At 65.6% G+C, this 48,966-nt stretch carries 40 protein-coding genes; 28 read left to right on the top strand and 12 right to left on the bottom strand.

Translation table 11 applies throughout. The features are described from left to right. The 9 genes from HG262_RS23265 to HG262_RS23225 all read left to right on the top strand — a co-directional run. A partial coding sequence (locus HG262_RS23265) for an FtsX-like permease family protein (protein WP_169273273.1) occupies positions 1 to 1,127 on the top strand: 1,127 nt, incomplete at its 5' end. After that, positions 1,127 to 1,549 carry a group II truncated hemoglobin gene (locus tag HG262_RS23260; RefSeq protein ID WP_169273272.1) on the top strand — a complete coding sequence of 141 codons (423 nt, stop codon included), beginning with the start codon at positions 1,127 to 1,129 and terminating at the stop codon, positions 1,547 to 1,549. The genes HG262_RS23265 and HG262_RS23260, both read left to right, overlap by 1 nt. Then, positions 1,539 to 2,273: a 3-deoxy-D-manno-octulosonic acid kinase gene (locus HG262_RS23255; protein ID WP_169273271.1), complete on the top strand. Its 735-nt coding sequence runs from the start codon at positions 1,539 to 1,541 to the stop codon at positions 2,271 to 2,273. The genes HG262_RS23260 and HG262_RS23255 overlap by 11 nt, the downstream gene beginning before the upstream one ends. Positions 2,274 to 2,409: 136 nt before the next feature. Beyond that, entirely contained in the window at positions 2,410 to 3,513 is a 1,104-nt protein-coding gene (locus tag HG262_RS23250) for a polyamine ABC transporter substrate-binding protein (protein ID WP_169273270.1), read from the top strand. 6 nt (positions 3,514 to 3,519) lie between these two features. After that, positions 3,520 to 4,647 carry a polyamine ABC transporter ATP-binding protein gene (gene potA / locus HG262_RS23245; protein WP_006224898.1) on the top strand — a complete coding sequence of 376 codons (1,128 nt, stop codon included), beginning with the start codon at positions 3,520 to 3,522 and terminating at the stop codon, positions 4,645 to 4,647. Further along, positions 4,644 to 5,564 (top strand): ABC transporter permease subunit, encoded by a 921-nt coding sequence (locus tag HG262_RS23240; protein WP_169273269.1) that lies wholly within the window; start codon positions 4,644 to 4,646, stop codon positions 5,562 to 5,564. Before potA ends, HG262_RS23240 begins: the two co-directional genes overlap by 4 nt. Continuing rightward, entirely contained in the window at positions 5,561 to 6,370 is an 810-nt protein-coding gene (locus tag HG262_RS23235) for an ABC transporter permease subunit (RefSeq protein ID WP_169273268.1), read from the top strand. Before HG262_RS23240 ends, HG262_RS23235 begins: the two co-directional genes overlap by 4 nt. Then, positions 6,367 to 6,726: a Spx/MgsR family RNA polymerase-binding regulatory protein gene (locus HG262_RS23230; protein WP_169273267.1), complete on the top strand. Its 360-nt coding sequence runs from the start codon at positions 6,367 to 6,369 to the stop codon at positions 6,724 to 6,726. The genes HG262_RS23235 and HG262_RS23230 overlap by 4 nt, the downstream gene beginning before the upstream one ends. 16 nt (positions 6,727 to 6,742) lie before the next feature. Next, the gene (locus HG262_RS23225; protein ID WP_169273266.1) at positions 6,743 to 7,480 is read left to right on the top strand and encodes a DNA-3-methyladenine glycosylase; all 738 of its coding nucleotides are present in this window, start codon (positions 6,743 to 6,745) and stop codon (positions 7,478 to 7,480) included. On the opposite strand, the gene HG262_RS23220 is transcribed toward HG262_RS23225, so the two are convergent. Beyond that, positions 7,477 to 8,178, bottom strand: coding sequence for a PhoP regulatory network YrbL family protein (locus tag HG262_RS23220; RefSeq protein WP_169273265.1), 702 nt, complete (start codon positions 8,176 to 8,178; stop codon positions 7,477 to 7,479). The two genes, HG262_RS23225 and HG262_RS23220, sit on opposite strands and share 4 nt — an antisense overlap. A 135-nt stretch (positions 8,179 to 8,313) precedes the next feature. Here HG262_RS23220 and rmuC point away from each other — a divergent pair, with 135 nt between their 5' ends. From rmuC to phoU, 5 genes are all read left to right on the top strand, one after another. Beyond that, entirely contained in the window at positions 8,314 to 9,723 is a 1,410-nt protein-coding gene (gene rmuC, locus HG262_RS23215) for a DNA recombination protein RmuC (protein WP_248293466.1), read from the top strand. A 127-nt stretch (positions 9,724 to 9,850) separates the two neighbouring features. Beyond that, on the top strand, positions 9,851 to 11,380 hold the full coding sequence (locus HG262_RS23210; RefSeq protein ID WP_169273263.1) for an amidase: 1,530 nt from the start codon (positions 9,851 to 9,853) through the stop codon (positions 11,378 to 11,380). Between the two features lie 21 nt (positions 11,381 to 11,401). After that, positions 11,402 to 13,063: an isovaleryl-CoA dehydrogenase gene (locus HG262_RS23205; protein WP_169273262.1), complete on the top strand. Its 1,662-nt coding sequence runs from the start codon at positions 11,402 to 11,404 to the stop codon at positions 13,061 to 13,063. A gap of 40 nt (positions 13,064 to 13,103) precedes the next feature. Then, a complete protein-coding gene (gene rpiA / locus HG262_RS23200) occupies positions 13,104 to 13,784 on the top strand; it encodes a ribose-5-phosphate isomerase RpiA (RefSeq protein WP_169273277.1) in 681 nt (226 codons plus the stop codon). A 176-nt stretch (positions 13,785 to 13,960) separates the two neighbouring features. Continuing rightward, positions 13,961 to 14,698: a phosphate signaling complex protein PhoU gene (gene phoU / locus HG262_RS23195; RefSeq protein ID WP_169273261.1), complete on the top strand. Its 738-nt coding sequence runs from the start codon at positions 13,961 to 13,963 to the stop codon at positions 14,696 to 14,698. 94 nt (positions 14,699 to 14,792) lie between these two features. On the opposite strand, the gene HG262_RS23190 is transcribed toward phoU, so the two are convergent. The 3 genes from HG262_RS23190 to argA all read right to left on the bottom strand — a co-directional run bounded on the left by HG262_RS23190 (position 14,793) and on the right by argA (position 18,640). Next, positions 14,793 to 16,745: a phospholipase C, phosphocholine-specific gene (locus tag HG262_RS23190; protein ID WP_169273260.1), complete on the bottom strand. Its 1,953-nt coding sequence runs from the start codon at positions 16,743 to 16,745 to the stop codon at positions 14,793 to 14,795. 158 nt (positions 16,746 to 16,903) lie between these two features. Then, entirely contained in the window at positions 16,904 to 17,176 is a 273-nt protein-coding gene (locus HG262_RS23185; protein ID WP_006218476.1) for an oxidative damage protection protein, read from the bottom strand. A 105-nt stretch (positions 17,177 to 17,281) separates the two neighbouring features. Next, the gene (gene argA / locus HG262_RS23180) at positions 17,282 to 18,640 is read right to left on the bottom strand and encodes an amino-acid N-acetyltransferase (RefSeq protein WP_169273259.1); all 1,359 of its coding nucleotides are present in this window, start codon (positions 18,638 to 18,640) and stop codon (positions 17,282 to 17,284) included. A gap of 216 nt (positions 18,641 to 18,856) precedes the next feature. Between argA and hrpA the strand changes: the two genes are divergently transcribed. From hrpA to HG262_RS23165, 3 genes are all read left to right on the top strand, one after another. Further along, the gene (hrpA, locus tag HG262_RS23175) at positions 18,857 to 22,810 is read left to right on the top strand and encodes an ATP-dependent RNA helicase HrpA (protein WP_211187729.1); all 3,954 of its coding nucleotides are present in this window, start codon (positions 18,857 to 18,859) and stop codon (positions 22,808 to 22,810) included. A gap of 460 nt (positions 22,811 to 23,270) precedes the next feature. Then, the gene (locus HG262_RS23170; RefSeq protein WP_169273258.1) at positions 23,271 to 25,004 is read left to right on the top strand and encodes an ABC transporter permease subunit; all 1,734 of its coding nucleotides are present in this window, start codon (positions 23,271 to 23,273) and stop codon (positions 25,002 to 25,004) included. An 8-nt stretch (positions 25,005 to 25,012) separates the two neighbouring features. After that, positions 25,013 to 26,308 carry an AAA-associated domain-containing protein gene (locus HG262_RS23165; RefSeq protein ID WP_169273257.1) on the top strand — a complete coding sequence of 432 codons (1,296 nt, stop codon included), beginning with the start codon at positions 25,013 to 25,015 and terminating at the stop codon, positions 26,306 to 26,308. 53 nt (positions 26,309 to 26,361) lie between these two features. Here the strand turns inward: HG262_RS23165 and lpxO are convergent, their stop codons facing one another. After that, positions 26,362 to 27,261 carry a lipid A hydroxylase LpxO gene (gene lpxO / locus HG262_RS23160; protein WP_169273256.1) on the bottom strand — a complete coding sequence of 300 codons (900 nt, stop codon included), beginning with the start codon at positions 27,259 to 27,261 and terminating at the stop codon, positions 26,362 to 26,364. A 128-nt stretch (positions 27,262 to 27,389) separates the two neighbouring features. On the opposite strand from lpxO, the gene dnaE reads away from it, so the two are divergent. From dnaE to HG262_RS23125, 7 genes are read left to right on the top strand one after another with little or no spacing between them, the layout of a single operon-like run. Then, positions 27,390 to 30,881: a DNA polymerase III subunit alpha gene (gene dnaE, locus HG262_RS23155; protein ID WP_169273255.1), complete on the top strand. Its 3,492-nt coding sequence runs from the start codon at positions 27,390 to 27,392 to the stop codon at positions 30,879 to 30,881. After that, positions 30,881 to 31,981 carry a glycosyltransferase family 4 protein gene (locus HG262_RS23150; protein ID WP_169273254.1) on the top strand — a complete coding sequence of 367 codons (1,101 nt, stop codon included), beginning with the start codon at positions 30,881 to 30,883 and terminating at the stop codon, positions 31,979 to 31,981. Before dnaE ends, HG262_RS23150 begins: the two co-directional genes overlap by 1 nt. Continuing rightward, positions 31,978 to 32,826, top strand: a complete 849-nt coding sequence (locus tag HG262_RS23145; RefSeq protein ID WP_169273253.1) for a polysaccharide deacetylase family protein — start codon at positions 31,978 to 31,980, stop codon at positions 32,824 to 32,826. The genes HG262_RS23150 and HG262_RS23145 overlap by 4 nt, the downstream gene beginning before the upstream one ends. Further along, positions 32,823 to 33,575 (top strand): glycosyltransferase family 2 protein, encoded by a 753-nt coding sequence (locus tag HG262_RS23140; RefSeq protein ID WP_169273252.1) that lies wholly within the window; start codon positions 32,823 to 32,825, stop codon positions 33,573 to 33,575. The genes HG262_RS23145 and HG262_RS23140 overlap by 4 nt, the downstream gene beginning before the upstream one ends. Continuing rightward, on the top strand, positions 33,572 to 34,696 hold the full coding sequence (locus tag HG262_RS23135; protein ID WP_169273251.1) for a glycosyltransferase: 1,125 nt from the start codon (positions 33,572 to 33,574) through the stop codon (positions 34,694 to 34,696). The genes HG262_RS23140 and HG262_RS23135 overlap by 4 nt, the downstream gene beginning before the upstream one ends. A gap of 9 nt (positions 34,697 to 34,705) precedes the next feature. After that, on the top strand, positions 34,706 to 35,431 hold the full coding sequence (locus HG262_RS23130) for a polysaccharide deacetylase family protein (protein WP_211187711.1): 726 nt from the start codon (positions 34,706 to 34,708) through the stop codon (positions 35,429 to 35,431). Further along, the gene (locus tag HG262_RS23125; protein WP_169273250.1) at positions 35,406 to 36,551 is read left to right on the top strand and encodes a glycosyltransferase family 4 protein; all 1,146 of its coding nucleotides are present in this window, start codon (positions 35,406 to 35,408) and stop codon (positions 36,549 to 36,551) included. The genes HG262_RS23130 and HG262_RS23125 overlap by 26 nt, the downstream gene beginning before the upstream one ends. Before the next feature lie 110 nt (positions 36,552 to 36,661). Here HG262_RS23125 and HG262_RS23120 read toward each other — a convergent pair whose 3' ends face one another. From HG262_RS23120 to HG262_RS23110, 3 genes are read right to left on the bottom strand one after another with little or no spacing between them, the layout of a single operon-like run. Continuing rightward, on the bottom strand, positions 36,662 to 36,958 hold the full coding sequence (locus HG262_RS23120; RefSeq protein ID WP_169273249.1) for a YkgJ family cysteine cluster protein: 297 nt from the start codon (positions 36,956 to 36,958) through the stop codon (positions 36,662 to 36,664). Next, a complete protein-coding gene (locus HG262_RS23115; RefSeq protein WP_169273248.1) occupies positions 36,949 to 37,713 on the bottom strand; it encodes a YdcF family protein in 765 nt (254 codons plus the stop codon). The genes HG262_RS23120 and HG262_RS23115 overlap by 10 nt, the downstream gene beginning before the upstream one ends. A 16-nt stretch (positions 37,714 to 37,729) precedes the next feature. Then, positions 37,730 to 38,701 carry a glycosyltransferase family 9 protein gene (locus tag HG262_RS23110; protein ID WP_169273247.1) on the bottom strand — a complete coding sequence of 324 codons (972 nt, stop codon included), beginning with the start codon at positions 38,699 to 38,701 and terminating at the stop codon, positions 37,730 to 37,732. A 106-nt stretch (positions 38,702 to 38,807) separates the two neighbouring features. Between HG262_RS23110 and msbA the strand changes: the two genes are divergently transcribed. The 3 genes from msbA (at position 38,808) to HG262_RS23095 (ending at position 42,976) form a co-directional block, all read left to right on the top strand. Beyond that, complete coding sequence (msbA, locus tag HG262_RS23105; protein WP_169273246.1) at positions 38,808 to 40,583, top strand: lipid A export permease/ATP-binding protein MsbA; 1,776 nt, start codon at positions 38,808 to 38,810, stop codon at positions 40,581 to 40,583. A 220-nt stretch (positions 40,584 to 40,803) separates the two neighbouring features. After that, on the top strand, positions 40,804 to 42,609 hold the full coding sequence (locus tag HG262_RS23100; RefSeq protein ID WP_169273245.1) for a monovalent cation:proton antiporter-2 (CPA2) family protein: 1,806 nt from the start codon (positions 40,804 to 40,806) through the stop codon (positions 42,607 to 42,609). A 136-nt stretch (positions 42,610 to 42,745) separates the two neighbouring features. Next, complete coding sequence (locus HG262_RS23095) at positions 42,746 to 42,976, top strand: hypothetical protein (RefSeq protein WP_169273244.1); 231 nt, start codon at positions 42,746 to 42,748, stop codon at positions 42,974 to 42,976. 30 nt (positions 42,977 to 43,006) lie between these two features. Here the strand turns inward: HG262_RS23095 and HG262_RS23090 are convergent, their stop codons facing one another. Then, entirely contained in the window at positions 43,007 to 44,152 is a 1,146-nt protein-coding gene (locus HG262_RS23090) for a GGDEF domain-containing protein (RefSeq protein WP_169273243.1), read from the bottom strand. A gap of 152 nt (positions 44,153 to 44,304) precedes the next feature. Between HG262_RS23090 and HG262_RS23085 the strand changes: the two genes are divergently transcribed. Continuing rightward, on the top strand, positions 44,305 to 45,771 hold the full coding sequence (locus HG262_RS23085; RefSeq protein ID WP_169273242.1) for a GGDEF domain-containing protein: 1,467 nt from the start codon (positions 44,305 to 44,307) through the stop codon (positions 45,769 to 45,771). A gap of 25 nt (positions 45,772 to 45,796) precedes the next feature. Here the strand turns inward: HG262_RS23085 and HG262_RS23080 are convergent, their stop codons facing one another. The 3 genes from HG262_RS23080 to rng form a co-directional block, all read right to left on the bottom strand. After that, a complete protein-coding gene (locus HG262_RS23080; protein ID WP_169273241.1) occupies positions 45,797 to 46,498 on the bottom strand; it encodes a DUF3053 domain-containing protein in 702 nt (233 codons plus the stop codon). A 207-nt stretch (positions 46,499 to 46,705) separates the two neighbouring features. Then, complete coding sequence (locus HG262_RS23075; RefSeq protein WP_169273240.1) at positions 46,706 to 47,284, bottom strand: hypothetical protein; 579 nt, start codon at positions 47,282 to 47,284, stop codon at positions 46,706 to 46,708. A 35-nt stretch (positions 47,285 to 47,319) separates the two neighbouring features. Next, positions 47,320 to 48,783: a ribonuclease G gene (rng, locus tag HG262_RS23070; RefSeq protein ID WP_169273274.1), complete on the bottom strand. Its 1,464-nt coding sequence runs from the start codon at positions 48,781 to 48,783 to the stop codon at positions 47,320 to 47,322. Positions 48,784 to 48,966 lie beyond the last annotated feature (183 nt).

The following is a 48,966-nucleotide window of genomic DNA, read 5'->3' as shown; positions in this document are numbered from 1 at the left end:
CGCTGCGTTTCGCGCTGGCCGGGGTGGTGCGCCGGCGGGCCGCCACCATCACGCAGGTCTGCGCGCTGGCGGTGGGCCTGACGGCGCTGCTGTTGCTGACCATGACGCGCACCGACCTGATCGATGGCTGGCAGCGCACGATGCCGCCGGATGCGCCCAACCGTTTCCTGATCAACGTGCAGCCCGACCAGCGTCAGGCCGTCACCGATGCGCTGACCCGCGAGGGCCTGGGCCGCATCGCGCTGTCGCCGATGGTGCGCGGGCGGCTGATCGCCATCAACGGCAGGCCCGTCGGGCCGGACGACTACGAAGAACCGCGCGCCAAGCGGCTGGTGGACCGCGAGTTCAATCTGTCCTACAGCGACGAGATGCCGTCGTCCAACAAGATCGAGCAAGGCCGGTGGCTGGCACCCGGTTCGTCCGAGGTGTCGCTGGAGTCGGGGCTGGCCAAGACACTGGGCCTGAAGCTGGGCGATAAGATGACCTTCGACGTGGCCGGCCAGCAGGTCGAGGCGGCCGTGTCCAGCACCCGGCGCGTGGATTGGGATACGATGCGCGTCAATTTTTTCGCCATCCTGACCCCGGCCGCGCTTGCCGATATGCCCCAAAGCTGGATCACTTCCTTTTACCTGCCGCCTGAAAAGGCCGCGGTGCTGCCCGCGCTGGTGCGCGAGTTCCCGAACCTGACCGTGTTCGACGTGGGCGCCATCCTGCAGCAATTGCAGTCCGTGCTGAATGAAGTGGGCAAGGCGGTCCAATTGCTGTTCCTGTTCACCCTGGCGGCCGGCGTGCTGGTGCTGTCGGCGGCCCTGACGGCCACCCGCGACGAGCGCATGCGCGAAGCCGCCGTGCTGCGTGCGCTGGGCGCCACGCGCAGCCAGCTGGCGCGTTCCCAGCGCATCGAGCTCTGGGCCGTGGGCGGGCTGGCGGGCCTGCTGGCGGCCGCCGGCGCCACCGCGATCGCTTGGGTTTTATCCACCCAGGTGTTCGATTTCACCATTACCCTCAGCCTCTGGCCGTGGCTGGCCGGTATCGGCGCGGGTATGCTGGGCGCCTGGGCGGGCGGCGCCCTGGCCCTGCGCGGCGTGTTGCGCACGCCGCCGCTCGTCACCCTTAGAGAAACTTGATGACGTCCCGCGTCCAAACCATTACTGAACCCGTGGAAAACACCCGCAGCGTTTTTGACCTTCTTGGCGGCGAGCCCGGCGTGCGTGCGCTGGTCGACCGTTTTTACGACTTGATGGACATGGAGCCCGACCTGAAGGCGCTTCGCGCCGCCCACGGCCCGAGCCTGGACCAGGCGCGCGACAAGCTGTTCTGGTTCCTGTGCGGCTATTTCGGCGGCCCCGACCACTATATTGAACGCTTCGGCCACCCCCGCCTGCGCGCCCGCCATCTGCCGTTCTCGATCGGCGAAATCGAGCGCGACCAGTGGGTGACCTGCATCGGGCGCGCCATGGAAGACCAGGGCATCGCCCCGCCGCTGGTGGAGCGGCTGCTGGAGTCGTTCTACGGCGTGGCCGACTGGATGCGCAACCGTGAAGGCTGACGATTCGCGGGGCGGCGCCCAGCGCCAGGCTTGGCCGGGTCCGCTTGGCGGAGCGATGCTCAGCGACGTGTCCCGCCTGGGCGGATCGGGACCTGAAATCTTCAACCCCGCGCATTATGGCGACCGGGCGCGTCCCGTGGACGCCGGCGGCCGCCAAGCGGCGTGGTTCGTGCAGGGGCAGGGCTGGCAGGGCGTGCTGCGCCGCTACCGCCGCGGCGGCATGATCGCCCGCGTCAGCCGCGACGCCTATCTCTGGAACGGCGAAGACCGCACCCGCAGTTTCCGCGAATACCGGCTGCTGGCCGCCATGCGCGCCCAGGGACTGGCCGTGCCCGCGCCGCTGGCCGCCGCCTACTGGCGCCAGGGGCCCATCTACCGGGCGGCCATCGTGGTCGAACGGATCCCCGGCGTGCGGCCCTTGGCTCACGCACTGGCCGAGCCGCTGTGGGGCGCGGTGGCAGAGGCCATCGTCCGCATGCACCGCGCCGGGGTCTGGCACGCCGACCTGAATGCCTTCAACATCCTGATCGGGGGCGACGGCCAGGTCTGGCTGATCGATTTCGACCGGGGCACCCTGGGTGCGTTGTCGGAACGGCAGCGCCAAGGCAACCTGGACCGCCTGCGCCGGTCGCTGGTCAAGGTGGCAGGGGAAGAGGGCGACCGCTTCTGGATGAAGCTGCGCGACAGCTACTGGACGGCCTGGGGCATCGGCGTCCAACCCTGATCCGGGCGAAGGCGCCCATTTGCCGGCATCGGGCCCCGATTGCGCCCGAAGTTGGGCGGCCGACCGCCAAAAGGCTTTATGATTTCGCCTTTTGGTAGTCCTGACATACACGGCATAACGGCAAAGGGGGCTCGTAATGGAACTAAGGGCGGGAATGCGCTGGGCGCTAGGCGCGGTGTTGGTCGCGGCATCGGCATCGTCGGCGGTCGCGCAGAACAAGGTCGTCAACGTCTACAACTGGGCCGAATACACGGCCCCGGACACGATTCCGGGTTTCGAAAAGGAAACCGGCATCAAGGTCCGCTATGACGTCTACGACAGCAACGACACGCTGCAGGCCAAGCTGCTGGCCGGCAAGTCGGGTTACGACGTCGTTGTCCCGTCCACCCATTACGCCTCGCGCCAGATCGAGGCCGGCCTGTTCCAGAAACTGGACAAGTCCAAGATCCCGAACTGGAAGTACCTGGACCCGGAAGTGATGGCGCTGGTGGCCACCGTCGATCCCGGCAACGAGTACGCGATCCCCTGGGGCTACGGCACGAACGGCCTGGGTTACAACGTCACCAAGGTCAAGCAGATCATGGGCGACGGCGTCGACCTGGCCAACTGGGACATGATCTTCAAGCCCGAGAACGCCGCCAAGCTGAAAGAGTGCGGCATTTCGATGCTGGACGAGGCCGCGCAAGTGTTCCCGGCGGTGCTGAAGTACCTGGGCAAGGATCCCAACAGCACCAATCCGGACGACTACAAGGCCGCGCTGGACGTGCTGAAACAGATTCGCCCGTACATCCGCCAGTTCAGCTCGTCGGGCTATATCGACGAACTGGCCGTGGGCGACCTGTGCATGGTCTACGGTTTTTCGGGCGACGTCATGATCGCCCGCAAGCGCGCGCAGGAAGCCAAGAAGGCGTATGAAGTGAATTACTTCATCCCGAAGGGCGGCGCGCCCGCGTGGTTCGACCTGATGGTCATCCCCAAGGATGCCCCGCATCCCGAAGAGGCCCTGGCGTTCATCAATTACATCGAGACGCCCAAGGTGCATGCGGCCATCACCAACACCATGTTCTACCCCAACGCCAACAAAGAGGCGCGGCAGTACGTGGTGAAGGACGTGGCCGACAACCCCATGATCTACCCGCCGGCCGAGGTCGCGAAGACCCTGTACGTGATCAAGGCGCTGCCCTTGAACGTGCAACGCCTGCAAAACCGGATGTGGTCCGAGCTGAAGTCTGGAAGATAAGTCATCATGAGCGATAGCCGTTACTCGGCGCCGCATACGGTCGACCCGGACGAGTTCGTCCGGGTCTCCGATGTGGTCAAGATTTTTGGCGATGTGGTCGCCGTGCGTTCCGTCAACCTGTCCGTCAAGCGCAACGAGATCTTCGCGCTGCTGGGAAGTTCCGGCAGCGGCAAGTCCACCTTGCTGCGCATGCTGGCCGGCTTCGAGGAAGCGACCTCCGGGCAGATCCTGCTGGACGGCGAAGACATCACCAGCGTGCCGCCGTACCGGCGCCCCGTGAACATGATGTTCCAGTCGTATGCCCTGTTCCCGCACATGACGGTCGAAGCCAACGTGGCGTTCGGCCTGAAGCAGGAAGGCGTGGACCGCGCTGAAATCCACGACCGCGTGTTCGAAGCCCTGGACCTGGTCCAGATGGCGGGCTATTCGCGCCGCAAGCCGAACCAGTTATCGGGCGGCCAGCAGCAGCGCGTGGCCCTGGCGCGCAGCCTGGTCAAACGGCCCAAGCTGCTGTTGCTGGACGAGCCCATGTCGGCGCTGGACAAGCAGATCCGCCAAAAAACGCAGATCGAGCTCGTGAAGATCCTTGAGCAGGTTGGCGTGACCTGCATCATGGTCACCCACGACCAGGAAGAGGCCATGACCATGGCGCACCGCCTGGCCGTCATGACCGAGGGGCAGATCGTCCAGTGCGGCACGCCGCAGGACGTCTACGCGTTCCCGAATTCGCGCTTCGTGGCCAGCTTCATCGGGTCGACCAACATGTTCACCGGCACCATCGTGGTCGATGAACCCGACCACGTGGCAATCGAATGCGCTGAACTGACGCGGCCGCTGTTCGTGAACCATGGCGTCTCTGAACCGCTGGGCATGGAAGTGCACGTGTCCATCCGGCCCGAACGCCTGGTGGTGTCGCGCGAACAGCCCGAAGGTGAGTACAACTGGGCCCACGGCATGGTCAGCCACATGGCGTGGATGGGCAGCTACGCGCTCTATCAGATCCGCCTGGATTCCGGCAAGACGGTCGAGGCCAGCGTGCCCAGCCTGCTGCTGGCCCAGATGGATGCCCCAGGCATCGACGAAGAGATCTTCGTCAGCTGGGATGCCGACAGCGCGACGGTGTTGGCGTCATGATCCGCTTTTCGCCCCGCGACTGGTTGCCTTCCGGCCGGGCGCTGGCGGTGGTGCCGCCGTTTGCCTGGCTGGTGCTGTTCCTGCTGCTGCCCTTCCTGCTGGTATTGAAGATCAGCTTTGCCGAAGTGGAATTCGGCATTCCGCCGTACACCCCGCTGGCGCAATTCCAGGACGAAGCCGTGCAGTTCAGCCTGCACCTGCGCGGCTACATCCTGCTGTTCACCGACAGCCTGTATTTCAAGACCTACCTGAGCTCGGTGAAGATCGCCGGCATCACCACGCTGATCTGCGTGCTGATCGGTTACCCCATCGCGTACTACATCGCCCGGTCCTCGCCGCGCGTGCGCAACCTGTTGTTGCTGGGGGTGATCCTGCCGTTCTGGACGTCGCTGCTGCTGCGCGTGTATGCCTGGGTCGGCATCCTGCGCAACGACGGGCTGCTGAACAACCTGCTGCAAAGCCTGGGGCTGATTTCCAGTCCGCTGGAAATCTACCGCACCGACGTCGCCGTTTACATCGGCATGGTCTATGCGTACCTGCCGTTCTTCATCCTGCCGCTGTACGCGACGCTGGTGAAGATGGACCTGCGCCTGCTGGAAGCCGCCTACGACCTGGGTGCCAAGCCCTGGCAGGCGTTTTGGCAGATCACCGTGCCGCTGTCGCGCCAGGGCGTGATTGCCGGCGCCATGCTGGTGTTCATTCCGGCCGTGGGCGAATACGTGATCCCGGAGATGCTGGGGGGCGCCAACACGTTGATGATGGGCCGCGTCATGTGGAACGAATTCTTCAATAACGCCGATTGGCCCATGGCGTCGGCGGTGACCTGCGTGATGGTGCTGCTGCTGCTCGTGCCGCTGGTCTACTTCCAGTACAACCAGGTCAAGCAGCAGGAACAGGCCGGCGGAGGCCGCAAATGAAGGGGCCCAACAAGACATTGCGCGCCGTCGTGCTGGGGCTCGGGTATTTCTTCCTGTATGTGCCTATCGTCAGCCTGATGGTGTTTTCGTTCAACGAATCGCCCACCGTCACATCATGGGCGGGCTTTTCGTTCCGCTGGTATCACGCGCTGTTCAATGACGACGCGCTGCTGCGGTCGGCCTGGCTGTCGTTCCGCATCGCCGCGATGACGGCGACGGCGGCCGTCATCATCGGCACGTGGGCCGGCTACGTGCTGGGGCGCATGGGACGCTTTCGCGGATTCTCGCTGTACGTCGGCATGCTGAGCGCGCCGCTGGTCATCCCCGAAGTCGTGCTGGGCATTTCCTTGCTGTTGATGTTCGTGGAACTGCGGGGCAGCCTGGGCTGGCCTGCCGAAAATGGCGTCTTCACGATCTGGGTGGGGCACGTGACGCTGTGCATGGCGTTTGTGGCCGTCGTCATCCAGACCCGTATCCGCGACCTGGACCGGTCGCTGGAAGAGGCGGCGCTGGACCTGGGCGCGACACCCATCACCGTGTTCTTCAAGATCACGCTGCCGCTGATCGCGCCCGCGCTGGCGTCGGCCTGGCTGCTGTCGTTCACGCTGTCGCTGGATGACGTCGTTTTGGCGTCGTTCCTGTCCGGACCCAGTTCCAGCACGCTGCCCATGGAAGTGTTCTCGCGCGTGCGGCTGGGCCTGAAACCCGAGATCAACGCGCTTGCCACCCTGTTCATCCTGGCGGTGGGCACGTGTGTGATCCTGGCCAACCGCCTGCAATGGCGCAAGGAGTCCGAATCCAAATGAAGTCACCAACCACCCTGTACGGCCTGACCAAGTGCAGCACCTGCATCAAGGCGCGCGACTGGTTGTCGGAGCATGGCGTCGAGCACGCCTTTGTGGATTACCGCGATCATCCGGTGCCGGCGGCCACGCTGAAGGCATGGTCGGAAAAGGTCGGCGGCTGGGAAAAGCTCGTCAACCGCACGTCGATGACGTGGCGCAACCTGCCCGAAGACCGCAAGACGGCGCACACGGACGCCCAATGGAGCCAACTGATCGCGGAATATCCCGCATTGGTGCGCCGCCCCGTCACGGTGACAGCGGATGGCGATGTCACCGTGGGCTTTAGCGAAAAGCGCTACGGCGAACGCTTCGCCTGACATGGCGCCAGCGGCAATGGCAGCCCCCATCCAGGCATCGGGCAACGCCGGTCCGGCGTTGCCCGATGCCTTTTTCAACCGCGACGCAGCCGAACTGGCACGTGACCTGCTGGGCAAGGTCATCCGCCATCGCGTGGACGGTCTGTGGCTGTCGGTCCGCATCATCGAAACCGAAGCCTATTACCTGGAAGAAAAGGGCAGCCACGCGTCGCTGGGCTACACCCACAAGCGCCGCGCCTTGTTCATGGATGGCGGCGTCATCTATATGTATTACGCGCGGGGCGGCGATTCGCTGAACTTCAGCGCCGCGGGCCCCGGTAACGCCGTGCTGATCAAATCCGCCCATCCCTGGACGGACGCGCGGTCAGGACCTGACGCCCTGGCCCGGATGCAGCAACTGAATCCGGACGCCCAGGGCCTGCCGCGCCCGCCGTCGCGGCTGTGCGCGGGGCAGACGCTGCTGTGCCGGTCGCTGGGCTTGAAAGTGCCGGAGTGGGACGCGCGCCGCTTCGATCCGGACGCGCTCTACGTCGAGGACGTGGGGGCTTCTCCGGAAGCCCTGATCTGCACGACGCGCCTGGGCATCCCGCCCGGGCGGGACGAACATCTGCATTACCGCTTTGTGGACCCCGCCTACGCCGCGGTCTGCACGCGCAATCCGCTGCGGCGCGGCCAGCGCGCCGGGCACGACTACGTGTGGGTGGACCGGCAGGGCGTCGTCCTGCCCGAAGCTCCCCGGCCAGACGCGCGCTAGGCGCTGTCGGCGTCCTGGATGCGCTTTTCCAGGGACTCGCGCATTTCCTTGTATTTGCGCGCGATGCGCTTGCGGTTCAGCGACTTGCTCCACGCATAGAGCGGCACCAGCGGCAGCACGCCGAACCCGTCGATCAGATACAGGCCCTGCTTGCCGTCGGCGTTCCGGCCACAGGCGATATTGCTGGCCGACACGTCATGCAGGACGACGTGGGCGTCGGCCAGGTCCGCGAAGAATTCGTCCAACTGTCCGAAGAAACGGCCGTCCACCTTGCCCTGCTTGGCCAGGTCGGCCACCGTGGGCGCGATATTGCCCGCGGGGTCCGTGATTTTCTCGACCAGCAGGCCCAGTCCCAACGTCGTCTGCGCCACGCCCAGGATGCGCGCCATGGGCACTTGCCACACGCCGGAGGGGCGGGTGGTGGTGGTGACATATTCCGATATTTCGTTCAGGTAGACGCGGTAGGCGCTTTCGCGCTGGTACTGCTTGTACCAGCGCTTGAACGGCCGCGCTTCCAGGTAGATGGCGCGGGCGCGCATGTCCATCACCTTGACCAGCAGCGAAGGGACATGGGGGTGCTGGAAAATGTGGCGGTCGCCGCCTGTCGCGAGGGGGTGCTCGGCGTTCAGATCCAGCGGGCCGAAAACCGACTGGAACGACACCGAGGATCGACAGGATGGGAGATCAGCGGGATTCAAATGTGGGTCGAGCGATCAGTTCAGGGTGGAGGGAGTTTAATCCTGTTGTGCACCCGAGGCGCCCGGGGGTGGGTCAAACTAATGTCGTTTGGTTACAACGCGGCGCTGATGCGTCCTACAATTCCGGCTTTGGAGATGCCTCTTTTGAACGACATTCTGCTTTGGGTCGCCGCGGGCGGTGCGGTGTTGGCTTGCCTGATGGCCCTGCTGGCGTGGCTTCGGCCCCCCGCCAGGGACGCCCGGCTGGACGCCTTGCTGGAAGGCCTGGAACGCACCGAACGCGCGCTGCGCGCGGACATCACCGAGGGGCAGCGCGGTCTGCGCAGCGAATTCGCGGAATCCACACGTGCGCTGCGGCTGGAACTGTCGCAATCGCATGGCGACCTGCGCGCCGGGCTGTCGCGCGACGCCCAGGCTGCGCGCGCGGAATCGGCCGAGTCGCTGGCCCGCTTCGCCGCCGGTTTTGGCGAGCAATTGCAGGGGCTCATCCAGATCAACGAACGCCGCCTCATGGAAGTACGCGCCACGGTGGACCAGCGCCTGCAATCGTTGCAGACGGACAACAGTACCAAGCTGGATGAGATGCGCCGGACGGTGGATGAAAAACTCCATGCCACGCTGGAGCAGCGGCTGGGCGAATCCTTCAAGCTGGTGTCTGACCGGCTGGAGGCCGTGCATAAGGGCTTGGGCGAGATGCAGGCCCTGGCCGCGGGCGTCGGCGACCTGAAGCGGGTGCTGACCAACGTGAAGTCGCGCGGCACGTGGGGCGAAGTGCAATTGGCCCGGCTGATCGAAGACAACATGACGTCCGACCAGTACGCCAGCAATATCAAGCCGGTGCCGGGCAGCGACGCCGTCGTCGAGTTCGCCATCCGCCTGCCCGGGCGAGGCGAAGGCGGCGAGCCCGTCTGGCTGCCGATCGACGCGAAGTTCCCCAAGGAAGAATACGAACGCCTGATGGATGCCCAGGAGGCCGCGGACGCGGAAGGCGTGAAAGCGGCCGGCGCCGCGCTGGGCCGGGCGGTCGAAGTGCAGGCCAGGCTGATCGCCAGCAAGTACGTCGCGCCGCCGCACACGACCGACTTCGCCATCATGTTCCTGCCCACCGAAAGCCTGTACGCCGAGGTGTTGCGGCGCCCGGGCCTGCTGGACAAGCTGCACGACCTGCGCATCAACGTGGCGGGGCCCAGCAATCTGGCCGCCTTGCTGAACAGCCTGCAGATGGGATTCCGCACGCTGGCGATCGAACAGCGGTCATCCGAGGTCTGGCAGGTGCTGCGCGCGGTCAAGACCGAGTTCGGAAAGTTCGGTGAATCGCTGGCCAGCGTCAAGAAGACGCTGGACACCGCCAGCAACAAGATCGGTCAGACCGAAGTGCGCACCCGCGCAATGCTCAGGAATCTGAAGGGCGTCGAAGCCTTGCCCGAGGCCGAAGCCTTGAGGTTATTGGGGGCGGGTCCGGAAACCGACGGGGACGGCGATGCCGATGGCGCCGAGAACGAAGACGCGGACGGCGCGCGCACGCCCGCCAGCGGCGGGATCTGATCCGTCCGGGCGGGCAGGGCAGCCTTCGACGCGGCGCAGTCCGCCCCGGCAAGCTTGTTGCCCGCGCGGACTGTCGATATCCTGGCATGTGCGGCATGTTGCCGTCGAACCCTGGAGCATCGCAAGCATGAGCACCGCTGAACGCCATGATTCCTCTTCCCTCGACGCGACGGCGCTGGGCGCCGACATCGCCCAAGGGGTCACGACCGCGCTTGCTGCGATGCAGCAGGCGGTGGACCGGGTGGCGGCGCGCAATCCCTCGATCAACGCCGCATGCGGAATGCAGCCTGAAACCGGGCTGCGTCTGGCCCAGGCACTGGACGCCGAACTGGCCGCGCTGACGCCCGAGGAGCGCGTGGCGCAATTGCAGGACCGGCCCTTCCTGGGCGTGCCCACCTTGTTGAAGGATCTGGGCACGGCGGCGTTGGGCCTGCCCAGCGCGATGGGTTCGGTGCTGTATGGCCACGTCGACTGGAATGTCGACGCGGAAATCGTCAAACGCTACCGCCGCGCAGGGCTGATCCCGTTCGGCCGCACCACCAGCGCTGAACTGGGTCTGAGCCCCACCACCGAATCGCCAGTCTATGGCCGCCCCACGCAGAACCCCTGGAAGGTGGGACACAGCGCTGGTGGATCCAGCGGCGGCGCGGGCGCGGCGCTGGCCAGCGGCATGGTGCGGATCGCGCACGGCAGCGATGGCGGAGGCTCCATCCGCATCCCGGCTTCGTGCTGCGGCGTGCTGGGCCTGAAGCCATCACGGGGGATGATGCCGTTGGGGCCGCTCAAGGGCGAAGGCTGGGGCGGCCTGGCGACCGAACACATGATGACCCTGTCGGTGCGCGATTGCGCCGCCTCGCTGGACATCAGTGCGGGGGCCGACGTGGGGGCGCCTTATGCGGCGCCGGCGATACCGGCAGAGTCCTACCGCGCCGTGGTGGCGCGGGTGGCGGCCGATCCGCACGCCGCCCCGCGCCGCCGCATCGCATTCCTCAACACCACTTACGAAGGCGGGGCAATCCATCCCGAAGTGGCCGCCGCCGTGGACGAGGCCGCGCGGCTTTTTGCCGGGCTGGGGCACGAACTGGTGCTGGCCGCGCCGCCGGTGGGTTCCGAAGAAGTGCTGTCGCCGATGCTGCCGCTGATCGCCAGCGCCGCGGCCAACGCCATCGACAGTTTCGTGGCCGCTCGCGGCCGCCGGTTGGCCGCGGACGAATTGCAGCCCACCACCCTGGGCGCGCGCGAGTACGCCCGCGCCATCTCGGGCGCGCAGTACGTGGCTTGCGTGGACACCTGCCACGACATCACGCGCCGCATCGGACGCTTCCTGCACCGGGACGGCGCACAAGGCTACGACCTGTTCCTCAGCCCCGTCCTGGCGCAACCGCCAGCGCCTATCGGACGCTACGCCATGGACAACGCCGACTACCTGGCCTACCGTCTGGGCAAGAAGGGCGTGATCGGCTATTCGCCCTTCGCGCCCCTGGCCAACCTGACCGGCATGCCGGCGATCTCCATTCCGTTCGCGGTGTCGTCCGACGGCCTGCCGATCGGCATCCAGGTCATGGGCCCGCTGGGCAGCGAAGCCCTGCTGCTGGAGCTGGCGGCGCAGGTCGAGGCCCTGCGCCCCTGGGCGCTGGTGGCGCCCATGGCCAGATAGCGGCGTTTCCCGGGAGCAGTCATGTCATCGTTCGCGACGCATACCGTACAGAACCAGGTTCCGCCCCTGGAAGACTATTCCCTGTACGACACCGACCCCGCGTTACGCGAGGCGGTGCGGCGCGAGGGGGCTGAAAACTGGGCGGGCGACTTGTCCGCGCATGGGGCCTGGCTGGGGCGCGCGCAGACGCTGACTGCCGGTGCCGAGGCCAACCGCTGCCCGCCAAGGCTGGTCGGCTACGACCGCGGCGGCCACCGGATCGATCACGTGGAATTCCATCCCGCCTGGAACCTGCTGATGAGCGGCATCCTGGCCCGCGGCCTGCACAGCCGCGCCTGGGCCCAGCCGGTGCCCGGTGCGCAAGTGGCGCGGGCCGCCGCCTACCTGATGCAAGGGCAGGTCGAAGCCGGCACGCTGTGCCCCACCACCATGACGTTTGCCGCCGTGCCGCTGCTGCAGCGCGAACCTGCGGGCGCCATCGACTTTGCCGGGCAGTGGCTGCCCGCCCTGTATTCGCGCGAGTTCGACGCGGCCGACGCCCCCTTGTCCGCCAAGCGCAGCGCCTTGATCGGCATGGGGTTGACCGAAAAGCAGGGCGGTTCGGATTTGCGCGCGGTCAGCACGCGCGCCGTGCCCCTGGGCGCGCCGGGCCGGGGCAACGCCTACGAACTGGTGGGCCACAAATGGTTTTTCTCCGTGCCGCAGGCGGACGCGCACCTGGTGCTGGCGCAAACCGATGAAGGGCTGAGCTGCTTCTTCGTGCCGCGCTGGATTCCAGACGGCCCGCGCAACGCTATCCGCGTGCGCCGGCTGAAAGACAAGTTGGGCAACCGCAGCAACGCCAGCGGAGAAGTCGAATTCGAAGGCGCCTGGGGCGTCATGCTGGGCGAGCCCGGACGAGGCCTGGCCATGCTGCTGGAAATGGCGGCCACGACCCGGCTGGACTGCGTGCTGGGCAGCGCAGCCTTGCTCAGGCAGGCGCTGGTGCAGTCGCTGCATCACGCGCTGCATCGTCTGGCCTTTGGCAAACCGTTAATCGAACAGGCCTTGATGCGCAACGTGCTGGCCGACCTGGCGCTGGAAAGCGAGGCCGCCATGGTTCTGGCGCTGCGCCTGGCGCGGGCGGTGGACGCGCGCGCGGACGCCCAGGCGCGCGCCCTGGTGCGCGTGGGCACGCCCGCGGCCAAACTCTGGATCTGCAAGCGCGCCATCCATGCGGTGGCCGAGTGCATGGAGGTCTGGGGGGGCAATGGGTACGTGGAAGAGGGGCCGATGCCCCGGATCTACCGGGAAACCCCGGTCAATTCCATTTGGGAAGGGTCCGGCAACGTCATGGCGCTGGACGTGCTGCGTGCCTTGCAGCGCGAGCCCGAGGCCTTGCCCGCGCTTGAGCAGGAATTTGCGCCGGCGTCCGGACGGCATCGCGCGTTCGACGAGGCCGTGGCGCGCTGGCGGTCGTTGCTGGCCGACGGCGTGCAGGCGGAATTCCAGGCGCGCCGCATCGCCTGCGGGCTGGCGCGCCTGTGGCAGGCCGCCTTGCTGATCCAGCACGCGCCGGAGCCCGTCGCGCAGGCCTTCGTCGCCAGCCGCCTGCAAGCGGACGGCGGCATTTTCGGCGAATTGGCGGCCGGCGCCGACACCCGGGCGATCCTGTCGCGGGCCTGGCCTGCTGCCGCATGCTAAATTTCCCGGCTTGACCAACCTACCCGCATTCTTCACCGCCATGCTCTCGCAACAAGCACTCAAGCAACAAGCCGCCGACGCCGCCCTGGAATTCGTTGAACAGGTCGCTGGCCCGGACGCCATCATCGGCGTGGGCACCGGCTCCACGGCCGATCTGTTCATTGATGGTCTGGCGCGTTTCAAGGGTCGGATCGCCGGTACGGTGGCCAGCTCGGAACGCAGCGCGGCCCGCCTCGCCAGCCATGGCCTGAGGGTGCTGGACCTGAACGACGTGTCGAGCATGCCGATCTACGTGGACGGCGCCGATGAGATCGACGCCAATCTGCACATGATCAAAGGCGGCGGCGGCGCGCAGACGCGTGAAAAGATCGTGGCATCGGTCGCCGAGCGTTTCATCTGCATTGTCGACGAATCCAAGCTGGTGCAAACCCTGGGCAAGTTCCCGCTGCCGCTGGAAGTCATTCCGATGGCGCGCGAATCGGTCTCGCGCGCCCTGGCGGCCCTGGGCGGCCAGCCGCGCCTGCGCGAAGGTTTCGTCACGGACAACGGCAACATCATCCTGGACGTAGCGGGCCTGGCCATCACGGACGCGCCGGCATTTGAAGCACGCGTGAACAATCTGCCGGGCGTCGTCACCTGCGGCCTGTTTGCGCTGGCAGGCGCCGATGTGGCATTGTTGGCCACGCAGAACGGCATCCGCCGCCTGGACCGCGCCGCGTAGCGTCCCTGGCCCGTGCGGGGTCTGTGCACGGCTCCGTCTGCCCGCCTTGCGGGCGGCGGGGCCCCGATTCATAATCCTGTCACACTTGGGTCATAACCTTGCCGGTTGTGCAGGCCCATCTTGTAAATCTCTTATTTCGGGGCAATGCAATGAGATCAACCACGCAGGGAGCCCGGATGACGGAGCATACAAACAAGCAGTTCGACGCCGATCTGGAAAGCGTCCGTTCGCAGTTCTTGCAAATGGGCGGCTTGGTGGAAGCCATGATCCAGGAAGCGATCGACGCGCTGGCCACGGGCGACCTGTCGCTGGTGGAAAAGGTCCGTGAGCGGGAAAAGGAAGTCAACCGCCACGAAGTCGAGATCGACGAAAGCATCAGCCGCATCCTGGCCCGGCACCAGCCTACCGCCATCGATCTGCGCATGCTGATGGCCGTGTCCAAGATGCTGACCGATATGGAGCGTTCCGGAGACGAGGCCGAGAAGGTCGCCACCGTCGCCCGCCGCATCCACGAAGCTGAACTGCGCCACATCCCGGTGATCGAACTGCGCCACATGGCCGCCAATGTGCGCACCATGCTGCATCAGGCGCTGGATGCGTTCGCCCGACTTGACCCGATCCAGGCCGCTGCGGTCGTGCGCAGCGACAAGGAAGTGGACAAGGAATGGAAGGGCGCCTTGCGCCATCTGATCACCTACATGATCGAAGACCCGCGCACCATCTCGCGCGCCATCGACATGATTTTCATCGCCCGCGCGCTGGAGCGCATCGGCGACCATGCCAAGAACATGTCCGAACGCGTGATCTACATGGTCAAGGGCGCCGACGTGCGCCACACTGGCGTGAAGAACACCGAGCGCCTGGCGCGCGGCGAAGACGGCACCGGAGACGACGAGCAGCAGCCGGGCCAGTAAGCCCCAGGCCGCCATCAGCGCCCGTTAAATAAAAACCCCAGTGCAGCATGCCCTGGGGTTTTTTCTTGCCTGATCGGGCCGCTGCTTGCGCGGACTACAGCGGCAGCTCAGCGCCCTGGCACAGGCGCGGGTCCGGCACGCCGGGCTTGCCGGCGTCGACGCGGCCTGCCAGCCGACGCCCGAACGCCGGCAGCGCGGGGGCGCTGATTTCCAGGTCGTACCAGCCTTCACGGCCGGCATACTTGAGTTCCAGCGCCCCGCCTGCCTGTACGTGCGCCATGGCGCGCCAGCCGTCGCCCATGTGCGACTCCACCTTCACGGGTTGCGGCGTGTCGCTGTGATTGATCAGGCGCAGGCGCAGGCCCGAGGTCACGGGAACGAACTGCGCCTCCAGCACGCCGGCGTCCCGCCCGTCGCCGCGGAATTGACGATGAAACCCGTCCGGCCCCAGCAGCCACAGGTCATAGGCGCCATGCGCGCCCACGCGCCAGCCGTCGTCCAGCCGCGCGCCCTGGCCCACGGTGTAGCGACGGGGGGCATGCGCCAGGTCCAGGCGGTCGTACACATGCAGCACGGCGCCCGCGCTGCCGGAGTTGCGCAAGGTCAGCCGGTAGTGCTCGCCGTCGGCCGTCATGCGGCCCACGGCTTCCAGCGCATAGGGCAACGGGCAGGCATGGCGGTTGCTGTCGGGATGGAGCGGGCCCCAGTCGCCGGCGAAGTCGAACGCCGAAGTCAGGTCGCCGGCCACGGCGCGGCGCCAGGGGCTGATATTGGGTTCGGCCACGCCGAAGCGGGCCTCCAGAAAGCGGATCACCGAGGTGTGGTCGAACACCTGCGAGTTGACCCAGCCGCCGCGGCTCCAGGGCGACACCACCAGCATCGGCACGCGCGGCCCCAGGCCGAAGCCGCGGCCGTGCAGACTGGCGGGATCATCGTTGGACGCGGCGCTGGGGCCGTGGCGGGTGTCGTGGTATTCGCCGTCCAGCTCCACCGTGGACAGTCCGCCCGAGCGGCCGTCGGCATGGCGGGCGGGTGGCGCGGGCGGCGGCATGTGGTCGAAGAAGCAGTCGTTCTCGTCGTAGGTGACCAGGAACACGCAGCGGCTCCAGGTCTCGGGGTTGCGTGTCAGGATGTCCAGTACGCGCTCGGTGTACGCGCCGCCCTGGTGGGGCGACGACACCTCCGGATGTTCGGAGTCGACAGTGGGCGCGATGATCCAGGACACCTGGGGCAGCGTGCCCTCGTCCACGTCGCGGGCCAGGTCATCCAGCGTATAGGTGGACAGGCCACGGTCGCGCAAGGGGGCATCGGCCGCGCCGCTGGCGTGCTGGTGGCGGTACTGCCTGAAGCCGGCCAGCGGGTTGTCGTGGAAGTTGTCCGCCATGTCCTGGTACACGCGCCAGTCCACGCCGGCGGCTTGCAAGCGTTCGGGGTAGGTGGTCCAGGCGTAGCCTTCGTCAGGCGGGCCCAGGCGGTCGAAAGTGTTGACCAGCGCGGGGCCGCCGGCCTGGCCGAGCGGATCGTTGGTACCCGTCCACAGGAATAGCCGGTTGGGATTGGTGCCGGCGTGCACTGAGCAATGGTAGGCGTCGCACACCGTGAAGGCGTTGGCCAGCGCCGTTTGGAAGGGCACGTCGTCGCCGGTGTAGGCGCCCAGGCCCAGGCGGCTCTTGGCGGACAGCCATTGGTCCATGCGGCCGTCATTCCACGCGCGCTGCGCATCGTCCCAGGTGTGCGGCGTGATGTAGCCCACCGGCGTGCCGCTGGCGTACTCCGTTCGCAACGCGTAGGGGCGGCAGCTTGCCTCGCCGTCCGACTGCGTCAGCACGTTGCCGGCCGCCGTGGGCGCCGGATGCGGGTCCGCGAAACCGCGCACACCAGGCATGGTGCCGAAATAATGGTCGAACGACCGGTTCTCCTGCATCAGGACGACGACATGCCGCACGTCGTGAAGCGTGCCGGTCTTGCGGTCTGGGGCAATCGCCAGCGCGCGTGCGATGGACGGCGGGGGATCCGCGGGATGGGGCAAGCGCGATTCTTCTCTCATGACAGCATTAATACGGCCAACAATGTTCGAATCTTAAGCGCAGCAGGCACTGCCGTCTTGAGGATGTGCGAACGGTGCCCGAAAACGCGAAGCCCCTCGCTGGCGAGGGGCTTCGGATGGGGGCGCTGGATGCCTTCTGGCATGGTCAGCGCAGCGGATCAGGCCGAGGGCGGAACGTAGCCGTGCGCTTCCACGGTGCCGTCTTCGAACAGGAAGCGTTCCATCTGTTCTTTCAGGTACTTGCGCGCGCGGGCGTCGGCCAGGTTCAAGCGGTTTTCATTGACCAGGCGGGTCTGGATGGCCTTCCATTCTTCCCAAGCTTCCTTGGAAATGCTCTGCCAGATCTTCGTGCCGAGCTCGCCCGGGTAGGGAGGAAAGTCCAGCCCTTCGGCTTCACGCTTCAATTTCACACAGTTGACGATACGGGACATGGTTCGCTGCCGGAAAGATAGATAACGCCGTATTTTAACGGGCTTGGCGTCCGGAGGGCGCCAAGCCCCTTCGAACCCTGCGGTCAGGGCCCGACGGCCGCGCGGTTATAGCTTCTTGATGAAGACCATGCTGTTGCGCGAACGGTTGTAGTTGTTCTGCTTTTCGCGGGGCAGGTCGGCGACGCCGCCCTGCACGAATCCGCGCTTGATGAACCAGTGCGACGTCCGGGTGGTCAGCACGAACAGGCGCTTGGCGCCGGTGGCCCGCGCGCGGGACTCCATGTGGCGCAGCAGGATTTCGCCTTCGCCGGAGCCTTGCCATTCGGGGTGCACGATCAGGCAGGCCATTTCGGCCATCTGCTCGTCGGCGAACGTGTGCAGGGCGGCGCAGCCGTAGATCACGCCGTCGTGCTCCAGCACCGTGAAGTTCTCCACGTCGCGTTCGATCACGCTGCGCGGGCGCGGCACCAGGGTGCCGTCGGCCTCCAGCGGTTCGATCAGGCTCAGGATGGCGCCCACGTCGTCGATCGTGGCGGCGCGCAGGTCGTCCAGCGTGTCTTCCACCACCATGGTCCCCACGCCGTCGTGGGTGAAGATCTCCAGCAGCACGCTGCCGTCCAGCGCGAACGGCAGCAGGTGGGCGCGCGCCACGCCGCGCTTGACCGCCAGCGACGCGTATTGCAGGAAGGCGTGCGTTTCTTCGTCCAGTTCGCCGCCGGCCAGCAGCGCGTCGGCATCCACGCGGGCCAGTTCGGTGTCCAGCGTGCCATCGTCGTTCAACACGCCTTGCGAGCTGGACAGGAAGATCAGCTTTTCGGCGCGCAGCGCCACGGCGACGCTGGTGGCCAGGTCTTCCATGGCCAGGTTGAAGGCGTCGCCCGTCGGCGAGAAGCCCAGCGGCGACAGCAGCACGACCGACGAGCCTTTCTCGATGGCGAACTTCAGGGCGTCGATGTCGATCTTGCGCACTTGGCCCGTGTGCTTGTAGTCCACGCCGTCCAGCACGCCGGTGGGGCGCGCCGTCACGAAATTGCCGGAAATGACGCGGATGTGCGCGTGCGACATCGGCGTGTTGGGCAACCCCTGGCTGAACGCGGCTTCGATGTCCAGCCGGATTTCGCCGGCGGCTTCCTTGGCGCATTCCAGCGCGGCGGCGTCGGTGGGGGACAAACCGCGGTCGAACTGCTGCGTGAAACCCTTCAAGCGCAGTTGTTCATTGACCTGCGGGCGCGAACCGTGCACCAGCACCAGCCGGATGCCCAGCGACGACAGCAAGGACAAGTCCTGCACCAGCGTGTTCAGCGCGCCGGCCTGCACCAGCTCGCCACCGAACGCCACCACGAAAGTCTTGCCTCGGAACGCATGCACATAAGGGGCCACGTCTCGAAACCATCGGACGAACTGGGCGGGTGCGAATTCTGGGGCTTCGAGGGCGGAGACGGTGTCTGGTTCCAGGTCGGGCATGATGGGCGGAGGGATTCCTGAGAGTCGGTAAAAGCGCGGCGCTTTGCCGCGCCCTGGCGCCGTCCGGTGACGGCGTGGCGAAATTATATGACCCTCGGGGGCGGGCGCAGGCGGAAATCAGCGCTTATTTCATACCCGGTTTCAATGCCGCCGGACCGGCCTGCGGGCAGGAATGCCATAGAAATTTATAATGCCCGGCTAACCGGACTATCGTACATGCCTGAATCCTCCCGCCCGCGGGCGCCCAAGACGGCTTCCCCGGAGGCTCCTGCCGCCGCGGCCGGCGCCGCCCGCGTGGCCGACGCCCCCCGGGTGGCCAAAAAGACGCCGCGTCCCGAGCGTCCCATCCCTGCCGTGACCTACCCCGAAGACCTGCCCGTCAGCACGCGGCGGCAGGAGATCGCACGTGCGATCGCCGGCCACCAGGTCGTGATCGTCAGCGGGGAAACCGGCTCGGGCAAGACCACCCAACTGCCCAAGATCTGCCTGGAACTGGGCCGCGGCCGCCAGAAGATGATCGGCCATACCCAGCCGCGCCGCCTGGCGGCGACCTCGGTGGCCAAGCGCATCGCCGAAGAACTGAACACGCCAATGGGCGAAGTCGTGGGCTATCAGGTGCGGTTCAACGACCGCACCGGCCCCAACGCGTCCATCAAGTTGATGACGGACGGCATCCTGCTGGCCGAATCGCAGCGTGATCCGCTCTTGCGCCGCTACGACACCATCATCATCGACGAGGCGCACGAACGCAGCCTGAACATCGATTTCCTGCTGGGCTACCTGAAGCAGCTGCTGCCGCGGCGCCCGGACCTGAAGCTGATCATCACGTCGGCCACGATCGACGCCGAGCGCTTTGCCAAGCACTTTGCCGCGTCCGAAGACAAACCCGCGCCCGTCATCGAAGTGTCGGGCCGGCTGTACCCGGTCGAAGTCCGCTATCGGCCTGTCCGCGAGGAACTGGCCGAGGACGCCGCCACGCCGGCCGCCAAGCCGGGACGCGACCGCGAGCGCATGTCGGGCGACGAGGAGCGCGATCTGATCGACGCCATCGTGGATGCCGTGGACGAGTGCGCCCGCCACGGCCCGGGCGACGTGCTGGTGTTCCTGCCCGGCGAGCGCGAAATCCGCGAATCCGCCGAGGCCCTGCGCAAGCGCCATCCTGCCGGCACCGAGGTGCTGCCGCTGTACGCGCGCCTGTCTCAGGCCGAGCAAGAGCAGATCTTCCATCCGCGCACCAATGCGCGGCGCATCGTGCTGGCCACCAACGTGGCGGAAACCTCGCTGACCGTGCCTGGTATCCGCTTCGTGGTCGATAGCGGGCTGGCGCGCATCAAGCGCTATTCCTGGCGCAACAAGGTCGAACAGCTGCGGATCGAGCCGATCAGCCGCGCGTCGGCCAACCAGCGCGCCGGCCGTTGCGGCCGCGTGGGCCCGGGCCTGTGCATCCGCCTCTACGACGAACTGGACTTCAACAACCGCGCGGCCTTCACTGATCCCGAAGTGCTGCGTTCGTCGCTGGCGTCCGTCATCCTGCGGATGAAGTCGCTGAAGCTGGACGATATCGAGCAGTTCCCGTTCGTCGAAGCGCCGCCCGGGCGCGCCGTGGCCGACGGCTACCATCTGCTGCAGGAATTGGGCGCGATCGAACTCGCGTCCGCATCGGACGACGATGCCGAGGCCACCCGGACCGGCGCGTCGTTCGTGTTGACCGAGACGGGGCACGAACTGGCCAAGTTGCCGGTGGACCCGCGCATCGGCCGCATGATCCTGGCTGCGCGCGAACACCAGTGTCTGGCCGAAATGCTGATCATCGCGTCGGCGCTGTCGGTGCAGGATGCGCGCGACCGCCCCATGCAAGAGCGCGAGGCCGCCGAGGCGGCACACGCGAAGTTCGCCGACGACAAATCGGAATTCATTTCCTTCCTGAAACTGTGGCGCTGGTATGGCGAGCAGGTGCAGCACAAGGCCTCCCAGCGCAAGCTGGTGAACCTGCTGCGGCAGAATTTCCTGTCGCCGATCCGGCTGCGCGAATGGCACGACGTTCATACGCAGCTGGCGGCGCTGGTGGGCGAGCAGGGCTGGCGGGTCAACCAGGCGGAAGCCACGTACGAACAGCTGCATCTGGCGCTCTTGTCCGGCCTGTTGGGCAATATCGGCTTCAAGAGCGACGAGGGCGGCCACTATCAGGGCGCCCGCGAGATCCGTTTCCACATCCATCCGGGATCGCGCCTGGTGAAGAAGGCGGGGCGCTGGATCATGGCGGCCGAACTGGTCGAGACCACGCGCCTTTACGCGCGCTGCGTGGCGCGCATCGATCCGGTGTGGCTGGAAAAGGTGGGCGCCCACCTGATCCGCAAGAACTGGTCGGACCCGCGCTGGGAAAAGAAGGCTGGACAGGTCGTGGCCAACGAGCGGGCCACGCTGTACGGGCTGACCATCTACACGGGCCGCCGCATCCATTACGGCCGCGTGAACCCGACCCATGCGCGCGAATTGTTCATCCGCCAGGCGCTGGTGCCCGGTGAGATCGATACGCGGCTGCCCTTCGCGGCACACAACCGCAAGCTGATCGCCGGCATCGAAAAGCTGGAGCATCAGACGCGCCGCCCGGACATCCTGGTGGACGACGAGCTGATCTTCGCTTTCTACGAGCGCCAGTTGCCGGCCGATATCTCGCAGACGGCGTCGCTTGAAAAATGGGTGTCCGGCCTGGACAAGGCGGCGGCCGCCAAGCTGATGCTGACCCGCGACGAACTGATGCGGCACGAAGCCGCCGGCGTCACGACCGATGTCTTCCCCAAGAAGGTGGAATGGCAAGGCGTGTCCATGGCGTTGGACTACCACTTCGAACCCGGTTCGCCGCGGGACGGCGTGACGCTGTCGGTGCCGTTGTTCGCGCTGAACCAGATCGATCCCGAGCGTTGCGAATGGCTGGTGCCGGGCATGCTGAAGGAAAAGGTGCACCTGCTGTTGAAGTCGCTGCCGCAAAAGCTGCGCCGCCATTGCGTGCCGCTGCCCGACTACGCGGCGGGTTTCTACGAGCGCTGGTTCGAGCGGCAGGCCGATCCGCGGCAGGGCCTGGTGGACGCCATCATCGCCGACATGTGGGATCAGGTGCAGGTGCGCCCGGCCGTGGGTGACTTCAAGCTTGAAACCTTGCCCGCCCATCTGTTCATGAATTTCCGCGTGGTCGACGAGCACGGCCGCATGCTGGCCGCGGGACGCAATCTGGCCCAGTTGCGGGCGGAATTCGGCAAGCAGGCGCAAGCCACCTTCCAGCAGCTGGCGGCCAGTGATACGCAGGTGGCCCAGGCGCTGGCGCATGAAAACCTGACGACCTGGTCGTTCGGTCCGCTGCCGGAAATCATGGAGATCAAGCGGCGTGGCCAGTCCGTCATCGGCTATCCGGCGCTGGTGGACCGGGGGGCGCATTGCGACCTGGACGTGTTCGACGACCCCGACGAGGCGCGCAAGCACCACCGCGCGGGCTTGTTGAAACTGTTCCGGCTGGGGCTGCGCGAGCAGGTCAAGTTCCTGGAAAAGAACTTGGCCGACCTGACCAAGATCAGCATGCTGTACATGACGCTGGGCACGCAGGAAGAACTGCGCGACCAGATCATCGATTGCGCGCTGGGGCAGGCATGCCTGGCCGAGCCGTGGCCGGTGAACGAGCAGCAGTTCGATGCGCGCCGCACAGAAGGCAAGGGCCGGCTGGGCCTGCTTGCGCAGGAGGTGGCCAGGCTGGCGGGCGCGGTGCTGACGGAGTACGCGGCACTGCAGCGCAAGCTGCCGCAAGCGAAGCCGCATGCAGCCGCCTACGCCGACCTGCAGCAGCAGATTGGCGCACTGATGCCGAAGATGTTCATCCGCGACACGCCTTATTCGCAACTTTCGCACTATCCGCGATACCTGAAGGCGGCAGTGGCCCGCATCGACAAGTTGCGGGCGGACCCGGGACGTGACGCAAAGCTGGTCGCGGAAATGGCACCGCTGGTGACGCAGTATCAGCGCGCGAGGGCAGCGCTGAAGGGCGCGCCCGATCCGCGGCTGGACGAGTTCCGGTGGTTGCTTGAGGAACTGCGCGTGGCACTGTTCGCGCAGGAACTTCGGACGCCGATGCCGGTGTCGGTCAAGCGGTTGATGAAGAGTTGGGAGTCGTTGAAGCGTTGACGCTGGGAGGGCGTTTCGTGCTGCTTGTTTCGTGTATGGCGCGTCGTTCTTCGTAGGTCGCTGGTCGGCGGGTCGGCCTGACTGCGCGCGCCCACGATTGCGGTCCGGAGCCTTCGCTCCGGACTGCCCCGTCGTCATCTTCGTCCTCGCCTTCGGCGACTCCTTCAGATTCCCTCGGGCGCATCAAGGTTGCGCGCAGTCAGGCCGACCCACCGACCAACGGCCGCCGTCTCGGCTTGGCGCGCCCCTAGGTCCAGGATCCTTCACGAGTTTTACGCTGCCCGCCGATTGCGGCCGCGCGGCCGGCCGGGGGCGGGCGTCTCAAGAACCCGCCTCTCAAAGCGTAACGCCCAAAACCCCAAGCCCAAAAAATCCGGCAAAAACCCTAATTCAGACCGCCGTCATCTCGTTATGCTCCAATTCGCTGGCCTCTCCCCTTGCGCCCTGGAACATCTCCGATATGTTCGAGTTATTCAGCCCCCGGACCCGCTCGAAAACGGGCTCTCGCTCTACCCCTAACCGCTGGGACTGGGCGCTATTGCCGCTGGTGCTGGGCATCCTGGCCTTGATGGCCTACGGCGCGTCCCAGATGAACCGGCCGTTCGCGTTGGGCGAGGAACTGCCGATATCGCTGGATCCGGCATACCTGCCGTATTACCTCCTGCGCACCATCCTCCGGATGTTCACGGCGCTGGGCTTTTCCCTGCTGTTCAGCTTCGTCTTCGCCGCCATCGCCGCCAAGTACCGGACGGCCGAAAAAGCGATGATCCCGATGCTGGACATCCTGCAGTCCGTCCCGATCCTGGGCTTCCAGGCCATCGCCATCGCGCCGTTCATCGCGCTGTTTCCGGGCAACCTGCTGGGCGTCGAATGCGCGGCGATCTTCGCGATCTTCACGTCGCAGGCCTGGAACATGGCGTTCAGCCTGTATCAGTCCATGCGCACCGTCCCGGCCGAGTTGAATGAAGCCGCCCGGATCTTCCGGCTGTCGGGCTGGCAGCGGTTCTGGCGGCTGGAATTGCCCTATGCCACGCCGGGGCTGCTCTGGAACATGATGATGTCCATGTCGGGCGGCTGGTTCTTCCTGGTGGCCGCCGAAGCCATTTCGGTGGCCGGGCAAGACATCAAGCTGCCCGGCATCGGGTCTTACATCGCGGTGGCGATCCAGGCCGAGGACGGCCGCGCCATCGCCTGGGCCATCGGCGCCATGATGGCGGGCATCTTGCTCTACGACCAGCTCTTCTTCCGGCCGCTGCTGGCCTGGGCCGATAAGTTCCGGTTCGAAGAGTCGCAGGGCGATGCCGCGCAGCAGTCATGGCTGCTGGACTGGACGCGGCGCAGCCGCTGGGTGCAGGCGGTGGCGAATGCGTTCTGGGCATGCATGCGGCGTGCGCTGGGATGGTTCAGCGTGCCGTATGACGGCACCTCCATCCGGGCGCGGGTAAAGGCGCCCGACCCGCGCTGGACCCGGGTCTGGGACGCCTTGCTGGCGGCCGCGGCTCTGCTGGCCACCTACAAGCTGGTGGTATTCGTCCACCAGGACGTGGGCTGGGGCGAAGTGCTGCATGTGCTGGGCCTGGGCGGCATCACGATGGTCCGCGTCATGCTGCTGATCGCGCTGGCATCAGTCGTCTGGGTGCCGGTCGCCGTGTGGATAGGACTGCGTCCCCGGTATTCGCAGCGGGTGCAGGCGGTTGCGCAATTCCTTGCGGCGTTCCCCGTCAATCTGCTGTTTCCCGCCGTGGTCTATGTCATGGTGGCTTGGCAGTTGAACCCCAATGTCTGGCTCAGCCCGCTGATCATCTTCGGTACTCAGTGGTACATCCTTTTCAACGTCGTGGCCGGCGCGTCCACCCTTCCCAACGAATTGCGGCTGGCGGCCGACAACCTGGGGCTGAAAGGGTGGCTGCGCTGGCGCCGGGTCTATCTGCCCGCCGTCTTCCCCAGCTTCATCACCGGCGCCATCACCGCCAGCGGCGGGTCGTGGAACGCCAGCATCGTGGCCGAGTACGTGTCGTGGGGCAAGACCTCGCTGGTCGCCGACGGCCTGGGCAGCTACATCAAGCACATGACCGAGCTGGGGGATTTCCACCGCATCGCGCTCGGCATCGGCGTGATGTGCGTATTCGTGATGCTGTTGAACCGATTTTTCTGGCGCAAGCTGTATCTGCTGGCCGAAGATCGCGGCCGCTAGGAGTTGTCATGAACCCCAACGTCTTGATCGACCTGCACGACGTCGGCAAATCTTTCCGCGCGGCCGACGGCACCGCCAGGCATGTGCTGGAGCACGTGGATTTCACGCTGAAAGAAGGTGAAATCGTGGCCCTGCTGGGGAAATCCGGCTCGGGCAAATCCACCTTGCTGCGCATCATGGCCGGCCTGGTCAATGCCGACCAGGGCACGGTCACCTACCGCGGCCAGCCGGTCTACGGGCCGGCGGCGGGCATCGCGATGGTGTTCCAGTCGTTTGCCCTGTTCCCGTGGCTGACCGCCCAGCAGAATGTCGAACTGGGCCTGGAAGCCCAGGGCGTGCCGGCCGCCGAGCGCGCCAAGCGGGCCGACGCCGTGCTGGACCTGATCGGCCTGGGCAGCTTCGGCGGCGCCTTGCCGCGCGAATTGTCAGGGGGGATGCGCCAGCGGGTAGGCATTGCGCGCGCGCTGGTCATGAACCCCGACGTGCTGCTGATGGACGAGGCGTTCTCGGCGCTGGACGTCCTGACCGGCGAGACCTTGCGCGACGACATGCTGGAGCTCTGGGACGAAAGCCGCATCTCGACCAAGGGCATCCTGATCGTGTCGCACAACATCGAAGAAGCCGTGATGATGGCCGACCGCATCATCGTGTTCGATAGCGACCCTGGCCGCGTGCGCAGCCAGGTGCTGATCGGCTTGCCGCGCCCGCGTGACGCGGACTCCCCCCAAGTGCGCGCGTTGATCGACGAGGTCTACGCCTTGATGACCACGCGTCCAGCGCATGGCGTGCCCACGCCGCGTCAGCAAGGGCTGGGCTACCGGTTTCCGCAGACCGAAGTCGAACGCATGGAAGGCGTGCTGGACGTGCTGGCCGAGGCGCCGTTCAACGGCCGCGCAGACCTGCCCAAGCTGGCTGAAGAGGCCGAGATCTCCGACGACGACCTGCTGCCGGCCTGCGAAGCGCTGGGCCTGTTTGGCCTGGCCCGGCTTGACCGCGGCGACATCTTCCTGACGCCGCTGGGCCAGCGCTACGTACAGGCCGAGCAAGGGCAGAAGCAAGCCATCTTCGGACGCCAACTGCTGGCGCACGTGCCGCTGGCCGCGCACATCCGCCACAGCCTGGAGCAAGAGCCCTCGGGTGCCTTGCCCGAAAAGGACTTCCTGGATTCGCTGGAGGAATTCCTCAAGCCCGACGAGGCCGAGCGGGTGCTGAAGATCGCGGTGGAATGGGGCCGGTACGGCGAGATCTACGGCTATGACTACCACACGGGGCTGTTGACGCTGCCAGTGCGCGAAGCGGCTTGAGCCTCGGGCGGCGGGGCTCCGGGGCCCGAGCCGCCCCGGGGGCGCCCGCCGGATTACAGGGCGATAAAGCCGATGATGACCAAGGCGATCAAGGCGTACTTGGTGGCCTTGTAGGCGGTCCGGTTCCAGGTCTTGAAAGCCTTGCGCTTCTGGTCGATGACCCAGTGCGCGTGCGTCAGCTTGTTGATGGCGCCGGTCTGGTCGCCGCCGTCGTTGGGCGAGCTGGCGGCCGACATGACCACCCGGCCGAACCAGCGGTTGAACGCCTCGGCCCAGCCCCACTTCAGCGGACGCTCCACGTCGCAGAACAGGATGATCCGGTTGTGGTCGGTGTGGTTGTACGCCTCGTGCACATAGGTTTCGTCGAAGACGACGCTTTCGCCGTCGCGCCAGCTGTAGGATTCGCCGTCGACGATGATGTGGCAGCGGTCGTCGTTAGGCGTCACCAGGCCCAGGTGATAGCGCAGCGAACCGGCGAACGGGTCGCGGTGCGGATTCAATTGGCCGCCGGGAGGCAGTTCGGCGAACATCGCGGCCTTGACCTTGGGCAGGGTCTTCAGGATGGCGACGGTTTTGGGGCACAGTTCCTCAGCCGAGGGGTGGCGGGCGTCATACCACTTCAGGTAGAAGCGCTTCCAGCCGTACTTGAAGAAGGAATTGAAGCCGATGTCGTTGTGGTCGTCGGCTGCCTTGATGCGCCGCAACTCGGCCATCTGCACGGCTTCTTCGCGGATGGTCTCCCAATTATCGTCCAGCACCTTGAGTTCGGCGATTTCGCTCGTCGTCAGGTAGGGGGTGGACGGCACGCGGGACGCCAACACCATGAACGCGTTGATCGGGGCCAGGAGCACCGAGTGGTCCAACATCTGCCGGCCCAGCGGCAGTCGAACTCGGCCTCGGAAGTGCGCAAACAGGATGGCGGCCAGCCAGATCCCGGGTATTAACCATTTCATACGTAATCGTTGTCCTGCGACAGTTGGGTCATGTCTACCTGGTATTGTTACACAAGGTCCGTGGCGCCCCCTTTGCACAATCTCGGACGCATCGGCTTGGACCGGGATCACTAGGTACAATTCCCGCTATGTCCGAAGCCGTAACAACCCCGACCCCTTTTGTGCATCTTCGCGTCCACTCCGAGTTTTCGGTGGTGGATGGCATCGTGCGCATCTCCGACCTCATTAAACGCGTCGCCAAGCTGGGCCAGCCAGCCGTGGCGTTGACCGATCTGTCGAACCTTTTCGGCCTGATCAAATTCTATAAGGGCGCGCGCGGCGCGGGGGTAAAGCCCATCGCCGGCTGCGATGTCTGGCTGACCAACGACGACGAACCGGCCAAGCCGTTCCGCCTGCTGTTGCTCGTACGCAACCATCAGGGCTACCTGAACCTGTGCGAATTGCTGTCCAAGGCTTTCCTGACGAACCAGGGCAAGGGCAGGGCGGAAATCCGCCGCGAATGGCTGCAAGGCCAGCAGGGCCTGATCGCGCTATCCGGGGGACGGATGGGCGATGTGGGGCAGGCGCTGGACGCCGGCAACGCCGTGTCCGCGCTGGCGCTGGCCCGGCAATGGGCGCATTTGTTCCCCGGCAGCTATTACATCGAATTGCAGCGCGCCGGCATGGACGGCGACGAAGCCTATACGCAGGCGGCCATGCGGCTGGCGGGTGAAGCCGGCCTGCCGGTGGTGGCCACGCACCCGGTGCAGTTCCTGGACGAATACGAGTTCCAGGCCCACGAGGCCCGCGTCTGCATCGCCGAAGGCGAAATCCTGGCGAACCCGCGCCGCGTGCGCCGCTTCACCAAGGAACAGTACCTGCTCAGCTCCGAGGAAATGGCCCGGCGTTTCGCTGACGTGCCCTCGGCCCTGGCCAACACGGTCGAAATCGCCAAGCGCTGCAACCTGAGCCTGGTGCTTGGCAAGCCGCGCCTGCCTAATTTCCCGACGCCCGATGGCGTGACGCTGGACGATTACCTGGTCCAGCTGTCGGAAGAGGGCCTGGAAAAGCGCATGGCGTTCCTGTTCCCCGACGAGGCGGAACGCGAGTCCAAGCGCGAGCAATACTACGAACGCCTGCGCTGGGAATGCAAGACCATCATCCAGATGGGCTTCCCGGGCTACTTCCTGATCGTGCAGGACTTCATCAACTGGGGCAAGAACAACGGGGTGCCGGTGGGGCCGGGGCGGGGGTCGGGCGCGGGCTCGCTTGTGGCCTACGCATTGGGGATCACCGACCTGGACCCGATCCGCTATGACTTGCTGTTCGAGCGGTTCCTGAACCCCGAGCGGGTCTCCATGCCCGACTTCGATATCGACTTCTGCCAGGACAACCGCGAACGGGTCATCGACTACGTCAAGGAAAAGTACGGCCGCGCCGCCGTGAGCCAGATCGCCACCTTCGGTACGCTGGGCGCCAAGGCCGTGGTCCGCGACGCTGGCCGCGTGCTGGACATGCCCTACATGTTCTGTGACGGCCTGTCCAAGCTGATCCCGTTCAACCCGATGGATCCCTGGACGCTGGAACGCACCCTGAAGGACGAACCCGCCTTCAAGGACCGCTATGAGCAGGAAGAGGAGGTGCGCGCGCTCGTCGATCTGGCCAAGCCGCTGGAAGGCCTGACCCGGAACATCGGCATGCACGCCGGCGGTGTGCTTATCGCGCCCGGCAAGCTCACCGACTTCTGCCCGCTGTATTGCCAGCCGGGCCAGGAGAACAGCGCGGTCTCGCAGTTCGACAAGGACGACGTCGAAGCCGCCGGCCTCGTGAAGTTCGACTTCCTGGGCTTGCGCAACCTGACGATCCTGGATTGGGCCGTGCGCTACGTGCGCCAGTTCAACGAGGACAAGCGCGACTTCGACGTCATGGCGCTGGAACTCGACGATCCCGCCGCCTATAAGATCCTGTGCGACGCCAACACCACCGCCGTGTTCCAGCTGGAATCCCGCGGCATGAAGGAACTGCTGAAAAAGCTGCGGCCCAACACCTTCGAAGACATCATCGCCATGCTGGCCCTGTACCGGCCGGGGCCGCTGGAATCGGGCATGGTGGATGACTTCGTCAACCGCAAGCACGGCCGCGCCGCGGTGGACTACTTCCACAACGACCTGGAAGGCACCCTGAAGAGCACCTACGGGGTCATCGTCTACCAGGAACAGGTGATGCTGATTTCGCAGATCATCGGGGGCTACTCGTTGGGCGGCGCCGACCTGCTGCGCCGCGCCATGGGCAAGAAAAAGCCCGAGGAAATGGCCAAGCACCGGGAACTGTTCGAGCAAGGCGCCAAGGAAAAGGGCCATGACCCCGACTTGGCGGTCAAGCTGTTCGACCTGATGGAGAAGTTCGCGGGCTACGGCTTCAACAAGTCGCACTCGGCTGCCTACGCGCTGATCTCCTACCAGACCGCTTGGCTCAAGGCCTATCACCCAACGGAATTCCTGGCCGCCACCATGTCGTCCGATATGGACGACACGGACAAGGTTCAGATCTTCTGCCGCGACGCCCAGGACAACGGCGTCGAGGTATTGCCGCCCGACGTGAATTTCTCGGGCTACCGTTTCGAACCGGTCGCCGACAAGCACACCGAAAAGGGCAAGCCGCCGCGCACCATGCGCTACGGCCTGGGCGCGGTCAAGGGCACCGGCCAGGGCGCCGTCGAAGACATCCTGCGCGCGCGCAAGGAAGGCGGGCCGTTCCTGAACCTGTTCGACTTCTGCCGCCGCGTCGGCAAGCAAGCCGTCAACCGCCGCACCATCGAGGCCCTGATCAAGGCCGGCGCGTTCGACACCATCGAGCCGAACCGCGCCGCGATGCTGGCCTCCGTGCCTACGGCCATGGAAGCCGCCGAGCAGGCGGCGCGCAGCGCCAACCAGGCTTCGCTGTTCGGCGACGACAGCGGCGATGTGGTCGCGGGCGAACTGGCCAAGGTCGCACCCTGGGACCTGCACAAGAAGCTGACGGAAGAGAAATCCGCGCTGGGCTACTACTACAGTGGCCACCTGTTCGACGCCTGGCGCGACGAAGTGCGTCGCATCGTGCCGATGCAGCTGGCCCGCGTGGAGCCGCAGCGCGACCTGCAATGGATGTGCGGCGTGCTGGCCAGCGTGCGCGTCATGATGACCCGCCGTGGCAAGATGGTGTTCGCCGTGCTGGACGACGGCACCGCGCAGGTGGAGATCTCGGTGTTCAACGAACTCTACGAGAAGCACCGCAACCGCTTGCGCGAAGACCAGTTGGTCATTGTCCAGGGCAAGGTCAGCAATGACGACTACTCCGGCGGCATGCGCATCGTGGCCGACCAGTTATACGACCTGCAATTGGCCCGCGAAGCGCGCGCCAAGTCCCTGCGGGTCAAGCTCAACGGGGCGGCCGACGCGGCACGCCTGCGCCAGATGTTGAACCCGTTCCGCGCCGAGCCCGAAAACGGCATTCCCGGCGTGCCGATCGATATTGTCTACACCAAGAACAATTTCCTGTGCACGGTCCGGCTGGGCGAGGAGTGGCGGGTCCGCATGGCAGACACGCTGCTCGAAAACCTGAACGCCTGGACCAAGCCCCACGGAGTAGAGGTCACCTATTGATGCAAAAGCTGCGTATCGTGCATTCGGAAGCCGCCACCAGTTTTGGCGGCCAGGAAGGGCGGATCTTCAAGGAAATGACGGCCATGCGCGCACGCGGCCATCATGTCGAAGCCATCTGCCAGCCCAAGGCCTTGCTGGTCGATCGTTTGTCCGATGCCGGCTTCACCGTCCATAAGGTCGCGATGGACGGGGCGATGAACTACCTGAAGGGCGTGGCCGCCGTGCGCCGCATCTTGAAGGATGGGCGCTTTGACGTGCTCAACACCCACAGCCGGCGCGATACGGTCATTGCGGCGCTCAGCGCCAGATTGGCGGGCACCCCGTTGATCGTGCGGACCCGGCACCTGTCCAATAAAGTGGGATCAATGTGGTCCTACACCTGTCTGCCGCACAGGGTCACGACGGTCAGTGATCATGTGCGCAATTACCTGATCGAACGCGGCGTGCCCCCCAACAAGGTGGCCACCGTCTACTCGCCCATCGTGCTGCCGCCGCCTGTCGAACACTCGACGCTGCGCGACGAGCTCGGCCTGGCCGACGACGACATCATCGTGGGTTGCGTGGCCGTCATGCGCGCCACCAAAGGCCACAAGGACTTGATCGACGCGATCGCGCCCCTGATGGCAAGCCGGCCCAAGCTGCACCTGGTGTTCGTCGGGGGCGGTTCGCCGGTCTTTGAACAGACCCAGGACTACATCGCGCAACTCGGCCTGCAAGACCGCATCCATCTGATGGGCATGCGGCGCGACGTGCCTAACCTGCTGGCCGGGTTCGACCTGTTCGCCCTGGCCACGCAGCAGGAAGCGTCCGGCACCGTCTACGTCGAAGCCCAGGCCAGCGGCCTGCCGGTGATCGGCACCGACGTGGGCGGCGTGTCCGAGATGTTCCGCGACGGCGATACCGGCATCCTGGTGCCGCCGAAGAATCCCCAAGCGCTGGCCGACGCCTTGCAGCGCCTGATCGACGACCCGGCCCTGCGTCGGCGCATGGGCGAGGCCGGTCGCAAGATGGTCTGGGAAGAAGCGGTGTTTTCGCCCGCCCGCCTGGCCGAAACCACTGAAGCCGTCTACTTCAAATGGCTGGCGGAGCGCGCCGCATGAACGCGCCCAACGTCCCCGTGCTGATGTACCACCATGTCACCCCCGCGGGCGGCATGATCGCGGCCACGCCGGACGTGTTCGACGCTCAGATCTCGCGCCTGGCGCGGGCGGGCTACCAGTCGCTGTCCGCCAGCCAGTTCGCCGCGTATCTGGCGGGCGGCCCGGCGCCCGAACGGTCGGTGCTGATCACCTTCGACGACGGCTATCTGAACAACTGGGTGCACGCGCACCCGGTGTTGGCGCGTTACGGCATGCGCGCCGTGCTGTTCACCATTACGGGCTGGATCGGCGATGGCCCCGTGCGGCCGCATGCGGGGCAGGGTGGTCCGCTGCCGGCCACGCCCGACCACGACGCCTGCAAGCAATTGGTGGCGGCGGGCCGCGCCGACGAGGCCATGCTGCGCTGGAGCGAAATCGAAGCCATGCAGGCCGCGGGCACCTTCGAATTCCATTCCCACACGCATACGCACACCCGCTGGGACAAGGTCTGCGGCGCCGACGTGGACGCCAAGCGCGACCACATCGCACAAGAACTGCACGACTCCCGCGAGACGTTCCTGCGCCGCCTGGGAGCCGTCAGCGACCATCTCTGTTGGCCGCAAGGCTATTTCGATGCGGATTACGTGGCCGCCGCCAGGCAAGCGGGCTTCGCGCACTTGTACACTACCGACCCTTTCGGACAGAACACCCCCGGCGCCGACCCCGGACACATCTTTCGTTTCGCGGTGCGCAATCAGGGCGGAACCTGGCTGAACCGGCGCATCTGGCTGTCGCGCGACCCCTTCTGGGGGCCTCGCTACCACGCCTGGAAAGCCTGGAAAAAGCGTCTTAGGAATCGCGGATGAAGCTATCAGTCATCATCATCACCAAGAACGAAGCGGCGAACATTGCCGCCTGCCTCAAGTCCGTGGCTTTCGCCGACGAATTCATCGTGGTGGATTCGGGCAGCACCGACGGCACCGTTGAACTCGCGCAGGCGCTGGGCGCACGCGTGGAAATCACGCCCGACTGGCCCGGCTTTGGCCCCCAGAAGAACCGTGCGCTGGACCTGGCGACGGGCGACTGGGTGTTGTCCATCGACGCCGACGAGCGCGTCACGCCCGAATTGGCCCGCGAAATCCAGGAGACGCTGGCGAATCCGCGCGCCGACGCCTACGAGATCGCCCGCCTGTCGAATTTCTGCGGCAAGGACATCCGGCATAGCGGCTGGTGGCCCGATTACGTGCTGCGCCTGTTCAAGCGCGGCACGGCACGCTTCACCGACGCCGCCGTGCATGAGCGCGTCGTGCCGGCCAGCGGCCAGCCCCTGAAACTGCAGGGCTACTTCAATCATTATCCGTACGACAACCTGGACGCCCTGATCAACAAGGTCAACCGCTATTCGTCCGACGCGGCGGCGATGATGTATGGGAAGGGGCGCCGTACGTCGATTTTCGGTGCGCTGGGCCATGGCTTCTGGACCTTCGTGCGCATCTATCTGATCCGGCGCGGCTTCCTGGACGGCAAGCACGGCCTGGTGTTGGCGGTGACGGCGGCGGCGGGCAGTTTCTTCCGCTATTCCAAGCTGATGTTCCTGGCCGAGAAGCAGAAGTGAAGATCCTGTACACGAACTTCCACGCCGGCAACGGCGGGGGGCACGTCACCTACATCATCAACCTGGCGAAGGCCCTGGCGCGCGACCACGAGATTACCGTGGCGGCGCCGGCCACCAGCCGGTTGTATCGCTACGCCCGCGCCATCCCTGGCGTCACCGTGGTCGATATGCAGTACACGACGCGCCCGTCCTCCTGGTTCAAAGACCGCGCGCGACTGCGCCGCCTGATCAAGGCAGGGGGCTTTGACATCATCCACGTCAACGGCTCGGCCGACCACAAGCAGGTGATGCTGGCCACGCTGGGCATGGCCCGCCGCCCGCGTATCGTGTTCACCAAGCACAACGACCATCCGCTCTCCAGCTTTGGCCACAAGCTGCGCGTCGCCCTGGCGACCGACCACGGCATCGCCGTCAGCGACTACGTGCATGGCCTGATGCAGCGTTCGCCCTACAGCAAGCGCCCCATCACCACCATCCGGCACGGCATCGATACGAATTTCTTCGCACCGCCTCCGCCCGAAAGCCTGGACAAACTGCGCGCGCTGATCTTCGGCCCGGCGTGGGAAGGCAAGCTGCTGCTGGGCAGCGCGGGCGGTACCGACTACGACAAGGGCTGGCTGGACCTGGTGGCTGCCGTGGCGGCTTTGCCCCCGGCCGACAAGGCGCGCGTGCTGCTGATGGTGGCGGGCGATCCGCCGTCCGAAGCCAAGCTGGCCCGCGTGCGCGAACTGGGCATGATCGACCAGGTGCGGTTTCCCGGCCTGCTCGACGATGTGCGCGCGGCGCTGGCGTCATGCCATGCGGGCTTCGTGCTGTCTTATCGCGAAGCGCTGTCCTTCGCGTGCCGCGAAATCATGGGCCTGGGGCTGCCCGCGCTGGTGACCGACGCGGGCGGGTTGCCCGAGAACGTGACCGACGGCGTGGACGGCTGGATCGTGCCGGTGCGTGACGTGCCCGCCATGACGGCCAGGCTGCGATTCATGCTGGACCACCCGGACACGGTGCGCGCCATGGGCGTCCGCGCCCGCGAAACCAGTCTGCGGGACTTCAATCTCGACCGTTTCGCCGCCGCCACAGTCGACGTCTACCAGCGTACGCGGGATGGACGCCGGGCCCTATAATCCGGTCCTATGTCTATCCCCATTCTCATGTACCACCAGATCGGCGAGCCCAACCCCAAGGGCACGCCGTTTCGCGGGCTGACCGTACATCCCGACAGCTTCGCCCGCCAGATGCGCTGGATGCGCCGGCTGGGTTACCGCGGCCTGTCCATGCGCGACGTCATGCCCTATGTGCGTGGCGAGCGCCAGGGCAAAGTGTTCGGCGTCACGTTCGACGACGGCTACCGTAATGTGCATCGCAACGCGATGCCCGTGCTCAGTGAACTGGGCTTTACCGCCACCAATTACTTTGTTGCGCGCCAGTTCGACGGCAGCAACGTCTGGGACCATGAAAAAGGCATCCCGTTCTCGGCCCTGATGACCGTGCAGGAAATGCGCGAATGGGCTCAGGCGGGCAACGAGGTCGGCTCGCATACGCTGGACCACGTGCACCTGCCCGAAATGACGCCCGAGGAAGCCCGGCGCCAGATCGTCGAATCCAAGGACGAACTGGAACAGGCGCTGGGCGCGCCTGTCACGGCCTTCTGCTATCCCTACGGCGACCACGGTCCGGAACACCGAGCCATGGTGCGCGAAGCCGGCTATGACAACGCCACGCTGACCCAGCGCGGCCTGGCGGCGGCGTCCGACGATCCGTTCGGTCTGCCCCGGGTGACGGTGGCGCGTTCCACCAACATCATTCGCTTCCTCCAGAAGTGCCTGACCCGGTATGAAGACACCCGCCGGCGCCGCTGAGCGGCGGCTTCGCATCGCGCTGCTGGTCGACCGCTTCGGCAATCGCTTCGGAGGCGCGGAGGCCTATGGCGTGGAGCTGATGCGCGTCCTGGGCCAGCGCCACGATGTCTCCATCGTGGCGCGCGACTTCGACAGCGACCTGCCGTTCCGATTCCTGCCCGTGCGCTTTCCCGGCTGGCTGCCCAGCTGGATGCGCGTGCTGTACTTCGCCTGGCGGGCTGACCGGCTCACGCGGGGCAAGTTCGACATCGTGCATTCGCACATGAACGGCTGGGCCGGAGAGATCCAAGTCATGCACGTGACGCCCGTGCGCTACAACCGCCTCACCCGTGTCAGGCCGTTCGCGCGGGTGAGGGCGTGGCTGAGTCCGCGCCTGGCCACCTATCTGCTGCTGGAAAAGCTGCGCGTCCGCGGCGCACCCGCGCGGCGCGTGGTGGCCGTGTCCGGTCTGATCATGGATCAGTTGCACCGCAGCTATGGCCAGCAATTGCCGGTGGACATCATCGCGCCCGGCGTCAAGTTGCCGTCGGCCGACGATGCGCGTGGCCGCGACGCCACCCGCGCCCGCCTGGGCTGGGACGCCGGCACCGTCGGTTGCCTGCTGGTGGCCCGCAATCCCTTGCGCAAAGGATTGCCCGCCTTGCTGGACGCGTTGGCGCAGTTGCCGGCGCATTACCGGCTGCTGGTCGTGGGGGCGGACGAACCCACCCGCGACCGGGTCCGCGCCGCCAGCGGCATCGCCCATCGCGTCACGCTGATCGATCCCACGCCGGAAGTCGCCCAGTATTTCAGCGCGGCGGACATCTACGCGCATCCCACGCTGAACGACAGCTACGGCATGGCGCCGCTGGAGGCCATGTCGCACGGGCTGCCGGTCGTGGTCAGTTCACCGGCGTATTGTGGTTTCGCGCAATACCTTTCGGCCGGCAAGGACGCCCTGATCCTGCAGGACCCGCGCGATGGCGCCCAATTGGCGCAGGCGCTGGAACGTCTGGGCTCGGAACCCGAGTTGCGGGCGGCATTGACCGAACGCGGCCTGAAGATCGCCCGCGATCAAAGCTGGGAAACGGTCGCCGCGAGGTACGAGGAACTGTACGAAAAGGTGCTGGAAGCGCGTTAAAGGTGGATGGCCCCCACGCCGCGCTCACTTCGTGAGCTAGCTGCCCCCCGAGGGGGCTTTTTTTCCTTGGGGCGGCCCGGCGGAAAAAAGGGCCCCCCACGCTTCGCGTTTTAATGGCTGGGCGCGGTTGCCCGTTCCAGGTCGCCCAGCCATCGGACCGCGTGCTCGCGGTCGGGGCCGCACATGTCGTGCTGGGGTTGCAGGCCGCCGCAGAAGTCCGGCCTGGAGGGCTGGCCGAAGATCGCGCAGCGCATGTCCGGCAGCAACTGAATACAGGGCACGCCCGCTGGTTTGCCGTCAGGCATGCCCGGAATCGGCCGGGTGATCGATGGTGCGATGCAGCAGGCGCCGCATCCCGCCCGGCAGTCCAGCGCCGGCACGGAGCCGGCGGTCAAGTTCATACCCATCCGCGCAGCCAATACACGAACAGTCCGGCGTATTCCTTGATGATGGAACGGCTGGCGTCGAAGGTGCGCTCGTCGGGCACCCACAGCGACAGAGAACCATCCATGGGCGCCACGATCTGGGGCGGAGCGGGGGCGGCAATGGCTTCCACGCCCTGCTTGGAAAAGGCCGCCATGGCGCGCGGCATGTGCAGCGCCGACGTCACCAGCAGCACCTTGCCGATGCCGCGCGACTTGAGCTGGTCTTCGGTCAGGGCTGCGTTCTCGTAGGTGGTGCGGCTGGCGTTTTCCAGGATCAGCGCGGTTTCGGGCACGCCTTGCTGGCGGATGGCGTGCGCCATGCCGCGGGCCTCGCTGACATCGCCTTCCAGCGCGCCGCCCGACAGCACCACCTTGGGCGCGCGTCCGGCCAGGTAAAGCTGGGCAGCCGTGTCCACGCGCACCACCGCCGTGCCCTTGTCATAGGGCAGGAACCAGTTGGCCCGGCCATTGGCCGTATTGCCGCCCAGCACCACGATGGCGTCGGCCGTCGGCGAGTCCTCCGGCGGCAGGTGCGGATAGCGGCTCTCCAGCGCGCCGCCCAGCCACAGCGACGTTGCCGGCAGCGACCACGCCAGCGCCCAAAGCAGGCCGGCGGCGATGACGGCGCCGCCGGTCTTGCGCAACCGGAACAGGCACAGCACCAGACCGATGATGACAAAAGTCACGCACAGGTTGTAAGGAATGATCAGATTCGTGAGGTAGCTGGAAAAGGTCATGTCAAAACTATCCTGATTACTTCGTCCCGCCCAACAGGGTGACGGCCTGCTGTTCAACTTCTTCGACGGACGGCCAAGCTTGATCCGATCCGACGCAGACCGCCTGCGGCGACCACGGGCCGGTGCGCCCCGGGCGGGTCACGCCAAACAGCGCGAGTTCCCGGGCGGATGCCGCCGCGGCGACGTGCGAGACGCCGGAATCGTTACAAATCACCAGCGTCGCCCGGGCCGTCAGCGCCGCAAAAGCGCCCAGCGGCAAGGGAGGCAGCAACTGCGCCGTCGGCGCATTGCGTCGCGCCTCATCGGTTTCGGCCGGAGGGGGGCACATTACCACGGTATGGCCACGCGCCTGTAAGGCGCGGGTCAGTGTATCGAATCCTGGCCAGACCTTGATCTTGCCTTTGTGCAGGCCGGTGGCCGTCGGCGCGATCAGTACGAACTGCCGGGCGGTCAACCCGGCGGCCTGCAGCGCCCGGTCGGCGGCTTCCTGGTGGGCGGGCGTCAGCGGCAGGTCCAGGGTCGGGCCCGGCTGGGCGGGGCCGGACGGCAGGCCCCAGCGGGTCAGGGCCTCGCGGGTCAGGTAATGCCAGGACTGGACCGCGTGCAGTGATTCATCAGGCTTGGTGACGGGCCACCGCAGCAGGAAGCTTCGGCCGTCGTCCCGGTAGCCCGCCGACGGCAGGCCCGCCAGCCGAAAGACCAGCGCGCTGGAAAGCGAATCCGGCAGCAACAGGCCGCGGGCGCGCCGGCCCAGGGCGCCCAGGCTGCGCCGGTGGGTGCTGACCGCGGCCCGGTCAGGGCCGACCTTGCCGCGCATGGGAATGAAATCCTGTTTGACCACGCCATCAAGCAGGTCACGGGCCCAGGGGCGGGCGCAGATCACCAGGGGCAGGCCGCTGGCCTGCAGGGCGCGCAGGCTGGGCAGGCTCATGCAGACATCGCCCACCCAATTGGGTAACCGGACGTACAAGCAACTGATTTCGGACATGGGAGGGCGAGGGGAAAATGGGGCTGAAATGAGGGTGGGCGCTACAGCGCGGCGGCGCGTAGCCGGTACAATCCCGGGCACAATTGTATAAAAGCGAGTGTTCCCTTTGAATTCTGCCGCACGCAACGCACCCGCGGATTCCAACCCCGTCAAGTCTGAACTCTGGAGCCGGATCTACAGCCGCGTGGGTTCCTACTGGAAGGGCTTGCTGCTGGCTGTCCTGCTGATGGCGGGCGCGGCGGCCACGCAACCTGTTCTGGCCGTCATTATGAAGCCCCTGCTGGACGGCGGCTTTTCGGGGGCCAAACCCTATTATGTCTGGGCCTTGCCGCTGGCGGTCGTGGGCTTGATCCTGTTGCGCGGGATCTGCAACTTCTTCAGCGACTACCTGCTGGCCTGGGTGGCCAACAATGTGCTGCTGGGCATGCGCCGGGACATGTTCGAACGCCTGCTCGGCCTGCCCGATTCCGATTTCAAGCGCGGCGACACCGGCCGGCTGCTCAACCGCTTCACGATCGACGCCGGCAACGTCACCGGCTACGCCACCGACGTCATCACGGTGCTGGTGCGTGAAACGCTGGTGGTGCTGGCCCTGATCTGCGTGCTGCTCTACATGTCGTGGGTGTTGACGCTGATCATCCTGATCATGCTGCCGGTATCGGTGCTGATTTCGCGCTTCTTCATCAAGCGCCTGCGCCGCATCAACCGCGACACCGTCAACATGAACGCCGAACTGACCCGCGTGGTCGGCGAAGGCATCGACGGCCAGCGCGTCATCAAGCTGTTCGACGGCTATGAAGTCGAACGCGGCCGTTTCGATTTCGTCAGCCGCCGCCTGCGCCGCTTCGCGATGCGTACTGCCACGGCGGACGCCGCGCTGACGCCGCTGACGCAGGTCTGCATCTCGATTTCCGTCGGCGCGGTCATCGCCGTCGCGCTCAGCCAGGCCAACAGCGGGGCGCTCACTGTGGGCAGTTTCGCGTCGTTCATGGCCGCGCTGGCGCAGATTTTCGACCCCATCAAGCGCCTGACCAACGTCGCCGCGCGCATGCAGAAGATGCTGGTGTCGGCCGAAAGCGTCTTCACGCTGATCGACCAGACGCCCGAGAACGACACGGGCACCAAGCAACTGGCCGAACCCGTGCGCGGCAAGGTCGAATTCCGCAACGTCAAGCACCGCTTTCCCGACGCCGACCGCGACACGGTCCATGACATTTCCTTCGTCGTGGAACCCGGCCAGACCGTCGCCCTGGTGGGCCGTTCGGGCAGCGGCAAGACAACGCTCGTCAACATGCTGCCGCGCTTCGTGCTGGCCGACAGCGGGTCCATCCTGGTGGATGACACGCCCATCAACGAGCTGACCTTGCGCAGCCTGCGGTCGCACCTGTCGCTGGTCAGCCAGGACGTGGTGCTGTTCGACGACACCATTGCGGCCAACGTCGGCTACGGCGCGCTGGGCAGCTCCAGCGAACAGAAGGTGCGCGACGCCCTGGCGGCTGCCAACCTGCTGGAATTCGTGGAAGGCCTGCCGCAAGGTATCAACACGCAGGTGGGCGAAAACGCCGCCCGCCTGTCGGGTGGCCAGCGCCAGCGCCTGGCGATCGCCCGCGCCCTGATCAAGAATGCGCCCATCCTCATCCTGGACGAAGCCACCTCTGCGCTCGACAACGAGTCCGAACGCCAGGTCCAGGCCTCGCTGGAACGCCTGATGAAGGGCCGCACCACGCTGGTCATCGCGCACCGCCTATCCACCGTCCAGAACGCTGACCGGATCATCGTGCTGGACGCCGGCAAGATCGTCGAACAGGGCCCCCACGCCGAACTGCTGGCCGCCAATGGCCTGTACGCCTCGCTGTACAAGATGCAGTTCCGCGACGACTAAGCGCGAACGACACCCCTCAAACCGCCGCAACTTGCGGCGGTTTGTTTTTTGTCACTGGGCCGCCCCAAGACGAAAATGCGCCCCCTGGGCGTGGCAAGCACGCGACGCGTGCGCAGCGTTGGGGGCTTTTTGTCCGTTTCTTGCCGTAGCTCCGGATTGCCAATCCTACTGATTGCCGGAAAATGGGGTAGGCTCCCCGCCGCACAACCTGGAGCGCCACATGGCTCTGCCTATCGAAGGCAATCAACTCGTCAACGTCGTCGTCTTGCTCGGCGCTGCCGTCATCGCTGTCCCGATCTTCAAGCGGCTGGGGCTGGGCTCCGTGCTGGGATACCTGGCGGCGGGCCTGGCCATCGGCCCGTTCGGGATCGGCTTCTTCTCCGATCCGAAATCCATCCTGCATGTCGCTGAACTGGGCGTGGTGATGTTCCTGTTCATCATCGGGCTGGAAATGCAGCCGTCGCGTCTGTGGAAGCTGAGGGGTGAGATATTCGGCCTGGGCGTGGCCCAGGTCTTGACTTGCGGCGGGCTCCTGACTGTCGTCGGCTTGCTGGCCGGCTTGTCCGGCCCCGCCGCCTTCATGGCGGCGATGGGTTTCGTGCTGTCTTCCACCGCCATCGTGATGCAGATCCTGGGCGAACGCGGCGACAGCGCCACCGGGCAAGGCCAGCGCATCGTGTCCATCCTCCTGCTGGAAGACCTGGCTATCGTGCCACTGCTGGCCCTGGTCGCCTTGCTGGCGCCGACGGGCAGCGCCGAGCATGGCGATCCGTGGATGCAGTCCGCCATCGCGGTCGGCTGCATCCTCGCCCTGTTGGCGGCGGGCCGCTGGCTGTTGAATCCGTTGTTCCGGCTGCTGGCGGCAGCCCATGCCCGCGAAGTCATGACCGCGGCCGCCCTGCTGGTCGTGCTGGGGGCGGCGCTGCTGATGGAACTGGGCGGCCTGTCGATGGCGATGGGAGCGTTCCTGGCTGGCGTCCTGTTGTCGGAATCTACGTTCCGTCACCAATTAGAGGCCGAAGTCGAGCCCTTTCGCGGGATCTTGCTGGGCCTGTTTTTCCTGGGCGTGGGCATGTCGCTCGACCTGTCCGCCGTGGCCCGCGAATGGCCGTTGATCCTGGCGGCCGTGCTGGTGTTCATGCTGGTGAAATCCGTGGGGGTCTACGTGGTGGCGAGGTTGTTGCGCGCCTCCCACGCCGAAGCCATGACCCGCACCGCGCTGCTGGCCCAAGGCGGCGAGTTCGCCTTCGTGCTCTATGGCGCGGCGGCCGCAGCCGGCATTTTCGACGCCCATACCGGCGCCGTGTTGACGGCTGTCGTCATTATTTCGATGGCGCTGACGCCGTTGTGCGTGCTGGCGCTGCGCTGGCTACTACCCAAGCCGGCCCCGTCCATGGACGGCGTGGACGTTGCCAAGGACCTGGACGGCTGCGCGCTGATCGTCGGTTTCGGCCGCTTTGGCCAGATCGTCACCCAGGCGATGCTGGCCCGCGACCTGAAAGTGTCCATCCTCGACACGGACACCGACGCGATCCGGGCCGCTGCCAAATGGGGGGTCAAGGTCTATTACGGCGACGGTACCCGCATCGACATGCTGCGCACTGCCGGCGCCGAACACGCCTGCGCGATCCTGATCTGCATCGACAATCCCCAGGCTGCGAATCACATGGTCAAGCTGATCAAGGCAGAATTTCCGCTGGTCCGGGTGGTGGTGCGCGCGTACGACCGGATCCATTCCCTGGCGCTGGCCAAGGAAGGGGTGGACTACCAGGTGCGTGAAACCTTCGAATCCGCGCTGGTCTTTGGCGAAGCGGCCCTGCGGGTCGTCGGCGTGCCGGCGGACGAGGCCGCCCAGGTCGTCGAAGACGTCCGCCGACGCGACACCGAGCGGTTCGACCTTGAAGTGGCGGGTGGGCTGTTCGCGGGCCGTTCGCTGCTGTACGGCAACATGACGGGCCCAGCAGACGGCAGGAACGACAAGCCCGACCGGGAATCGGCCGAGGCGGTCGCTAACCCATTGGCATGACAGTCTTATTTCGCGCGCTATATTTCCGCATCTTTGCATTACTTTACGTATCATTTCACGCGCAAAACCAAAAGACTGCGGTAGTCTCATTTGCACTGACTCTTCACTGATGAAGGGCATTTGCCAGGGGGCTGCCATGCTGCAATCGGATCGTAGTTTCACGACGCCGCACGCTGTGGGTGTTGAGCTTGCCCGGCGCCAGGCGCGGGCCTTGCAGTGCGGGTTTTCGGCTGGCGCCATGCGCTTGCTGATGTCGTCTACCGGCGGGGCAGGGCCTGCCTGGGCGATCAATGCGCAACGTGAGACCGACAAGGTACGGGGCGTCCGCGCCTTCCCCTTCCGCATAGCCGCCACGGCGGTGTCGTAAGGGCAACGCCGGGCGCGGGGCGTCCGGCGTTCAGGCCTGGGCCATCGCCGCCCGGCGTTTGCCGGCGGATTTGGCCAGGTAAAGCGCCCGGTCCGCGGCGTGCAGGACCGCCGCGGTATCGGCGCCGTGGCGTGGAATCAGCGCGATGCCAACGCTTCCGCCAATAAGAACCGGCTTTTCCTGTTCCAGATCATAGGGTTGCGATACCGACTGCACGATCCGGTCGCCAACTTCCTGCGCCTCGGTTTGCAGGCTGTTGCGCATCAGCAGCACGAATTCATCTCCACCGATGCGCGCCGCCACCGAGCCTTCTGCCATCAGCGCCACTAGGCGTTCGGAGACTTGCTTGAGCAGCGCATCGCCCGTGGCATGCCCATAGGTGTCGTTGACCGCCTTGAATCCATCCAGGTCCAGATACAGCACAGCGAACTCCATGCGGCCCGGGCGGGCGTCCGCCACGGCCTGGTCCAGCGCCTGGATCAGGCCGTGGCGATTCAGCAGGCCGGTCAGCGAATCCTGGCGCGCATGCCGTTCGTTCTCGCGTTCGGCCAGCATGGTCGACACCAGCATGCCGTTCAGCCGGTAGGACGCCATCGACATCGACGTCATGTAAAGCGGCACTTGCACCAGCACCAGCCAGAAAATGGGCTCTTGGATGAACAGGGCGCCCATCGCGCAAGGCCCGACGCTTAGCGCCACCATGACGGCCGACATCCGCGGCGCACCGAAATTGCGCACGCAGATGCCGCCCACCATCGACGCGGCGGACAGGCAGGCGACCGTCGCCGCGATCCAGTCGCCACTGATCAAGCTGATGAACGTGCCGTAACCCACGCTCGTTGCCCATAGCAGGGCCAGCACCACATACAGGTCGGTGGGGGTGGGCCGGCCGGCCAGCGCCGCCTTGCGGGCGGTTACCAGCACGTTGATCCGCGACAGGCAGACCAGCAGCTCCAGGCCGAGCCACAGCAGGAACAGCGGCTCGGGATGGCGGAACGTGATCAGGGCCGCCACCAGCAACGTGTTGATGATGCCGCCGAAGAAGATCGGCAGCGATCCGAACAGCCCGCCGATCAGCGCCATGCGTATTTCCGTCGGCACATCCCTGCCGGGATTGACCAGCCACTGGGTGACGCGCCAGAGGGGCAGGCTGTAGATACGATTGTCGTGGTTCATAGATGCGACATCGTAGCTGGGTGGCGCGTGCGATGCACGGGACTTGCACCGCGATCTTGCGCAGGGCGCGGGGCAGCGGCATTATCTTCCCGGATACGATGCCAAAGGCATCAGTCACGACATTCCGACCGCCATCGTGAAGGAGCGCCGCATTGACGTCCCGTGGATTTTTGCATCGCACCCTGTACGCGCTGGCCGGGTTGGTCGCAATCGGCATCTGCGCGGCGGCGGTGGCGCTGCTGTGGATCGACAGGCGCCTGACGTGGGAATCCGCCTATACGGCGGGGCACAACCTCACGGGTGTGCTGGCGGCGGACATCAGCCGTACCTTGCACCTTTACGGCTTGTCGCTGCAAGGCGTGGTCGAGCGCCTGCGCGAACCGGGCATCGAGCTCGTCAAAGGCGAAGCGCTGCGTCGTTTCCTCTTTGACCGGTCGTCCTCGGCGGAATACCTGGGCGCCATCGGCGTGTTGGACGAAAACGGCAACCTGCGCTATGCCTCGATGGATATCGGCCCCTCGGACCGAAACTTCTCCGGCTGGGACTACTTCCAGGTCCACCGCGATGCCGACGACGTGGGCTTGTACGTCAGCCGCCCGTATCGCAGCCCTTTGCGCGGTGGAGACGAGAGCATCGCCATCAGCCGGCGGCTTTCCCATCCCGACGGCAGTTTCGCGGGCGTCGTCGTCGGGTCGCTGCGGCTGGCGTATTTCCGCGACCGCTTCGCTACGCTGTCGATCGGCGAACGCGACGCCATCACGGTGTTCCGCAATGACGGCGTGGTGTTGGTGCGCAATCCCTACTCGCTGTCGGACATGGGCCGGGAATTCGAATTTCCGCAGGACTTCCAGCAATTCCTGGTCGGCCGCGAGAGCGCGTTCGTGGGCTCGCTGTCGCCGGACGGCGTCAAGCGCTTGCACACGTTCGTGAGGATCGACGATACGCCGCTGGTGATCAACGTGGCGCTGGCGGTGGACGATATCCTCGAACCCTGGGTCAGGCGCGCCGCGCTGGTCGTTCCGGTCACGTTGGCGTTATTCCTGTCGGTCATGGCGCAGATCGTGCTGTTCCGGCGAGAGATGCGTTTAAGGCGTGCTTTCGAGGCTCAGTTGGAAATGCAGGCTAAGACGGACGGTCTGACCGCCATCCCCAACCGGCGCACGTTCGACGAGACGCTGGCGCGCGAGTGGCAGTCCGCTCGGCGCGATGGTTATCCGCTATCGCTGTTGTTTCTGGATGCGGACCAGTTCAAACGCTATAACGATCGCTACGGCCATCAGGAAGGCGACGAATTGCTGAAGGCGATGGCGGCGACGTTCAAGAAAAACGCCCGCCGTCCTCGCGATCTGGCCGCGCGTTACGGGGGCGAAGAGTTCGTGGTGCTGTTGCCCAATACCAGCCGTCAGCGTGCGATAGGCATTGCCGAAACCATCCGGCGCGCCATTCTGGAATTGGGCTTCCCTCACCAGGACAACGACGGCGGCGTCGTCACGGTCAGCATCGGCGTCGCGACCGCGGTGCCCAAGGCAGGCGAGGAACCGTCCGCCTTGGTCGAAGCCGCCGACGCCGCCGTCTACCAGGCCAAGAAATCCGGCCGCAACCGGGTGGTCGCGCTGTAGCGGCCGGGGCCTGGCGGGCGGGCGATCAACGACCCAGCATCACCGCTTGCATGCGCGTCTGCGCCTGCTGCAGGTTCTTCGCCTGGGCGTTCAGATCTTGCAGCAGTTGGTTCAACTCGGCCTGCACCGCCGGATCCTGCACCTTGACCACGGGGCCCGAGATCTCGATCTGCGCCTTGTGGGCCTCGACGTAATCGGCGATCTTCAGGCTGCTGTCGAACGTGGCGTTCAACTGCGGCAGCACATCGCGGAAGGTATCGGCCGGCAGGCTCACGGTCTTGTCATAGGCCTTGTCGTACACGGCTTTCAGGTCATCGGGCTGCTTGAGTTGCGCGCGTGCGGCATCGGCCTTCGATTTCTGCTCTTTCAACGCCGCGCCCATGTCGTTCAGCGACGTTTGCACGCCCTTCAGGTCGTCACGGCGCGACACGATGTCGTTCAGCGAACGCACGGCGCCCTTCTGCATGATGCCGGACAGCGGCTTGACCGACGCATCCATGCCGGAATTGAAATCGGTGATCACGGCGTAGTGCGCTGCGTAATCGCCAAACGACTTCTTTTCTTCATCCGTCAACTTCGGCACGCGCACGCCGGGCTTGTCGACGATGCGGGTCTGCAGGTACTGCGTGAACGCGGCGCGCTGCTCGGGTTCCTTGTCGCCGCAGGCTGCCAGCACCAACGGCAACGCCGCGACCAGCAGCAGGAACGGACGGAATAGGGACTTCATTGCATTGACCTCCGAAAGCATAAGAAAAAGGCGCCAAGCAGGGGGATACCCCCGCAAAGCGCCCGCAGCTTATCGGCTGCTCCCTATCGCCGCCATCGGTTTCAAACTTCATTTCAATCGAATTGTTAAGTCACACAATCCATACACGTTCGGTTGAAAATAAACCTGCAACCTGCTATCGCGCGAAGGCGCGAGCGCCGCGGCAGCCTAGCCGACAAGTTGATGCGCCGATATCCCCAGAACAAATCCGCCAAGAATGCAGCCTGCCGCGATGAGGGTCAGGAATATCCCCGCCAAGAGGGTGAAAGGCGAGCGCGCCTTCGTGACGTGAAGTGAATAGTCGGCAGGCGCCGCCGACATCCGGATCGGCAAAAGCGCCGACATCGCCAGTTCGATCTTGGAGACGCTCGCGCCTTCTCCGAAGACGATCTGGTAATCGCCTGCGGGGGCGAAAAACCTGAACAGCTCCATCCGGCCCGTCAGTCCGTTATTGACGCTGGGCCGCATCAATGAGGCACGCAGCGTCAAGGGGTGACCGGATTGGCGGGACCGGACTTCCGGGCGAAATTCGCCGATAGGCGTCTTGGTAAGCAACGGCGCCTTCTGCCAGATCGAATAGGTGCCCGCTGCCGCAATCGAAAATGCCGCCTCTTTCTGGGTATACGGCAATTCGGCGACGACCTTTTCCGTAAAGGCGCCTCGGATCAACCGTATCGCGAACACCAGAAGCGGGATGCCTGCCAGGCATAGGCCGAACAGCAGGACTCGGATAAGCGTCAGATCCATGTCTTGTCGGGAAGGCGGCGCGCGGGCCTGGAAAACTAGACCAGGATGATGTCGTACTTTTCCTGCGAATACGTGCTTTCCACTTCCAGCGATACCCGCTTGCCCACGAAGTCGCCCAGCATTGCCAGGTGCTGGCTCTCCTCTTCCAGGAACAGGTCCACCACGTCTTGGGAGGCAAGGATACGGAATTCCTTGGGATTGAACTGACGTGCTTCCCGCAGAATCTCACGCAAGATCTCATAGCAGACCGTGCGCGGCGTGCGCACATTGCCGCGTGATTCGCACATGGGGCAGGGCTCGCACAACTGGTGCGCCAGTGAATCCCGGGTCCGCTTGCGCGTCATCTCCACCAGGCCCAATTGCGTAAAGCCATTGACGGTCATCCGCGTGCGGTCGCGCGACAAGGCCTTCTTGAGTTCGGCCAACACGGTATCGCGGTGTTCCTGCTCCTCCATGTCGATGAAGTCCAGGATGACAATGCCGCCCAGGTTGCGCAGCCGAAGCTGGCGGGCGATGGCCTGCGCCGCCTCCAGGTTCGTCTTGAAAATGGTGTCGTCGAAATTGCGGCCGCCCACGAAACCGCCGGTATTGACGTCTACGGTCGTCAGCGCTTCGGTCTGGTCGATGATCAGGTAACCGCCGGATTTCAGATCCACCCGGCGCGACAGCGCGCGCGCGATCTCGTCGTCCACATTGGCGGTATCGAACAACGGCCGTTCGCCACTGTAGTGCTGGATGCGGCCGACGACCGACGGCGTGTAGATGCGCGCCCATTCCAGCATGGCCGCGCTGGTCGTGCGCGAATCCACCAGGATGGTTCCCGTGCCCGGGCCCACCATGTCGCGCAGCACGCGTTGCGCCAGCGTCAAGTCCTGATGCAGCAGGGCGGGGGCGGGTTGGGTGCGGGCGGCGGCCTGGACGCTGGCCCACAACTTGCGCAGATATTCCAGGTCGGCCGTCAGTTCCTCGTCATTGGCGCCCTCGGCCTGGGTGCGCACGATGAAACCGCCTTTTTCCTCGGCGGGCATCAACGCCTGCACGCGTTCCCGCAACTGGATGCGTTCGGACTCCGAATCGATTTTCTGGGAAATGCCGATGTGCGGATCATGCGGCAGGTAGACCAGCATGCGCCCGGCCATGCTGATCTGGGTCGACAGCCGCGCACCCTTGGTGCCCAGCGGGTCCTTGACCACCTGGACCATGATGGTCTGTCCCTCGAACAACAGCTTCTCGATGGGGGTGGGCGTCAGGCCCTGGCTGCGTTCGCCCCGATTCTCGCGCAGGTCGGCGATATGGATGAAAGCGGCGCGTTCCAGTCCGATATCAATGAAAGCGCTTTGCATGCCGGGCAGCACCCTGACCACCCGTCCCAGATAGATATTGCCGACATGGCCCCGCTGGATGCTGCGTTCCACGTGCAGTTCCTGTACCGACCCCAATTCCACCAACGCGACGCGGGTCTCAAAGGGAGTGACGTTGATCAGGATATCTTCGCTCAAGGCGATGGCTGGGGGCATAGCGTGTTCGTCTCCAATTAGGTACGGCGTACAGGCGAATAGTAAACGTACCCCAAGGAGAGGCAAGCCGGCCGGCGCAACTATATATAGAGAGGAGACAGGGGAAGCCAGCCTTCTATCTATATAGATAGTGGCGGGGGGATAGAGGTAGATCGGAAGAGCACA

The sequence above is a fragment of the Achromobacter sp. Bel genome, assembly GCF_012928505.1.
Lineage (GTDB): Bacteria > Pseudomonadota > Gammaproteobacteria > Burkholderiales > Burkholderiaceae_B > Achromobacter.
The sequence above is the reverse complement of the archived record's forward strand: the minus strand, read 5'-3'. Positions and strand labels throughout refer to the sequence as shown.

Excerpts from the sequence above, each read along its gene's own strand:
- dnaE (WP_169273255.1), top strand. The coding sequence starts at position 27,390 with ATGTCCGAAGCCGTAACAACCCCGACCCCTTTTGTGCATCTTCGCGTC.
- HG262_RS23230 (WP_169273267.1), top strand. The coding sequence starts at position 6,367 with ATGAAGTCACCAACCACCCTGTACGGCCTGACCAAGTGCAGCACCTGC.
- HG262_RS23210 (WP_169273263.1), top strand. The coding sequence starts at position 9,851 with ATGAGCACCGCTGAACGCCATGATTCCTCTTCCCTCGACGCGACGGCG.
- HG262_RS23225 (WP_169273266.1), top strand. The coding sequence starts at position 6,743 with ATGGCAGCCCCCATCCAGGCATCGGGCAACGCCGGTCCGGCGTTGCCC.
- HG262_RS23130 (WP_211187711.1), top strand. The coding sequence starts at position 34,706 with ATGTCTATCCCCATTCTCATGTACCACCAGATCGGCGAGCCCAACCCC.
- rmuC (WP_248293466.1), top strand. The coding sequence starts at position 8,314 with ATGCCTCTTTTGAACGACATTCTGCTTTGGGTCGCCGCGGGCGGTGCG.
- HG262_RS23090 (WP_169273243.1), bottom strand. The coding sequence starts at position 44,152 with ATGAACCACGACAATCGTATCTACAGCCTGCCCCTCTGGCGCGTCACC.
- rpiA (WP_169273277.1), top strand. The coding sequence starts at position 13,104 with ATGCTCTCGCAACAAGCACTCAAGCAACAAGCCGCCGACGCCGCCCTG.
- HG262_RS23260 (WP_169273272.1), top strand. The coding sequence starts at position 1,127 with ATGACGTCCCGCGTCCAAACCATTACTGAACCCGTGGAAAACACCCGC.
- HG262_RS23190 (WP_169273260.1), bottom strand. The coding sequence starts at position 16,745 with ATGAGAGAAGAATCGCGCTTGCCCCATCCCGCGGATCCCCCGCCGTCC.
- HG262_RS23150 (WP_169273254.1), top strand. The coding sequence starts at position 30,881 with ATGCAAAAGCTGCGTATCGTGCATTCGGAAGCCGCCACCAGTTTTGGC.
- HG262_RS23165 (WP_169273257.1), top strand. The coding sequence starts at position 25,013 with ATGAACCCCAACGTCTTGATCGACCTGCACGACGTCGGCAAATCTTTC.
- HG262_RS23145 (WP_169273253.1), top strand. The coding sequence starts at position 31,978 with ATGAACGCGCCCAACGTCCCCGTGCTGATGTACCACCATGTCACCCCC.
- HG262_RS23075 (WP_169273240.1), bottom strand. The coding sequence starts at position 47,284 with ATGGATCTGACGCTTATCCGAGTCCTGCTGTTCGGCCTATGCCTGGCA.
- HG262_RS23235 (WP_169273268.1), top strand. The coding sequence starts at position 5,561 with ATGAAGGGGCCCAACAAGACATTGCGCGCCGTCGTGCTGGGGCTCGGG.
- HG262_RS23095 (WP_169273244.1), top strand. The coding sequence starts at position 42,746 with ATGCTGCAATCGGATCGTAGTTTCACGACGCCGCACGCTGTGGGTGTT.
- HG262_RS23185 (WP_006218476.1), bottom strand. The coding sequence starts at position 17,176 with ATGTCCCGTATCGTCAACTGTGTGAAATTGAAGCGTGAAGCCGAAGGG.
- HG262_RS23250 (WP_169273270.1), top strand. The coding sequence starts at position 2,410 with ATGGAACTAAGGGCGGGAATGCGCTGGGCGCTAGGCGCGGTGTTGGTC.
- HG262_RS23125 (WP_169273250.1), top strand. The coding sequence starts at position 35,406 with ATGAAGACACCCGCCGGCGCCGCTGAGCGGCGGCTTCGCATCGCGCTG.
- HG262_RS23100 (WP_169273245.1), top strand. The coding sequence starts at position 40,804 with ATGGCTCTGCCTATCGAAGGCAATCAACTCGTCAACGTCGTCGTCTTG.
- HG262_RS23170 (WP_169273258.1), top strand. The coding sequence starts at position 23,271 with ATGTTCGAGTTATTCAGCCCCCGGACCCGCTCGAAAACGGGCTCTCGC.
- lpxO (WP_169273256.1), bottom strand. The coding sequence starts at position 27,261 with ATGAAATGGTTAATACCCGGGATCTGGCTGGCCGCCATCCTGTTTGCG.
- hrpA (WP_211187729.1), top strand. The coding sequence starts at position 18,857 with ATGCCTGAATCCTCCCGCCCGCGGGCGCCCAAGACGGCTTCCCCGGAG.
- potA (WP_006224898.1), top strand. The coding sequence starts at position 3,520 with ATGAGCGATAGCCGTTACTCGGCGCCGCATACGGTCGACCCGGACGAG.
- HG262_RS23140 (WP_169273252.1), top strand. The coding sequence starts at position 32,823 with ATGAAGCTATCAGTCATCATCATCACCAAGAACGAAGCGGCGAACATT.
- HG262_RS23080 (WP_169273241.1), bottom strand. The coding sequence starts at position 46,498 with ATGAAGTCCCTATTCCGTCCGTTCCTGCTGCTGGTCGCGGCGTTGCCG.
- HG262_RS23205 (WP_169273262.1), top strand. The coding sequence starts at position 11,402 with ATGTCATCGTTCGCGACGCATACCGTACAGAACCAGGTTCCGCCCCTG.
- HG262_RS23115 (WP_169273248.1), bottom strand. The coding sequence starts at position 37,713 with ATGACCTTTTCCAGCTACCTCACGAATCTGATCATTCCTTACAACCTG.
- HG262_RS23110 (WP_169273247.1), bottom strand. The coding sequence starts at position 38,701 with ATGTCCGAAATCAGTTGCTTGTACGTCCGGTTACCCAATTGGGTGGGC.
- phoU (WP_169273261.1), top strand. The coding sequence starts at position 13,961 with ATGACGGAGCATACAAACAAGCAGTTCGACGCCGATCTGGAAAGCGTC.
- HG262_RS23240 (WP_169273269.1), top strand. The coding sequence starts at position 4,644 with ATGATCCGCTTTTCGCCCCGCGACTGGTTGCCTTCCGGCCGGGCGCTG.
- HG262_RS23120 (WP_169273249.1), bottom strand. The coding sequence starts at position 36,958 with ATGGGTATGAACTTGACCGCCGGCTCCGTGCCGGCGCTGGACTGCCGG.
- argA (WP_169273259.1), bottom strand. The coding sequence starts at position 18,640 with ATGCCCGACCTGGAACCAGACACCGTCTCCGCCCTCGAAGCCCCAGAA.